At 51.7% G+C, this 56,606-nt stretch carries 61 protein-coding genes, 1 tRNA gene and 1 pseudogene (1 of these 63 running past the window's edge); 25 read left to right on the forward strand and 38 right to left on the reverse strand.

The features are described 5' to 3' along the window. Positions 1-11: 11 nt before the first annotated feature. The gene (locus tag BZG72_RS11415; protein ID WP_274532477.1) at positions 12-170 is read left to right on the forward strand and encodes a helix-turn-helix transcriptional regulator; all 159 of its coding nucleotides are present in this window, start codon (positions 12-14) and stop codon (positions 168-170) included. A gap of 500 nt (positions 171-670) precedes the next feature. On the opposite strand, the gene BZG72_RS11420 is transcribed toward BZG72_RS11415, so the two are convergent. From BZG72_RS11420 to BZG72_RS11450, 7 genes and pseudogenes are all read right to left on the reverse strand, one after another. Then, positions 671-1,387 (reverse strand): SLATT domain-containing protein, encoded by a 717-nt coding sequence (locus BZG72_RS11420; RefSeq protein WP_077666849.1) that lies wholly within the window; start codon positions 1,385-1,387, stop codon positions 671-673. A 7-nt stretch (positions 1,388-1,394) separates the two neighbouring features. Beyond that, entirely contained in the window at positions 1,395-2,684 is a 1,290-nt protein-coding gene (locus BZG72_RS11425) for a nucleotide-binding domain-containing protein (RefSeq protein WP_077666850.1), read from the reverse strand. Positions 2,685-2,693: 9 nt separating this feature from the next. Next, positions 2,694-2,927 carry a DUF2188 domain-containing protein gene (locus BZG72_RS11430; RefSeq protein ID WP_077666851.1) on the reverse strand — a complete coding sequence of 78 codons (234 nt, stop codon included), beginning with the start codon at positions 2,925-2,927 and terminating at the stop codon, positions 2,694-2,696. Positions 2,928-3,294: 367 nt separating this feature from the next. Further along, positions 3,295-4,012, reverse strand: a pseudogene (locus BZG72_RS16560) (HipA domain-containing protein); the annotation flags it as partial. A 33-nt stretch (positions 4,013-4,045) separates the two neighbouring features. Then, a complete protein-coding gene (locus BZG72_RS11440; protein WP_077666852.1) occupies positions 4,046-4,381 on the reverse strand; it encodes a helix-turn-helix domain-containing protein in 336 nt (111 codons plus the stop codon). 333 nt (positions 4,382-4,714) lie between these two features. Beyond that, positions 4,715-4,790, reverse strand: a tRNA-Ile gene (locus BZG72_RS11445). A 153-nt stretch (positions 4,791-4,943) separates the two neighbouring features. After that, positions 4,944-5,162 (reverse strand): hypothetical protein, encoded by a 219-nt coding sequence (locus BZG72_RS11450; protein ID WP_131825349.1) that lies wholly within the window; start codon positions 5,160-5,162, stop codon positions 4,944-4,946. Between the two features lie 319 nt (positions 5,163-5,481). Between BZG72_RS11450 and argF the strand changes: the two genes are divergently transcribed. From argF to pyrI, 3 genes are all read left to right on the forward strand, one after another. After that, complete coding sequence (gene argF, locus BZG72_RS11455) at positions 5,482-6,489, forward strand: ornithine carbamoyltransferase (protein ID WP_077606049.1); 1,008 nt, start codon at positions 5,482-5,484, stop codon at positions 6,487-6,489. 214 nt (positions 6,490-6,703) lie between these two features. After that, a complete protein-coding gene (pyrB, locus tag BZG72_RS11460; protein WP_077606048.1) occupies positions 6,704-7,648 on the forward strand; it encodes an aspartate carbamoyltransferase in 945 nt (314 codons plus the stop codon). Further along, positions 7,645-8,112: an aspartate carbamoyltransferase regulatory subunit gene (gene pyrI, locus BZG72_RS11465; RefSeq protein ID WP_077606047.1), complete on the forward strand. Its 468-nt coding sequence runs from the start codon at positions 7,645-7,647 to the stop codon at positions 8,110-8,112. Before pyrB ends, pyrI begins: the two co-directional genes overlap by 4 nt. Positions 8,113-8,242: 130 nt before the next feature. Here pyrI and sspB read toward each other — a convergent pair whose 3' ends face one another. The 8 genes from sspB to zapE all read right to left on the reverse strand — a co-directional run bounded on the left by sspB (position 8,243) and on the right by zapE (position 14,681). Further along, entirely contained in the window at positions 8,243-8,767 is a 525-nt protein-coding gene (gene sspB, locus BZG72_RS11470) for a ClpXP protease specificity-enhancing factor (RefSeq protein WP_077666853.1), read from the reverse strand. After that, positions 8,767-9,405, reverse strand: coding sequence for a stringent starvation protein SspA (gene sspA, locus BZG72_RS11475; protein ID WP_046073932.1), 639 nt, complete (start codon positions 9,403-9,405; stop codon positions 8,767-8,769). Before sspA ends, sspB begins: the two co-directional genes overlap by 1 nt. Before the next feature lie 87 nt (positions 9,406-9,492). Then, positions 9,493-10,230, reverse strand: a complete 738-nt coding sequence (locus BZG72_RS11480; protein WP_046073931.1) for a cytochrome c1 — start codon at positions 10,228-10,230, stop codon at positions 9,493-9,495. Then, positions 10,227-11,495, reverse strand: a complete 1,269-nt coding sequence (locus BZG72_RS11485; RefSeq protein ID WP_046073930.1) for a cytochrome b — start codon at positions 11,493-11,495, stop codon at positions 10,227-10,229. Before BZG72_RS11485 ends, BZG72_RS11480 begins: the two co-directional genes overlap by 4 nt. Next, positions 11,495-12,085, reverse strand: a complete 591-nt coding sequence (gene petA, locus BZG72_RS11490) for a ubiquinol-cytochrome c reductase iron-sulfur subunit (protein ID WP_046073929.1) — start codon at positions 12,083-12,085, stop codon at positions 11,495-11,497. The genes BZG72_RS11485 and petA overlap by 1 nt, the downstream gene beginning before the upstream one ends. A 379-nt stretch (positions 12,086-12,464) precedes the next feature. Next, positions 12,465-12,854: a 30S ribosomal protein S9 gene (rpsI, locus tag BZG72_RS11495; protein ID WP_046073928.1), complete on the reverse strand. Its 390-nt coding sequence runs from the start codon at positions 12,852-12,854 to the stop codon at positions 12,465-12,467. A gap of 13 nt (positions 12,855-12,867) precedes the next feature. Further along, positions 12,868-13,296, reverse strand: coding sequence for a 50S ribosomal protein L13 (rplM, locus tag BZG72_RS11500; protein WP_046073927.1), 429 nt, complete (start codon positions 13,294-13,296; stop codon positions 12,868-12,870). A gap of 278 nt (positions 13,297-13,574) precedes the next feature. Next, the gene (zapE, locus tag BZG72_RS11505) at positions 13,575-14,681 is read right to left on the reverse strand and encodes a cell division protein ZapE (RefSeq protein ID WP_077666854.1); all 1,107 of its coding nucleotides are present in this window, start codon (positions 14,679-14,681) and stop codon (positions 13,575-13,577) included. Between the two features lie 267 nt (positions 14,682-14,948). On the opposite strand from zapE, the gene zapG reads away from it, so the two are divergent. The 3 genes from zapG to degS all read left to right on the forward strand — a co-directional run bounded on the left by zapG (position 14,949) and on the right by degS (position 18,012). Continuing rightward, positions 14,949-15,356 (forward strand): Z-ring associated protein ZapG, encoded by a 408-nt coding sequence (zapG, locus tag BZG72_RS11510; RefSeq protein WP_077666855.1) that lies wholly within the window; start codon positions 14,949-14,951, stop codon positions 15,354-15,356. Between the two features lie 71 nt (positions 15,357-15,427). After that, positions 15,428-16,792 (forward strand): Do family serine endopeptidase, encoded by a 1,365-nt coding sequence (locus BZG72_RS11515; protein ID WP_108743058.1) that lies wholly within the window; start codon positions 15,428-15,430, stop codon positions 16,790-16,792. A 149-nt stretch (positions 16,793-16,941) separates the two neighbouring features. Next, positions 16,942-18,012 (forward strand): outer membrane-stress sensor serine endopeptidase DegS, encoded by a 1,071-nt coding sequence (gene degS, locus BZG72_RS11520; protein ID WP_077578668.1) that lies wholly within the window; start codon positions 16,942-16,944, stop codon positions 18,010-18,012. A gap of 84 nt (positions 18,013-18,096) precedes the next feature. Here degS and murA read toward each other — a convergent pair whose 3' ends face one another. From murA to mlaF, 7 genes are read right to left on the reverse strand one after another with little or no spacing between them, the layout of a single operon-like run. Then, a complete protein-coding gene (gene murA, locus BZG72_RS11525) occupies positions 18,097-19,356 on the reverse strand; it encodes a UDP-N-acetylglucosamine 1-carboxyvinyltransferase (protein ID WP_077578667.1) in 1,260 nt (419 codons plus the stop codon). Positions 19,357-19,365: 9 nt separating this feature from the next. Continuing rightward, entirely contained in the window at positions 19,366-19,620 is a 255-nt protein-coding gene (gene ibaG, locus BZG72_RS11530; protein WP_077606044.1) for a BolA family iron metabolism protein IbaG, read from the reverse strand. A gap of 2 nt (positions 19,621-19,622) precedes the next feature. Then, positions 19,623-19,937 carry an STAS domain-containing protein gene (locus BZG72_RS11535; RefSeq protein WP_046073920.1) on the reverse strand — a complete coding sequence of 105 codons (315 nt, stop codon included), beginning with the start codon at positions 19,935-19,937 and terminating at the stop codon, positions 19,623-19,625. Beyond that, positions 19,934-20,608, reverse strand: coding sequence for a phospholipid-binding protein MlaC (mlaC, locus tag BZG72_RS11540; RefSeq protein ID WP_046073919.1), 675 nt, complete (start codon positions 20,606-20,608; stop codon positions 19,934-19,936). The genes BZG72_RS11535 and mlaC overlap by 4 nt, the downstream gene beginning before the upstream one ends. Positions 20,609-20,613: 5 nt before the next feature. Next, complete coding sequence (gene mlaD / locus BZG72_RS11545) at positions 20,614-21,093, reverse strand: outer membrane lipid asymmetry maintenance protein MlaD (RefSeq protein WP_046073918.1); 480 nt, start codon at positions 21,091-21,093, stop codon at positions 20,614-20,616. Positions 21,094-21,095: 2 nt separating this feature from the next. Next, the gene (mlaE, locus tag BZG72_RS11550; protein ID WP_369795692.1) at positions 21,096-21,875 is read right to left on the reverse strand and encodes a lipid asymmetry maintenance ABC transporter permease subunit MlaE; all 780 of its coding nucleotides are present in this window, start codon (positions 21,873-21,875) and stop codon (positions 21,096-21,098) included. Beyond that, entirely contained in the window at positions 21,875-22,672 is a 798-nt protein-coding gene (gene mlaF, locus BZG72_RS11555) for a phospholipid ABC transporter ATP-binding protein MlaF (RefSeq protein ID WP_046073916.1), read from the reverse strand. Before mlaF ends, mlaE begins: the two co-directional genes overlap by 1 nt. Positions 22,673-23,057: 385 nt before the next feature. Here mlaF and BZG72_RS11560 point away from each other — a divergent pair, with 385 nt between their 5' ends. The 12 genes from BZG72_RS11560 (at position 23,058) to mgtE (ending at position 32,433) form a co-directional block, all read left to right on the forward strand. Continuing rightward, positions 23,058-24,020 carry a calcium/sodium antiporter gene (locus tag BZG72_RS11560; RefSeq protein WP_077666856.1) on the forward strand — a complete coding sequence of 321 codons (963 nt, stop codon included), beginning with the start codon at positions 23,058-23,060 and terminating at the stop codon, positions 24,018-24,020. Between the two features lie 12 nt (positions 24,021-24,032). Then, entirely contained in the window at positions 24,033-25,007 is a 975-nt protein-coding gene (locus BZG72_RS11565; RefSeq protein WP_077666857.1) for a KpsF/GutQ family sugar-phosphate isomerase, read from the forward strand. Beyond that, positions 25,007-25,567, forward strand: coding sequence for a 3-deoxy-manno-octulosonate-8-phosphatase KdsC (gene kdsC / locus BZG72_RS11570; protein ID WP_077606040.1), 561 nt, complete (start codon positions 25,007-25,009; stop codon positions 25,565-25,567). The genes BZG72_RS11565 and kdsC overlap by 1 nt, the downstream gene beginning before the upstream one ends. Continuing rightward, complete coding sequence (gene lptC / locus BZG72_RS11575) at positions 25,564-26,127, forward strand: LPS export ABC transporter periplasmic protein LptC (protein ID WP_046073912.1); 564 nt, start codon at positions 25,564-25,566, stop codon at positions 26,125-26,127. The genes kdsC and lptC overlap by 4 nt, the downstream gene beginning before the upstream one ends. Next, positions 26,108-26,641: a lipopolysaccharide transport periplasmic protein LptA gene (gene lptA / locus BZG72_RS11580; protein ID WP_077666872.1), complete on the forward strand. Its 534-nt coding sequence runs from the start codon at positions 26,108-26,110 to the stop codon at positions 26,639-26,641. The genes lptC and lptA overlap by 20 nt, the downstream gene beginning before the upstream one ends. A gap of 8 nt (positions 26,642-26,649) precedes the next feature. After that, positions 26,650-27,375 carry an LPS export ABC transporter ATP-binding protein gene (lptB, locus tag BZG72_RS11585; protein WP_046073911.1) on the forward strand — a complete coding sequence of 242 codons (726 nt, stop codon included), beginning with the start codon at positions 26,650-26,652 and terminating at the stop codon, positions 27,373-27,375. A gap of 172 nt (positions 27,376-27,547) precedes the next feature. Continuing rightward, positions 27,548-29,023 (forward strand): RNA polymerase factor sigma-54, encoded by a 1,476-nt coding sequence (locus tag BZG72_RS11590; RefSeq protein WP_046073910.1) that lies wholly within the window; start codon positions 27,548-27,550, stop codon positions 29,021-29,023. Between the two features lie 25 nt (positions 29,024-29,048). Further along, positions 29,049-29,336 carry a ribosome hibernation promoting factor gene (gene hpf, locus BZG72_RS11595; RefSeq protein WP_046073909.1) on the forward strand — a complete coding sequence of 96 codons (288 nt, stop codon included), beginning with the start codon at positions 29,049-29,051 and terminating at the stop codon, positions 29,334-29,336. 3 nt (positions 29,337-29,339) lie between these two features. Further along, entirely contained in the window at positions 29,340-29,783 is a 444-nt protein-coding gene (gene ptsN / locus BZG72_RS11600; protein ID WP_046073908.1) for a PTS IIA-like nitrogen regulatory protein PtsN, read from the forward strand. 25 nt (positions 29,784-29,808) lie between these two features. Further along, on the forward strand, positions 29,809-30,660 hold the full coding sequence (rapZ, locus tag BZG72_RS11605) for an RNase adapter RapZ (RefSeq protein WP_046073907.1): 852 nt from the start codon (positions 29,809-29,811) through the stop codon (positions 30,658-30,660). After that, positions 30,657-30,932 (forward strand): HPr family phosphocarrier protein, encoded by a 276-nt coding sequence (locus BZG72_RS11610; RefSeq protein WP_046073906.1) that lies wholly within the window; start codon positions 30,657-30,659, stop codon positions 30,930-30,932. Before rapZ ends, BZG72_RS11610 begins: the two co-directional genes overlap by 4 nt. A gap of 133 nt (positions 30,933-31,065) precedes the next feature. Further along, complete coding sequence (mgtE, locus tag BZG72_RS11615) at positions 31,066-32,433, forward strand: magnesium transporter (RefSeq protein ID WP_046073905.1); 1,368 nt, start codon at positions 31,066-31,068, stop codon at positions 32,431-32,433. 83 nt (positions 32,434-32,516) lie between these two features. On the opposite strand, the gene rpoD is transcribed toward mgtE, so the two are convergent. From rpoD to rpsU, 4 genes are all read right to left on the reverse strand, one after another. Further along, positions 32,517-34,364 carry an RNA polymerase sigma factor RpoD gene (gene rpoD / locus BZG72_RS11620; protein ID WP_046073904.1) on the reverse strand — a complete coding sequence of 616 codons (1,848 nt, stop codon included), beginning with the start codon at positions 34,362-34,364 and terminating at the stop codon, positions 32,517-32,519. Between the two features lie 93 nt (positions 34,365-34,457). Continuing rightward, the gene (dnaG, locus tag BZG72_RS11625) at positions 34,458-36,209 is read right to left on the reverse strand and encodes a DNA primase (RefSeq protein WP_077578660.1); all 1,752 of its coding nucleotides are present in this window, start codon (positions 36,207-36,209) and stop codon (positions 34,458-34,460) included. An 82-nt stretch (positions 36,210-36,291) separates the two neighbouring features. Then, on the reverse strand, positions 36,292-36,735 hold the full coding sequence (locus BZG72_RS11630) for a GatB/YqeY domain-containing protein (protein ID WP_077578659.1): 444 nt from the start codon (positions 36,733-36,735) through the stop codon (positions 36,292-36,294). Between the two features lie 24 nt (positions 36,736-36,759). Continuing rightward, the gene (rpsU, locus tag BZG72_RS11635; protein WP_046073901.1) at positions 36,760-36,975 is read right to left on the reverse strand and encodes a 30S ribosomal protein S21; all 216 of its coding nucleotides are present in this window, start codon (positions 36,973-36,975) and stop codon (positions 36,760-36,762) included. A gap of 253 nt (positions 36,976-37,228) precedes the next feature. Between rpsU and tsaD the strand changes: the two genes are divergently transcribed. Continuing rightward, the gene (gene tsaD / locus BZG72_RS11640; protein WP_077666858.1) at positions 37,229-38,254 is read left to right on the forward strand and encodes a tRNA (adenosine(37)-N6)-threonylcarbamoyltransferase complex transferase subunit TsaD; all 1,026 of its coding nucleotides are present in this window, start codon (positions 37,229-37,231) and stop codon (positions 38,252-38,254) included. An 88-nt stretch (positions 38,255-38,342) separates the two neighbouring features. Here tsaD and plsY read toward each other — a convergent pair whose 3' ends face one another. After that, positions 38,343-38,942 carry a glycerol-3-phosphate 1-O-acyltransferase PlsY gene (plsY, locus tag BZG72_RS11645; RefSeq protein ID WP_046073899.1) on the reverse strand — a complete coding sequence of 200 codons (600 nt, stop codon included), beginning with the start codon at positions 38,940-38,942 and terminating at the stop codon, positions 38,343-38,345. A gap of 170 nt (positions 38,943-39,112) precedes the next feature. Between plsY and folB the strand changes: the two genes are divergently transcribed. The 3 genes from folB to BZG72_RS11660 are packed head-to-tail and all read left to right on the forward strand — an operon-like array spanning position 39,113 to position 40,763. Further along, complete coding sequence (folB, locus tag BZG72_RS11650) at positions 39,113-39,466, forward strand: dihydroneopterin aldolase (RefSeq protein ID WP_077666859.1); 354 nt, start codon at positions 39,113-39,115, stop codon at positions 39,464-39,466. Then, positions 39,463-39,960 (forward strand): 2-amino-4-hydroxy-6-hydroxymethyldihydropteridine diphosphokinase, encoded by a 498-nt coding sequence (gene folK / locus BZG72_RS11655; protein ID WP_077666860.1) that lies wholly within the window; start codon positions 39,463-39,465, stop codon positions 39,958-39,960. The genes folB and folK overlap by 4 nt, the downstream gene beginning before the upstream one ends. A 5-nt stretch (positions 39,961-39,965) precedes the next feature. Continuing rightward, a complete protein-coding gene (locus tag BZG72_RS11660; protein ID WP_077578657.1) occupies positions 39,966-40,763 on the forward strand; it encodes an undecaprenyl-diphosphate phosphatase in 798 nt (265 codons plus the stop codon). 65 nt (positions 40,764-40,828) lie between these two features. On the opposite strand, the gene pmbA is transcribed toward BZG72_RS11660, so the two are convergent. Further along, positions 40,829-42,169: a metalloprotease PmbA gene (gene pmbA, locus BZG72_RS11665; protein ID WP_046073895.1), complete on the reverse strand. Its 1,341-nt coding sequence runs from the start codon at positions 42,167-42,169 to the stop codon at positions 40,829-40,831. A 128-nt stretch (positions 42,170-42,297) separates the two neighbouring features. Here pmbA and yjgA point away from each other — a divergent pair, with 128 nt between their 5' ends. Continuing rightward, entirely contained in the window at positions 42,298-42,825 is a 528-nt protein-coding gene (gene yjgA, locus BZG72_RS11670; RefSeq protein WP_046073894.1) for a ribosome biogenesis factor YjgA, read from the forward strand. 35 nt (positions 42,826-42,860) lie between these two features. Here the strand turns inward: yjgA and tldD are convergent, their stop codons facing one another. The 10 genes from tldD to csrD all read right to left on the reverse strand — a co-directional run bounded on the left by tldD (position 42,861) and on the right by csrD (position 56,303). Beyond that, entirely contained in the window at positions 42,861-44,309 is a 1,449-nt protein-coding gene (gene tldD / locus BZG72_RS11675) for a metalloprotease TldD (protein WP_077666861.1), read from the reverse strand. Positions 44,310-44,375: 66 nt separating this feature from the next. Continuing rightward, complete coding sequence (locus BZG72_RS11680) at positions 44,376-45,194, reverse strand: carbon-nitrogen hydrolase family protein (RefSeq protein WP_046073892.1); 819 nt, start codon at positions 45,192-45,194, stop codon at positions 44,376-44,378. 2 nt (positions 45,195-45,196) lie between these two features. Further along, entirely contained in the window at positions 45,197-49,054 is a 3,858-nt protein-coding gene (locus BZG72_RS11685; RefSeq protein ID WP_077666862.1) for a YhdP family protein, read from the reverse strand. Between the two features lie 3 nt (positions 49,055-49,057). Then, on the reverse strand, positions 49,058-50,527 hold the full coding sequence (gene rng / locus BZG72_RS11690) for a ribonuclease G (RefSeq protein ID WP_046073890.1): 1,470 nt from the start codon (positions 50,525-50,527) through the stop codon (positions 49,058-49,060). Positions 50,528-50,574: 47 nt separating this feature from the next. After that, positions 50,575-51,141 (reverse strand): Maf family protein, encoded by a 567-nt coding sequence (locus BZG72_RS11695; RefSeq protein WP_046073889.1) that lies wholly within the window; start codon positions 51,139-51,141, stop codon positions 50,575-50,577. Between the two features lie 23 nt (positions 51,142-51,164). Continuing rightward, complete coding sequence (gene mreD / locus BZG72_RS11700) at positions 51,165-51,653, reverse strand: rod shape-determining protein MreD (RefSeq protein ID WP_046073888.1); 489 nt, start codon at positions 51,651-51,653, stop codon at positions 51,165-51,167. After that, entirely contained in the window at positions 51,653-52,582 is a 930-nt protein-coding gene (gene mreC, locus BZG72_RS11705; protein ID WP_077606033.1) for a rod shape-determining protein MreC, read from the reverse strand. The genes mreD and mreC overlap by 1 nt, the downstream gene beginning before the upstream one ends. Positions 52,583-52,615: 33 nt before the next feature. After that, a complete protein-coding gene (locus BZG72_RS11710; RefSeq protein WP_046073887.1) occupies positions 52,616-53,659 on the reverse strand; it encodes a rod shape-determining protein in 1,044 nt (347 codons plus the stop codon). Positions 53,660-53,832: 173 nt separating this feature from the next. After that, entirely contained in the window at positions 53,833-54,327 is a 495-nt protein-coding gene (locus tag BZG72_RS11715) for a hypothetical protein (RefSeq protein WP_077666863.1), read from the reverse strand. Next, complete coding sequence (csrD, locus tag BZG72_RS11720; protein ID WP_077666864.1) at positions 54,324-56,303, reverse strand: RNase E specificity factor CsrD; 1,980 nt, start codon at positions 56,301-56,303, stop codon at positions 54,324-54,326. Before csrD ends, BZG72_RS11715 begins: the two co-directional genes overlap by 4 nt. A 120-nt stretch (positions 56,304-56,423) precedes the next feature. Here csrD and BZG72_RS11725 point away from each other — a divergent pair, with 120 nt between their 5' ends. Continuing rightward, a protein-coding gene (locus tag BZG72_RS11725; protein WP_046073884.1) for a LysR family transcriptional regulator crosses the window boundary here: on the forward strand, positions 56,424-56,606 show its start. The gene runs 705 nt beyond the window's last position; 183 of the gene's 888 nt are visible here — the first part of the coding sequence; it begins with the start codon at positions 56,424-56,426; its stop codon lies beyond the right edge, outside the window.

The raw sequence follows: 56,606 nt of genomic DNA on the forward strand, positions 1-56,606 counted from the left end.
GTGTTAGTACTCTGTGGCGCTGGCGTCGAGATGGCAAAATGCCGCCCGTGGTTGCACTTAGCTCTAGAGTCGTGGGCTGGCAGAGAAAAGACATTGAACAGTGGTTAAAAGAACAAACAATAGATGCGAATTGCCACAGAGGGAACAATGTTCTCGCTTCACTTTCATAAACATAAAGTATTTCATTTTTTACGATTAATTACGCGTATAAAAATGCTCTTGCAGGAGCTGTGTTCCTGCTTTGGTCTATCTCAGGTAGCCATGTTCTGCTCAAGTCTTCATAAGTTGAACGGAGAACGATGTTCTCCGAATAGCGAAAGACAGATTTGCGTATTATCCGACTCGTGTTCAGGGATCTCAGGAAAAGGCTGATAGCTTTCAAACGCTACTGCGAGAACACTGTTCTCGCTCATGTCATCAAAAACTAAAGTTTTGCTCATTTAATTAATAGATAAAAAAGCGCTCTCAGTGCTGGACTCTCTGGAGAGAAATATTTATCCATCATCTTCATAAGTGGGTTCATCAGAACCAATGGGGTAATGAACGTAAGATCTGAAACACTTTTTGCCTCAAAACCAGTTAGAGCCGAATTGATATAAGTATAGTAACGACAAGAGAAACAGGAATGAATTGAATGTCTCACTTCTTTATTGATTATTTGGCATCAGGGTTAGTGTCCTGGCTCTGTTGTTTGAGGGAGTTCACAGCTTTGAGGCTGAGCGTTGGCTGACTCTGGACTTTTTACTGTAACTAAGAAACAAGTGCTGGTTGCTTCAGGAAGTGTTTGCTCAGTGCTCACATTGCTATCGGCATGCCAATTTTTTAGAACAACCCCCACTCCAATTAAAGCGGCACAGATAGTCAGAGTGAAAGACAAAGGTAGTTTGTCTCTAAGTAGTGAGAAATTTTTCTGCTCGTCCACCCACTCAATCTGGTGCTGCCAGAAAAACTTATAGTGTGCGTACCAATCGCTAAAGAGGATCTGCTTACTAACATTGCCGCTGTAGTAGCTAGACTCTATCTCAGATAGCTCTTGCTCAAAAGCAGAAGTGTCAGCGCCATTGTCTGATTTCACACGACAATATAAGTCTCTCAATTTGTTGTAAGATTGAGTTAGTTTTACGCCTGCTTCTTCATATTTATCTTTTTGTGAGTCATACATAGTAATGTACAGGCTGACAATACCAAGGATGATGAATGTAGCAGATAAAAGTTTAGTTGAGAGCCCATCTAAAACAAGAGCATAGACACCAAATGCCATGGAGAAAAAGCTAATCAATCCAGGGGTTTTGCTCACAATGTCATAAGTGGCCAAGTGCTTTTTAGCCCCAAAACCGACGTTATAGCCAGTTGTGGCAATATTCTTTAGCAACTCATCTTTGTTCATAAACATCTCATTGAATCGGGACGTGAATGCGGTCTTTGGCTACAACGATACCATTTTTAATGGCATAGCATTCAACTATATGCTCACCTTTGAAACTTGTTGATTCACTGCGTCTTTTGTAACCGTCGTCATCAAAAATCTGACCACGAATGCAGTCTCTCTTCTGTGCTTCAGCTCCCCGATTTAGAACTTTCCATTTCAGTTGGTATGGCTCTGGCACTTGGATGTTAGAAACAGTGAACAAGAGCTTTTTATTTATGTGTAGGGGTAGCTTGCGTGCCAGCATGTCCGTTAAAAAGTGCTCCCTATAGCCTCTTTGAGACACTTCGCAGTCAAGGCTTAGTGGGTAACGAATGTCAATTGGGAAAAAGTCTTCGATAAATTGCTCTGTATTACGCCATGTGGAGCGGCTTTCTAAAGCATCAGCAACTGCTTTAGTAACTTTTGCTGCTACTGGGAATGGACGACCATAAACCTTTTTCCATATCTCGTGAGAAGCATCACCTGCATCAATGGCTTTAAGGCATAACTCGTAAGCTTTTTTGGCCTTACGTTGAAACTGTTTTTTCACTTTTACATGCTGACCACTACCTAATGCAGCGAAGCGATCTTGCTTTGGGAGCTTTGAGAGGTATTCAAAGAAGTCTCGGCTCATATAGTCATAGTAAAGAAAGCCTTTATCATCATAGTAGTCTGTTGATTTCAAAAAGTTATGAGCAAGCGTATCGATAAGCAGCCCCCCCATTCCAACACCATGCTTATTCTTCCAGGCTCGGGCCATTCTGCATAAATTACGCAAGTTGTTGTTCTTTTCTCTACTAAACTCCGTCATTGCTGCAATTTCTTCACTGGGTTTAGTGATTTTCCAACTACCACCATTATAGGTATCAGGATATTTGAAACTGCCGTCATCCTGTTTAAACACTGGCTGAACTTCAATATGAAAGTTCGTATATGTTACCGTAACAACGAGTCTATCGACGCGAACATTAGTTGTTGGGTATCGTGCTTTGATAGCACTACGAACATCGCTGAGGAGCTGGGACTGTTTCCCATCTTTATAATAATCCCATTTACCTTTGGGCATGATATACAGCATATCCAGGTCAGAAATGCCTTTGATGGCTGTCCAGCGGCCATATGAGCCTACTCGGAGACTATTAGCTTTTTTAGATTCAGTATCACGAAAGTTCTTGTTTAGGCTGACTGTGATTTCATCGTAACGGTTACTGATCTTATCTGAATTGTCGATCTTCAAATTTTGCAAGAAATCACGGAACATCTCTGTAATAGCCATATTTTCTCCTTATTTCTTGTCTTTCGGTGGATGAGGATCATTTCCATAGCTATTGCCAGCTCTAATCTTTCCATCTCGACCGTGAACCTTGGTGTCAGTGCGTTGATTGCGGGCAATTTCTTCCGCTCTCTCAATAGCTTCCTTTTGTGTTTGAGTAACTTTCGTCGCTTTATTGTTTCCTGCGCCTTTAACTGCCCATCCGTCTGGATGCTTCACTACATGCTGGTTCTTTCTTGTAGACATATGGTTATTCCTCTTTTTGAAATAGATACAACCTTTTCGCAAACCTCCAGTACGCTGCTCACAACCCCATATATACGAACAAAGGAAACATAAAACACAATATATAGTGTTTTGTTTGACCATTCAAGGTGTGTGTGTATTGCTATCCTAGATTTGATGGAAAGTTCGCGAACTTCATATTTTTAAAGTGGATTATTGAGTAGAGAGTCAGTAATTAGTGTGGTGGCATGGCGAGTCTGGATAGCACATTAGAGGCTTTGCTATACCTCGGGTAGTCCACTAAATGCTCATTAAGCAGTGCATGTAACACTGAAACATCCAAAAATAATTTATAAATTGATTACTATTATAGCCTCCACATTTTCCATTAAAGAAGCTCACTCATCTCTAGCACACTGTCGGCTTGCGATAGCAAGTATTCACACTTTGTTTGGATGAGTGAGACTCATAGCTCTATGTGTTCATGTTCCCCATCGTCGATTCCTTGAGCGTCGGTAAGGTCAATCGCTTCCTTCAGAGCATTTTTTATAGCACCAACGGTTTCTACCATTATGGAAGCCATCTTGGAACCTGAACAATCGAGCAGAGCACCGATAACCTGGAGGTAAGTCAGTTGCCTGACAGCCATCAATCACATGTTTTCGTTGAACAACATCAGAAGCCTCGATATAGGCACGATCGAACCGCTCTATTATCATTGTCCTCGTCTTCCCAATGCGAGTTAACTCGACATTAGCGACGTCCAAACCAGCTAGCTTGGCTAGTGTCATGCAGAAGAACTCATAAACAGCAATACACGGTGCTTTACCGCTTTCATACTTCAGAATGTAGTTTGAACTTAATTTTCCTTCACCAATCCCCCATTCATCACCGCGCTTAAGTACGTTTAACTTGTTTTGCACACCAGCAACCGAAAGGTGAACCTTACCGTCCCAATAAACTAAAGGTGCAAAGTTACGCTTTAGTCAGTCTACCAACTCCTCATTAGGTACAGGCCTAAAGCGGGTTTCTTGAGGCTCCGAACCTGACACTCGAAAAGATAATGCGCCAGATGTTTCCGCACCAAGCTTACGAATCAGCCCGAACATGTGCCATTAAACACGTCTAGCTGTTGCAACTTACTCATACCAACCGTCCTGACTGCTTATCACGCTGTTTTCAGCGTGGGAGGTTATTTGGCTATGTGGACGAGCAAGTAGGTTTAGGTCGATAAGGCGTAACGACAGCCCTAAGATGTCCATGAGGACAAGTACATTGGCAAAGGTGACACTGGTATCGCCTTTTTCTACTTTCATGACTGTTCTGCGAGATAAATTGGCTTTTGAAGCGAGATCATCAATACGCCAACCTCTATCGGTGCGCTTTGAGCGAATGGCGCTCCCCAGCGTTTCCATACTAAACTCGGTATCCAAATCAGGCATAGGTTGTGCCTTTACACTCTTACCTTTTTTCATAAGTGCCTTTTAATGTACTTTTGTCACTATCGAGTTCGCCTCAATACATAAGTTCACTATAAATCACTTTTGTGGTGAATGTATAAGAGATCATCTATAAGTACAATTTAAGTTACTTATGGTTGGTTTGTGGGTTTAATCTCTCCTTGCTCTCTATGGGAGAGATTTATCCGCCAGAAGGACACATTTGGCAACAGCGCAGTATTCGGATTAGTATTGGGAGAAGACAGAGAAGAGTGCGTGAACGGGGCTTACCTGACCCATTACCTGACCCAAAATCGTCAGGTACAAAAAAAGGTTAGTAAACACTACGCTTACTAACCTTCTAGAACCTGGTGGCCCCTCCCAGACTTGAACTGGGGACCAATCGATTATGAGTCGACTGCTCTAACCACTGAGCTAAGGGGCCGAATGGAATGGGATTATAGGGGAAGGCTCACAGGGTGTCTAGCTGTAAGGGGGGCGAATTCAGTATGCTTTTTGAGCACTTAGCGTGTTGCGGATAAACAAGCGCCGCCAATGTGGCGGCACTCACGCTCTGCTTGCTTAGGAGGCTGCCGCCTTATTGCATGGCAGGGTCTTGGCTGTCTTCAGCCGGCCAGGTGCTGTTGTCGTCTTCTGGCATTGGCTGCGTGTCGCAATCCGTGCCGCCGTCTGGGCAGGTTACCACGGGTTGGTCGCCTTGTGGTTGGCTGGCTTCGTTGGCCATCGCGGGGCCGGCGAGACCAACCATCATCATGAGTGCGCTAAGAGTCAGTGCTTTGTTTTGTGTTTTCATCATGTTCTCCTTCCTAGTATTGTCGTTGCCCTTGAGGACATAAACACTATCTCGCACTCATCGCGCGGCCCTGTCATTCCCCCGCTATAAGGCAGTAAAAGGATTGTCTAGTTTGTCGCCAATTTATCAGCATTGTCAGTGCTTGATTAAATCCCCCTCCCGCGGTCAGAAAACCATCAAAACGGTGTGTTATTGGTCAATTTATGGCCTTTACGCTCGGATTTGTCGCTTGCATATTGCTAGCACGCGCTTTACCATCAGAGAATAATTAAACATAAATATCGATTTAATATTCATTTTGGCGCGTTATTTAGGGATAGATATGAAAAGCGACCTCTACCAGCAATCACTGCTCACCTTACTCGACTTGTCACCTCAGCAAATCCACGATCTGATTGATGATGCCGCCGCACTTAAAGCGGCCAAAGCTCGCGGTGAGGAAACGCCGCAGCTAACAGGCAAAAATATTGCGCTGATTTTTGAGAAAACCTCGACCCGTACGCGCTGTGCCTTTGAGGTGGCGGCGTTTGATCAAGGCGCGCAAGTCAGTTACCTCGGCCCTAGCGGCACCCAAATTGGCCATAAAGAAACCATGAAGGATACCGCGCGGGTATTAGGGAGAATGTACGATGGCATTCAATACCGTGGCTTTGGCCAAGAAGTGGTCGAGACGCTCGCCGCGCATGCCGGGGTGCCGGTGTGGAATGGCTTAACCGATGATTTTCACCCTACCCAGGTGTTGGCCGATCTGCTCACCATGCAAGAGCACAGTGACAAACCGCTTGATCAAATCGCGTTTGCGTATGTGGGGGATGCGCGCAACAACATGGGCAATTCGCTATTGGTCGGCGCGGCGAAAATGGGCATGGATCTGCGCCTGATTGGCCCCAAAGCCTATTGGCCTGAGGCTGATTTGATTGCCGCCTGCCAAGATATCGCCGCCAATACTGGCGCGACGATCACCTTAACCGAAGACACCGCAGCGGTGAACGGCTGTGATTTTGTGTATACCGATATCTGGGTGTCGATGGGTGAGCCCGAATCGGTCTGGGCGCAGCGCGTGGCCGATCTCACCCCTTATCAGGTTAACCCCGGTTTGATGGCCGCCACCGCGAATCCACACGCTAAGTTTATGCACTGTTTGCCTGCCTTTCATAACGATGAGACTGGTGTGGGTAAACAAATCGCCGATCAATACGGGCTTAATGGCTTGGAGGTGACCGACGCGGTGTTCGAATCTGAGCAGTCGATCGTCTTTGACCAAGCAGAGAACCGTATGCATACCATCAAGGCTGTGATGGTTGCCACACTCGTCAACGCAAGCACGTAAACGATTGCACTTTTGCTTGCACGACATAAATAGGGGCGTATAATTCGGCCAGATTTCACTACACGGCCAGAAGTTATGTTGGTTATTCCACCCACAAACAGCGATTTATCCGCCCCATTGCGGGACGGTATCCGCATTGGTCGTGATCGTAAAAACCTCCGTTTCGGAGGTTTTTTTTTGCCTGTAGCACACTGCAAAGAAAGGGACTCGCGTTATGGCCAATACGCTTTATAACAAACATATTATTTCCATTCCCGAGCTCAGCCGCGACGAGCTGGAGTTAATCGTCGCCACGGCGGGCGAGCTAAAAGCGCGCCCTAACCCGACGCTGTTGAAGAATAAAGTGATTGCCAGCTGCTTTTTTGAGGCGTCGACGCGCACACGTTTGTCGTTTGAAACCGCGATTCAGCGCCTTGGCGGCTCAGTGATCGGCTTCCCCGACGGTGGCAATACCTCGTCAGGTAAAAAAGGCGAAACCTTGGCCGACTCAGTGCGGGTGATTTCTTCGTATGTCGATGGCTTTGTGATGCGCCACCCCAAAGAAGGCGCAGCGCGGTTGGCCTCGGAGTTCTCTGAAGGTGTGCCTGTAGTGAACGGTGGTGATGGCGCTAACCAGCATCCAACCCAAACCCTGCTCGACCTGTTCTCGATTTACGAAACCCAAGGCCGGCTCGATAACCTCAACATTGCCATGGTGGGCGATCTGAAATATGGCCGAACCGTGCATTCACTGACGCAAGCCTTGTCAAAATTCGAGGGTAACCGCTTTTTCTATATCGCCCCGGATGCCTTGGCGATGCCTGAGTATTTGTTAGATGAGCTGACTGCCGCGGGCCACCCGTATAGCCTGCACAGTAGCATCACCGATGTGGTGCCTGAGCTGGATGTATTGTATATGACGCGGGTACAAAAAGAGCGCTTTGATGAATCAGAGTATGCGCACATTAAAGCGGCGTTCATTTTAAATGCGGGGATGCTGCGTGATGCCAAACCCAACATGAAGGTGATGCATCCCCTGCCCCGTGTGGATGAAATTACTGTGGATGTCGATAAAACCCCGCACGCCTATTACTTTGAGCAAGCTGAGAACGGCGTCTATGCGCGAGAAGCCCTGCTGGCACTGGTATTAAACGAACAGGTTGAAGGAGTTGCAAAATGAGCACGGATAACAAACTACAAGTTGAAGCCATCTGTCACGGCACGGTGATCGATCATATTCCCGCGCACATTGGCTTTAAGATCTTAAACCTGTTTCAAATGCACGGCAGCGATCAGCGGATCACCATTGGCCTTAACTTGCCATCGTCGGCGTTAGGCTGCAAAGATCTGATCAAAATCGAGAACGTAGTGATCAGCGAAGATCAGGCCAGCCAACTCGCTTTGTACGCCCCACAGGCAACCGTGAATCAAATTGAAGATTACCAAGTGGTCGCCAAGTTGCCGCTGACCTTGCCTGAGGTGATTCAAGGCGTGTTCCGCTGCCCAAACTCTAACTGTATTACTCACGGTGAGCCGGCGGTCGATAGCTCATTCCGCGTGCTGAGTGAAGCAGACGATGTGAAGCTGCGCTGCAAATACTGTGAGAAAGTGTTCTCGCGCGAGATCATGACCGAGCGTCATTGATTCAGACGCCGTATATTGAGGGCGTCGAGTCGGGCGCCTTTTCTGTGCGGCAGGCTCCCTGCGCATAAAAAAACCAGCACTTGGGTGCTGGTTTTTTGTGTCTTACCTTCAGGTAGAACTTGCGACGCGGTTATTTCACCACGGTTAGCGTCGGCTTGCCTTTTTTGCTTGGCGTAGCCGGCGTGTCGTCTTCGTCATCGGCTTGCGGCAACGCGTCTGGATCGTCAACGCTGTCAACCGACACCAAAGGCGGCTCGTCGTCTTCTACCTCGCTGGATGAGGGAGATTGTTCAAACATTTCCTCCTCATCGGCCTGCGCGTAGGCGGGCTCCATATCAAACATGGTGCCGGCACCATTTTCACGCGCATAGATGGCGAGCACCGCAGCCATAGGCACGAGGACTTGTTGAGGCTTGCCACCAAAGCGGGCATTAAAGCACACATGGTCGTTGCTAAGCTCTAAGTTTCCCACCGCACGCGGGGCAATGTTGAGAACAATTTGTCCGTCTTTGACGTAGTCAAACGGGACTTGTACCCCAGGTAACGTCGCGTCCACCACCATGTGTGGGGTGAGATCGTTATCCAGTAACCAATCATAGAACGCGCGGACCAAATAGGGGCGGCGTGGTGTCATCGCAAATTCTGATGTAGACATTATTGACCTGTTAGTCGCATTTCACGTTCAGCTTCTGTCAGTGAGGCGAGAAACGAATCACGCTCAAACAGACGCGTCATGTAGTCTTTTACTTGCTTCGCGCCTGGGCCAGTTAGCTCAATACCCAGTGCCGGCAAACGCCACAGCAGCGGGGCTAAGTAGCAATCCACCAAGCTAAACTCTTCGCTTAGGAAGTAGGGATCTTCGGCAAATACCGGTGCCAGCGCCAGAAGCTCTTCACGCAGCTGCTTACGCGCTTTGTCAGCGTCGTCAGCACTGCCTTCCATAATTTGGTCAACCAAGGTATACCAGTTGCGCTTGATGCGATACATCATCAAACGGCTTTGTGCACGGGCAACAGGGTATACCGGCATCAATGGCGGGTGAGGGAAACGCTCATCCAAGTATTCCATGATGATATCCGCGTTGTACAACGCTAACTCACGGTCTACCAAGGTTGGAACAGAGTTATAAGGATTTAAGTCAACCAGATCTTCTGGCAGATTATTCGGATCCACCAGCTCGATTTCTACACTGACACCTTTCTCTGCGAGGACGATGCGTACCTGATGACTATAGAGATCAGATGCGTCAGAGAATAACGTCATCACCGAGCGTTTATTGGCAGCAACAGCCATCAACCCCTCCAGGATGTTCAATAACAATAGAAAGCAATGGGGACCTAAAGTCCCCATTGCGGATTAGCAACACACTAGATTAACCGATCAGTGCACATCGCGCCAATATTCTTTCTTGAGGAAGTACGCCAAAATCAAGAATACCACGAAGAAACCAATCACCCACCAGCCCAGTTGCTGGCGCTCTAGCTTCACAGGTTCCCCTGAATATTCAAGGAAGTTAACCAGATCGCGCACCGCATTATCGTACTCGCTAGCACTGAGTTCGCCGTTGCCGTCAGACTTGAGACCCACAAACTCTTCCACCGGCTCACCGTCCACCATACGTGTTTCGTACACTTTACGGGGTGTGCCTTGAAGCTCTTCAAGCACGTGTGGCATACCCACGTTCGGGAACACGGTGTTGTTCACGCCAAATGGGCGAGATGGGTCGACGTAGAACGAACGTAAATAGGTATAGAGCCAGTCCACACCACGCACACGTGCCACCAAGGTCAGATCGGGAGCGGGTGCACCGAAGTACTGCGCGCCCGCCTCTTGTGTCATGGCGTTTTTCATCAACTCGCCGTAATCGGCATTCTTATCGACAATCAGGTTGTCTTCCATCAAGTCTTTAGGAATATTGAGATCTTCGGCCACACGCTGATAACGCTGATACTGCGTAGCATGGCAACCAAAACAGTAGTTCATGAACAGTTTGGCGCCACGTTGCAATGAGGCTTTGTCCGTCAAATCATTGTTGGCTTCGTCCAAGTGGACATTGCCACCGGCGGCCATCGCCAAAGAGGGCAACAGCGCGCACAAGATTACAATCCATTTTCTCATTTGAATGTCACCCTCTCTGGTAGCGGTTTTGTTGCCTCATTTTTGCTGTAGAAGAACAACAGCACGAAGAACATGAAGTAACAGAAGCTGAAGATCTGCGCCAGCAAGGTGTACGTTGGGGTTGCTGGCAACGCGCCCAGAATACCCAGAGCAATAAAGGCAATCACAAATTGGACGATGTTCGCCAAGTGCAGCTTGCTGCGGTAGCGGTATGAGCGCACACGGCAGCGGTCAAGCCACGGCAGGATGAACAGCATCACAATCGACGCGCCCATGGCAATAACACCAATTAGCTTGTCTGGGATCGCACGCAAAATCGCGTAGAACGGCGTGAAGTACCAAACAGGGGCAATGTGCTCAGGGGTCTTCAGCGGGTTAGCCGCTTCAAAGTTGGGTGGCTCAAGGAAATAACCGCCCATTTCGGGATTAAAGAAAATCACGTAGGCGAACAAGATGCCGAACACACCCACACCAATCAAATCTTTCACTGTCCCGTAAGGGTGGAAAGGAATCGAATCAATGATCTTATATTTCTTGGTGTAATCCGGGTGGAACTTGAACTGTGACTGCTGGCCATCGTCATCTGCCTCACCTTTCGGTAGTTTAGTGTCGATACCATCCGGGTTGTTTGAGCCCACTTCGTGCAGTGCAAGCACGTGCAATGCCACCAACAGCAAGAGCACAATCGGCAGTGCAATCACGTGGAGGGCAAAGAAACGGTTCAAGGTCGCGCCAGAGACAACGTAGTCACCACGAATCCACAGTGTTAGGTCATCACCAATCACTGGGATGGCCCCGAACAAGGAGATGATAACCTGTGCGCCCCAGTACGACATTTGTCCCCATGGCAGCAGATAGCCCATAAAGGCCTCAGCCATCAGCACCAGGAAGATCAGCATACCAAATAGCCATAACAGCTCACGTGGCTTTTGGTAGGAGCCGTAGATCAGGCCACGGAACATATGCAGGTAGACCACCACAAAGAAGGCCGAGGCCCCGGTGGAGTGCATATACCTCAAGAGCCAGCCGTACTCCACATCACGCATGATGTATTCAACAGACGCGAATGCGCCTTCCGCTGAAGGTACGTAGTTCATGGTTAGCCAAATCCCAGTAAGAATTTGGTTAACCAGAACCAGCATTGCGAGCACCCCAAACATATACCAGAAGTTGAAGTTCTTCGGCATGGGGTACTCAGTCATGTGTTTGCGATACGCATTCATCGCTGGAATGCGTTTCTCAACCCAGTTCAGCAAGTTTTCCATTACGCAGTCCCCTCATCTTGTCCCACGAGTACCCGTTTGTCGTCCAAGTACATATAAGGTGGAACGACCAGGTTTAGTGGTGCAGGTACGCCTTGGAATACGCGTCCTGCCATGTCAAATTTGGAACCATGACACGGACAGAAGAACCCGGCTTTCACCCCACTCACTTGCTCACTGAAGCTGTCAGGCAGGTAGGTTGGCGAACAACCTAGATGGGTACAGATACCAACCGCGACAAAAATTTCAGGTTTAATAGAGCGGGTCTGGTTGGCTGCGTATTCTGGCTGTTGCGGCTGTGCCGAACCGGGATCACGAAGCTGGTCCTCGAAGCTAGACAGCTCTTCGACGACCGCGTCACTACGACGCACGATCCATACAGGTTTTCCTCGCCACTCAACACGGATCATTTGTCCGTCTTGTAGCTTACTGATATCGACTTCGACAGGCGCGCCCGCCGCTTTGGCTTTCGCGCTTGGGTTCCAAGACTTAATAAAAGGTACGGCAACTGCTACGGCCCCTAAACCGCCAACAACTGACGTCGTCGCAGTCAGGAAACGGCGTCGGCCGGTATTCACTGGCGCATTGCTCATCCAACATTCTCCCATGTGCTCCCGCTTGGATTTTTATTGTGTCCTTTGCGTCCATGGAGCGTACGGCTTACTTAAAAACGAATATGTAATAACGGCTGACTGGGATCAGTTCGATTAAATCTTAGCTGCTATTACGTCGGCTAGATGATAGAGAAAACCCTACTTTTTGACAAGATAAAGCTACCTTTTTGTAACAAATGTGAGCGGTGTGCACAGAATTGAGGAAAGGGTAATAAAAATGTTGGAAAGTGAGTGCTTATACACTGTTTTGAAAGGAAATAAATGAGTATTGCACCCAAGAATGACGGATAAATTGATGGATAAAAAAAGCCTGGCGTTGCCACCAGGCTTTTTGCAGCAAATCTGACTGGAACGTCGATTAACGCTTCGAGAACTGCGGGCTGCGACGTGCTTTGCGTAGACCCACTTTTTTACGCTCAACGCGACGAGCGTCACGCGTAACAAAGCCAGCTGCACGTAGCGCAGGACGTAGTGACTCGTCATACTCCATCAGGGCACGAGTGATGCCGTGACGGATTGCGCCAGCTTGACCAGAGATACCACCACCAGAAACAGTGATGTACAGGTCTAGCTTCTCGGTCATTTCTACCAGCTCAAGCGGCTGACGAACGACCATGCGAGCGGTTTCGCGACCGAAATAAGTCTCGAGAGAACGCTTGTTGATCTCGATGTTACCGCTGCCCGGCTTGATGAAGACACGCGCTGCGGAGCTTTTGCGACGGCCGGTGCCGTAGTATTGTTCTGCCATTGCTTTATTCCTCTTAGATGTCTAGTACTTGCGGTTGTTGTGCCGCGTGCTTGTGCTCAGAACCTGCGTAAACTTTCAGTTTACGGTACATAGCACGACCTAGAGGACCGCGTGGCAACATACCTTTAACGGCTTTTTCAATAACCAGTTCAGGTTTTTCCGCGATCAGTTTTTCAAAGCTGATTGACTTGATGCCACCAATGTAGCCAGTGTGGCTGTAGTACATCTTGTCAGACTTCTTGCGGCCAGTAACAGCCACTTTCTCAGCGTTGATAACAACGATGTAGTCACCGGTGTCAACGTGAGGAGTGTATTCTGGCTTGTGCTTGCCACGCAGACGCGTTGCAATTTCAGTGGCCAGACGGCCCAGCGTTTTGCCTTCAGCGTCTACAACGAACCAGTCGCGTTTTACAGTTTCTGGTTTAGCAACGAAAGTTTTCATGCTAATGATTACCCGATTAATAAGTTTCACTTCAGGAGCCTAAGCTCCCACTGTTAAGCGCCCATACATCACCCCTTCGAGTGGTGGTACACTCGGCCTAAGCCTTTCAACAGTAACGGTGGGTCGCGAGATTATAGGGAAGAGTGGAGAAAAAATCACCTCCTTTTGGCAAAAAAATTCGGTGGATTTTTTTCAGTTGGTGATTGTTTGGCTACTGCACACCATTGTGTTGCGGGACGCGCGCCGTTAGCGAGCTTGCGCCCCGCGTTCTATCCGATTTAGGGCAAATGCGGCAACGCAAGATAGTCATGGCTTTGCATCTCAATGAGGCGTGATTGGCAGCGCTTAAATTCAAACGCCAACCGTTCGCCTTGATAGAGGCTATCCATGGGTACCGCCGCCGAGATGATTAGCTTCACGCTACGCTCGTAAAACTCATCCACCAAGGCAATAAAGCGCCGTGCGGCGTCGTCTTGCGCCCCGGTTAGCTGAGGCATATCAGCCAGCAGCACCGTATGGTAAAGGCGTGCCAGCTCCATGTAGTCGGTTTGACTACGTGCCGATTGGCAAAGCTCAGCAAAACTAAAGTGCACCACCCCGTCGCCATTTTCGAGGGTTTGCAGCGGCCGATGATTCACTTCAATCACATCCTCTTTCACCCCGCCCTCGCCATTGAGCTTTTTAAAGTAGGCATGCATTTGCGCGGTGGCGGCGTCATCTAAAGGATGATGAAAGATCTCCGCTTGCTCTAGCGTGCGTAAGCGGTAATCAACCCCTGAGTCGACATTGACCACCTCACAATGCTGATTAATCAAGGCGATCGCAGGTAAAAAACGCGCACGTTGCAATCCATTCCAATAAAGCTCATCCGGCACGATGTTGGAGGTGGCCACTAGGGTAATACCACGCGCAAATAGGGCTTCCATTAAGGTGCCCAAAATCATCGCATCGGTGATGTCAGAGACAAAGAACTCATCAAAGCACAATACTCGGGTTTCTTGAGCAAACTTATCGGCGATTTGTGGCAGAGGGTCAACCTCGCCATCCAAGGTTTTGAGCTCTTGATGAACGCGATGCATAAAGCGGTGAAAGTGCATCCGCATCTTGTTCTCAAACGGCAAAGCGTGGAAAAACGTATCCATTAGGTAGGTTTTGCCGCGCCCCACCCCACCCCAGAAATATAAGCCTTTTACTGGGGTCACTGGCGCGGGTTCGCGCTTACGCCAAGGCAGCCAGCTGCGCTTTTCGGGCATGGTGGGGACAATGGGATTGGCGACCAAGCGATGGTAGAGATCATCGAGTTTCTCCACTGCCATACGCTGCGCCGGGTCTTCAATAAAATCGTTGTGGGTCAGATCGTTATTATAATGCTCGAGTGGCGTCATTCCGTGAAAGCCTCATTGGTTATCGCCTCGCACGCATAGTAACACGCCCCGTGAAAACGTCACACGTCGGGCGTCACCGCGCACAACAGACCAAACACGTAAGACAGTATCCCAAGCGGAAAGCGACGTGTATAGTGAGCTAAATCTTCCCTTGCTGAGTCATTGGGGAATGTACGATATTATTAGGTAGGCAAGTGATTTTACTTGTCTTGACTGACCCGTCAGTGGTATCTGTGGACAGTCAACTTGTGACTACAAGGAGCAGTTATGGCCTGGATTAATAGCCTGATCTTTCTCGTCATCGGTATCGCGGTAGGCTTCTTTATTGCCCGCATGACGACGCGCGATCTCAAACAACAAAAAAACATGAAAAGGGAGCTAGAAAAGTCACGTTACGAGCTGGAGCAATATCGCCAAGAGTTGGTGGATCATTTTGCCCAAAGCGCAGAGCTGCTCGATACGCTATCCAAAGATTACAACAAGCTCTATCAGCATATGGCAAAGACCTCGACCGATTTGATGCCGAATTTGCCCGATCAGGACAATCCATTTGCTAAACGGCTGGGTAAAATCACCGAAGTGAAGGCCGAAACAGCCAGTGAGCCGCCCAGAGACTACTCAGGCAGTGCCTCAGGACTGCTCAAAAGCGGTGAAGGTTCACGCGCGACGAGTTGATGGAGGATTGAACTTTTTCAGATTGCCCCCACTCTCACTTCATACCTCGACAATCGGAGTGTGAGTCTATGATGAAGAAGTCTTTACTAGCGATGAGTATCGCCGCGCTGACTCTTGGCGCGGCCTTTTCCCCTCTCCCAAGCCACGCTGCCCTACCGCAAACCGTAAACGGCGAAGCCATGCCGAGTTTGGCACCCATGTTGGAGAAGGTCTCTCCGGCCGTCGTCAGTATTGCCGTTGAAGGCAATAAAGTCGCGAAGCAGCGTATTCCAGAAGCCTTTCGTTTTTTCTTTGGCCCCAATCTACCGCCCGAACAAGCCCAAGAGCGCCCATTTCGCGGATTAGGCTCGGGAGTGATCATTGATGCGGATAAAGGCTATATCGTCACCAACCACCATGTGATTGATGATGCTGACCAAATCCGAGTACAACTAAAAGATGGTCGCGAGTACGATGCTACCTTGATTGGCAGTGACGAAATGTCTGACATCGCCCTCCTCCAGTTGGATGAAGATGCCAATAACCTCACACAGATCCCACTGGCCAACTCTGACGAGCTCCGCGTGGGCGATTTTGCGGTGGCGATTGGTAACCCGTTTGGACTGGGACAAACCGTTACATCAGGGATCATCTCAGCACTGGGACGCAGTGGTTTGAATTTGGAAAACTTTGAGAACTTTATTCAAACCGATGCGGCGATCAACAGTGGTAACTCGGGGGGCGCCCTGGTAAACCTTAATGGCGAGTTGATGGGGATCAACACCGCCATTTTAGGCCCCAATGGCGGGAACGTCGGGATTGGCTTTGCGATTCCGGTGAATATGGCGAAAAGCCTGGTCGATCAAATTATCGAGTATGGCTCGGTGCGCCGTGGCATGCTGGGTGTCACCGGGCGCGAGCTAACATCGGAGCTCGCCGATGCCTTTGGTCTTGCCACGCAACACGGCGCGTTTGTTAGCCAGGTGATGCCGGAATCGGCCGCGGAAGAAGCGGGGTTAGAAGCCGGTGACATCATCGTCTCGGTCAACGGCAAAAGCATTCGCAGCTTTGGTGAATTACGCGCCAAAATTGCCACCTTGGGCGCGGGCAAGCCTGTCACCTTGGGGGTTATCCGTGACGGTGAAAACCTAGAAATGGACACTACCCTCAAAGAAGCGAGCCAGACGCAAACCAAGGCCGACAACTTACACAAAGCCCTCACCGGTGCCGAGCTGAAAAATCACGACACCGAGCCGGCTGGGGTAGAAGTGACGGCCATTGAAGAAGGTTCACTCGCCGCGCGCTACGGGCTGCGTGAGGGGGATGTAATTGTCGGCCTCAACCGCCACAAGATTGAGAACCTCGGCGATTTGCGCAAGTTGCTTGAAGACAAGCCCAGCGTGTTAGCGCTCAATATCGTCCGCGACAACAGTTCCTTGTATCTGGTGATCCGCTAGTCCGCGCACGCGCGCCTGGCGCACACCGATTGATGCCTGCCTCCTCGGCAGGCATTTTTTTGCCCAGAGCGCGGTGATGATTTCCCCAACCCTCGCTGACAATGCTATTCTCTAGCTCCGCGTTAAGTTGCTTGAGGATGGCATTATTTATGCTGGCGTTATTGATTCGCTCTGTGATTATTGGCTTGGTGACGGCTGCCTTATTGTTGGTGGCGGTGCCGGACTTACGCTCGGGTCTGCTATCAGGCTTTTCAATTGCAGACAGCATCGAGGACGATCCCGTGGAGCTGGTGTCGTTTAATTACGCGGTTAAGCGCGCATCGCCGGCGGTGGTCAATATTTACACCCGCAACTACACCGGCAACGAACGATTAGCCCTCAACACTCAGGGGTTAGGCTCTGGGGTGATCATGAGCGCCAAAGGCTATATTGTCACTAACTACCACGTGGTCGCCGAGGCCGATCAGGTGATTGTGGCTTTGCAAGATGGCCGTATTTTCACCGCCCAAATGGTGGGCAAAGATCAACGCACCGACTTAGCGGTGATCAAGGTACAAGCCGATAACTTACCCGTGATCCCGGTCAACGAGCGTTATCAGCCTGCGGTGGGCGATACGGTGCTCGCGATTGGCAACCCCTATAACCTCGGCCAAACCACCACTTATGGCATTATTTCCGCGACTGGGCGTACCGGGATGAGCTTTTATGGCCGCCAAGACTTTTTACAAACCGATGCCGCAATTAACCGGGGCAACTCCGGCGGCGCCTTGGTCAACAGTCGCGGCGAGTTAGTGGGGATTAATACCGCCTCGTTCCAGCAAGCCACCGATTTGGAAACCTACGGCATCTCCTTTGCTATCCCCTACGGTTTGACCGAGAAGATCATGAATAAACTGATTGCCGATGGCCGAGTGATCCGAGGCTATATCGGGATTGATGGTCGCGATGTCAACCCAGTGATGGCGCGATTGCTGGATGCCGAGCAGCAACGAGGCGTCATGGTGTCTGGTGTTGACCAAGGGGGACCGGCGGATAAAGCGGGGATCCAACCGCAAGATTTAATCATTAAGATTGATGGTCAGTCCGTACGCGGGGCGCGCAGTGCCATGGATATGGTCACCGATACTCGCCCAGGCTCAACGCTAGATGTGACCCTTATTCGTGATGGTGARACCCTGACMYTGCCGGTCAAAGTGGGCGATGAAAGGCAGCGCCGCTAATACAATCGTTCTCGACGCTTATCGCGTCACGCCATAAAAAACGCCAGCAAGATGCTGGCGTTTTTGTGTCGAGTGAGTGGCAGGTTACTCCGCGTCAATCCGCTCTATTTTGGCTCCCAAGGCTTGGAGTTTATCCTCGATACGCTCATAGCCTCTATCGATATGATAAATCCGATCGACAATGGTCTCACCTTTGGCAATGCAGCCAGCAATCACGAGGCTTGCTGAGGCGCGTAAGTCGGTGGCCATCACCTGTGCCCCGCTTAAGCTGTCGGTATCACCACAGATCACTGTGTTGCCCTCAATTTCTGCATGTGCGCCCATGCGCTGCAGTTCAGGCACGTGCATAAAGCGATTTTCAAAGATGGTTTCGGTGATAATGCCCGTGCCTTTTGCCACCAAGTTGAGCAAGCTAAATTGGGCTTGCATATCGGTCGGAAAACCCGGGTGTGGCGCCGTGCGCACATTGACCGCTTTTAGCTCGCGATCGGTCATGTCGAGCTCAATGAAGTCATCACCGGTCACCACTTTAGCCCCCGCCTCTTCGAGCTTGTGCAATACCGCTTCGAGCAACTCCGGCGAAGTATGGCGACAAGTAATATGCCCGCCAGACACGGCCGCGGCGACCAAGAAGGTGCCGGTTTCAATCCGATCGGCCACGACTGAGTGCTTGCCGCCGCCGAGGCGCTCCACCCCTTCAATTTCAATCCGGTCAGTGCCTGCACCTGACACCTTCGCGCCCAGCATATTGAGGAACTTCGCGGTATCAACAATCTCTGGCTCACGGGCGGCATTTTCGATCACTGTGGTACCGTCAGCCAAGGTGGCTGCGCTCATGATGGTGACCGTCGCGCCAACGCTGACTTTGTCCATCACAATATGCGCCCCTTGCAAGCGGCCATCCACGGTCGCGCGCACATAGCCCTCATCCAAGGTGATGGTGGCACCGAGTTGCTCTAGACCATTGATGTGCAAGTCGACCGGACGGGCACCGATGGCACAGCCACCAGGCAATGACACTTCGCCTTTACCAAAACGCGCCACTAAGGGTCCTAACGCCCAAATAGACGCGCGCATGGTTTTGACCAAATCATAAGGGGCACACAGCTCAGTAATGTCACTGGCATCGACATGCACAGAGCCGTTGCGATTAACCTTGGCACCTAAGCGAGATAACAGTGCCATAGTGGTATCAATGTCACGCAGCTTAGGGACATTCGCCACTTCGACCGGCTCTTCGGCCAGTAGTGAAGCAAATAAAATCGGGAGGGCGGCATTTTTCGCGCCGGAAATGGCCACATCACCTTTTAGCGGGCCATTGCCCGTCACTCGAAACTTTTGCATCAGACCCTCTTACAACTGCATCAGCTTTTTATCGCGCGCCCATTCAGTTGGGGTCATCGCTTTAATACTGACGGCATGGATATCATTGCGTGCAATATGCGCCATCAGCGGTGCATAAATCGTTTGTTGCTTTTTCACACGTGACATCCCGTCAAACATCTCTGCTACGGCAATCACTTCAAAGTGGCTGCCATCGCCTTTCACGTGCAACTCGTCCACTGACAAAGCTGCCTCTAAAATGGCTTTAACTTCGCTTGCTTCCACGTTTAAACCCCTTTTTGATGCTCAGCATCGTCCAAAAATGTCTCTACATTGCTCAGCGATAAGAGCAACTTAAGTTGCTCTGGCACCCCTTGATAACGCACCTGTTGCCCTTTTTCACGCAGTTGCTTATCCAGGTGTAGCAACATCGCCATGCCGGCGGAATCTACACGTGATAGCGCGCTTAAATCCAGGCTCAAGGCAGTGTCAGTGGGGAGCCACTGGTCACGCTGGCGCCAAAAGTCAGGCACTGTGTCACGATCTAGCCGCCCTGACAAGTGATACTGTTGCCCGTCCCCGGCGGTGAAGCTCACGCTCATGAGGCGTCCTGCTTTTGTTTGTCTTCGCGACGGATGGGGCGTTCAGCCAAGGTTTTTAGTTGCTCGATGACCGAATCAATACCATCGCGACGTAGCGGTGCTTTCCATTCCGACTGCTTAGACTGGATCATACTCACGCCCTCGGCGGTGACGTCATAGGCTTGCCAATTTCCTGTCCGAGTATTTTTACGTAAGCTAAAGTCGAGGCGAATCGGTGGCCGTGACGGATCGGTAATATCGACCCGCACTTTGACAATCTTATCGTCAGGGGCAATCGGCTGATCTTTTTGTACCTCGACATCTTGGTCATCGTACTCAAGCAAGATCTGCGCGTAAGAGGCAATCATGTATTCCGTGAATGCCTCGGTAAAGGCGTCACGCTGCGCGGGCGTGGCTTTGCGATAGTACTGCGCGCCCAACACCAGTGATGCGGCATACCGAGTATGAATGTAAGGCAGTAACTCATCTTTGACCACATCACGCAGCAAGTCAGGATCAGCGCGGAATAAGGTGCGGTCTTTACGCAGGCGGGTAAAGGTGTTGTCCGCCACTTGCTCGATGAGCTGATAAGGGTTGGATTGATCAACCGGCTCGCTCGCCTGTGCCACAGTGCCAAGGCTTGAAACCAGCAGGCAAACGGCGCTGCTCAGTGCGATCCATGTCTTTTTCATGCTGTTTACTCCTTGTCACCAACGCTATAGAGGAACTGACCAATCAAATCTTCGAGTACCAGTGCCGATTTGGTGTCCTGAATCTTGTCGCCGGCGTCTAAATAGCCAATACCCAGCGCTTCATCCACGAAGCCTGGGGTGATACCAATGTACTGTTCACCCAATAAACCTGCGGTATAAATCGATGCCGAGCTTGATTCCGGAAAACGTCCGGCGTCAGCATTGATTTGCAGGGTGACTTGGGGGACATAAGTCTCGGCGTCCAACGCAATGTCGGTCACTTGGCCAACGGTCACGCCACCCACTTTGACCGGTGAGCGCACTTTTAGGCCACCAATATTGTCGAACTCAGCGGTTAGCGTGTAAGTATCCGCCCGTCCCCAACGCTGGACATCGGCCACTTGAAACGCCAAGACCAATAACGCTGCAATGCCAGCAATGACAAAACAACCTACCCAAAATTCTGTTTTACGACTCTGTTGCATGATTAATTCCCAAACATGAGTGCAGTAAGGACAAAGTCTAGGCCGAGCACGGCCAACGATGAATGTACCACAGTACGCGTGGTGGCGCGGCTGATCCCTTCCGATGTCGGCGTGGCATCATAGCCGTTAAAAAGCGCAATCCAGGTCACAGCCACCGCAAACACCACACTTTTTATCAGTGCGTTGCCCACGTCATAGCCCAGATCGACCGACGCTTGCATCACCGACCAGAAACTGCCGTGGTCAATGCCTTTCCAGTCGACGCCGACCAGCTCGCCGCCCCAAATGCCCACCAGCATAAAAATCACTGCCAGCAGTGGCATGGCAATCACACCCGCCCAAAAGCGCGGTGCTATCACTCGGCGTAGCGGGTCAACCGCCATCATCTCTAGGCTTGATAACTGCTCGGTGGCTTTCATTAAGCCAATTTCTGCGGTCAGTGCTGACCCAGCTCGGCCAGCAAATAGCAAGGCAGTCACCACAGGGCCAAGCTCACGTAGCAGCGACAAGGCCACCATTTGTCCAAGGCTGGTTTCCGCGCCAAAGTCTGACAACACCAGATACCCTTGCAAGCTCAGCACCATACCAATAAACAGGCCAGAGACCATGATGATCGCCAGTGAGCGAACGCCTACCGAATAGAGCTGCTTGACCAATAGCGGGAAGGTTTTGCTCGGTTGCGGACGGCCAATCAGTGCGCCTGTCATCACAAAGGTTGCGCGGCCCATGGATTCGGCCACGCGCATGGCCCGGCGGCCCACGTCTTCGATGTGTGTTCTGATCACCGGAAAATCTCCTGGGTTAACTCGCCAGCGGGATAGCGAAAAGGTACCGGCCCATCAGCATGCCCTTCTAAAAACTGTTTTACCCATGGGTCAGGATTGTCACGCAGCGATTGGGGCGAACCACTGGCAATAATGCGGCTATCGGCGAGCAAATATACCTGATCGGCAATACTCATGACCTCTGGCACATCGTGCGAAACCACCACACAGGTCAATCCCAGTGCTTGGTTAAGCTGACGAATCAAGGTCACCAGCACCCCCATGGTGATCGGATCTTGGCCGACAAAGGGCTCATCAAACAAAATCAATTCAGGGTCAAGCGCAATCGAGCGTGCGAGAGCCGCACGACGTGCCATCCCGCCCGATAAATCACTGGGCATTAATCCTTGCGCGCCACGTAAGCCCACCGCTTCTAGCTTGAGCATCACGATGGTGTGAATAAGCGACTCGTCCAAGTCGGTATGTTCGCGCAGCGGGAAAGCGACATTATCAAACACCGACATATCGGTGAATAACGCCCCTGATTGGAACAGCATGCTCATACGCTGACGGACTTCAAACAACTTGCGTCGTCCTAGGGAAGGAATGGCGTGGCCATCAAACACAATCTCGCCCGCATCGGGTTTAAGCTGACCGGCAATCAAACGCAGCAAGGTGGTTTTGCCTATCCCTGATGGCCCCATGATCGCGGTTACTTGGCCACGTGGCACTTGCAAATCAATATTGTCAAAAATGCATCGATTGCCCCGTGAGAAGGTCATCCCACTGATATCTATCAGGCTCTGTGCTGCCATGGCCGCATCTCATGGTTAGAAAGGAACAAAATTAAGTGGCTGATAATAAGGCGTCACCCACCCTAACACAAGCCACGCCGCACCTCAGCGCCCACAGGACGTGACTTATCCCTGATAATAGCAGCTTATCTTCGCTTTTCTTGTCAGACATAGGTCAGCTTACGTCCGACTAATGTAACGCTGCCATTCATAGCGACTGTTTCACGATGACTGTTTCATGGCGACCGTTTCACGGCGACCATTTCATGGCGACAACCCTCATGTTGATGAATGAAATCACCGATTTCATCGCTAAAGCACGGGCTTTTCGCTTCACATTTACCCCGTTAGCCGTCAGAATTGCACCTCATTTGTACCCAATCAAAAAACGCAAAGGATAGGTGTCATGGTCATAGCGGTTGCCATACTCATTGTTGGACTCATCGTGCTAGTGTGGAGTGCCGACCGATTAGTGTTCGGCGCGGCAGCAATCGCGAAAAACTACGGGGTCTCTCCGCTGGTGATCGGGATGACTATTTTGGCCATGGGCTCCTCTGCCCCAGAGATGATGGTCTCGGCCAACGCCGCCTTAGCGGATAAAACCGACACCGCCGTGGGTAATGTGTTGGGCTCCAACATCGCTAATATTGCGCTGATCCTCGGTTTCACCGCACTGATCAAGCCCCTTTCTATTGGCTCGACTATTATTCGTCGCGAGCTGCCTCTGATGCTAGGGGTCACCGTATTGGCTGGGGTGCTGCTTTGGAACAACCACCTGGGCTTTTTTGAAGGCGTGGGGCTGTTCACCCTGTTTGTGATTTTCATCCTAATGATGCTAAAAATCGGCAAAGACTCGGGTGGCACCGATCCAATACTGGCCGACCAACAATCGGATATTCCTAATGATGTCAGTAACCTGAAAGCGGTGCTGTGGATCATCATTGGTTTGCCATTGCTGCTGGTCTCTTCCGATCAAGTGGTTGACTCGGCGGTGACCATCGCGCAGTACTTTGGCATGAGCGATTTGGTGATCGGCTTGACCATCATCGCCATTGGCACCAGCTTGCCTGAGCTCGCCGCGTCGATAGCGGGGGTAATGAAAGAGGAAGATGATTTGGCCGTCGGCAATATTATCGGCTCAAACGTGTTCAATATTCTCGCGGTGATGGGGATCCCAGGGTTACTCAACCCCTCAGCGATCAGTGAGTATGCCATGAGCCGCGATTATTATATTATGTTGGTGCTTTCCATCATGTTGCTGATTTTTGCGCTCGGTAAATCACGTAGCATCAACCGCATTGAAGGCGCTGTTTTTCTCCTTTGTTATATCGGCTATCAAGGCTACCTGTTTGTTAACGCAGCAGCCTAAACGGACACAAGTATGAGTGATTACAGTTTTGATTTTCGCCGCGCAGGGCTTGATGTGCTCAACATTGAGCAAGACGCGATTGCGCAGCTAAAAACGGCGATCGATGACCACTTCGCGGCCGCTTGCCAACTCATCTTACATGCCACGGGGAAAGTGGTGGTGATGGGCATGGGTAAATCCGGCCATATTGGTAAAAAAATCGCCGCGACATTGGCCAGCACGGGGACGCCCGCGTTTTTTGTCCATCCAGGGGAAGCCAGCCACGGCGATCTGGGAATGATAAACCAAGGTGATGTGGTACTGGCCATTTCCAACTCAGGGGAAGCCGGTGAAATCTTAACCTTGCTGCCCGTGATTAAACGCCTCGGGATCCCCTTGGTCTGTATGACCGGCAACCCTAATTCCAGCATGGGTCAGCTCGCGAAAGTGAATCTCAATATTCATGTCCCGCAAGAAGCCTGCCCATTGGCCTTGGCCCCCACCTCCAGCACCACCGCCACCTTAGTGATGGGCGATGCCCTCGCGATGGCGTTGATGCAAGCCAGAGGCTTTACCGCGAACGACTTTGCCCTCTCCCACCCCGGCGGCGCACTGGGGCGTAAGCTATTATTACGTATCAGTGATTTAATGCACCAAGACGCGCGCTTACCCGTGGTTGAGGACTCCGCCACCGTCCGTGATGCGCTTTTAGAGGTGTCAGAAAAAGGCCTAGGCATGACAGCGATTGTTGATAGCCACGGGCAACTGACGGGCGTGTTTACCGATGGCGATTTGCGCCGCTTGCTGGATATGCGCATTGACCTGCATACCACCACCATTGGCTCAGTGATGTCGACAAACCCGGTGACCATTGAACCGGAACTGCTCGCGGCAGAAGGACTCAAACTCATGGAAGAGCGTAAAATTAACGGACTGCTGGTTGCTAAAAACGGCCAGCTGCTCGGCGCCCTTAACATGCATGACCTTTTAAAAGCCGGAGTTATCTAATGGCCTCCACTGTGATTGACACCCTCTATGGCCCTGTGGCTGCCGACGTTTTTCAACGTGCGGCGGCGATAAAACTGCTGATTTGCGATATTGACGGCGTCTTCTCCGATGGCCGCGTATACATGGGCAATCAGGGTGAAGAGCTCAAAGCATTTCATACCCGTGATGGGTATGGCATCAAGTCGATTATGAATGCCGGCATCGAGGTCGCGGTGATCACAGGCCGCCAATCGCAGATTGTCGCGAACCGAATGCACGCCCTCGGTGTCCAACATGTTTATCAAGGACAAAGTGACAAACTCACCGCGTATCAAGACTTGTGCCGCCATGTTGATGTTTTACCCGCACATACGGCCTACATTGGCGATGACTTAATTGATTGGCCGGTGATGGAGAAAGTCGGGCTTGCCTGCTGTGTGGCCGATGGTCACCCACTCCTTAAGCGTCGCGCGCACTTTGTCACGCAAACAGGCGGTGGCTTTGGTGCCGTGCGTGAAGTGTGTGATCTGATGTTAGAGGCGCGTGGCGAACTCGACCAACACAAGGGCTTGAGTTTATGATCCGGCGGCTTGGCCTGCTTCTATTGGTCGTGCTTTGTGCGGTAACCGGTTACTATTTATTGGTTCAGCATGGCTGGCAGCGGGTACAGCAGGTCACGCCTGATGCCGAAAAACCGCTGTTTACTGGCGAAGCGATTCAAACCGTGCAATATGATGCGGACGGTGTGCGCAGCTACACGGTGCACGCCAAACATCTTGAGCATTATGCCAAGATTGATGAAACCCACTTTAACGAGCCCGTTCTGTGGACGTACAAAGCAGGCAAAGAGGAAGAATGGCGCGTGAGTGCAGACTACGCGATATTGTCCGATGACCACCTGTTGACCATGACGGGCAACGTGCGCATTTTTAACCTACTACCGAATGCGCAAATTGATTCGGTAGCCACTGATTCGGTGACCCTGAATCTCACCACACGAGATTTTTGGTCAGAGAGTCCGACGACGATCACCGGCACCCGTTTTCAAACCAAAGGTAAACGGGTGAAAGGAAATTTCGGTAACCACCAGATGGAATTGTTAGACGATGTTAGAGGCCGATATGAAACGACCCCTCGTTAAAGCGCTGGCAGGTGCCATGTTGCTGCTGTCGCATTACTCACTGGCTCTGAGCAGTGATACTGAGCAACCTATTTATATAGAGTCAGAAAGCCAACACCTAGATATGGCGACCAACACGGTAACCTTTACCCAAAACGTGGTCCTGACCCAAGGCAGCATTAAAATCTTGGCCGATAAACTGATCGTGATTCGCCCAGAAGGCCAAGAAGGTGATGAAATCATCGAGGCGTATGGCAAGCCGGCGACGTTTGAGCAAACCATGGACGATGGCAAAGAGATTCATGGCGAAGCCAACAAACTGCGCTACGAAGTGGGCAATGAATTTCTTAAAATGTCGACCAATGCGATGCTTGAGCAAAGTGGCAATCAGGTGGAAGGTAACGTGATCACCTATGAAATCGACAAGCAACAACTTGTAGCAGAAAGTGATAGTACCAAACGCGTCACCACGATTTTGCAGCCGAGCACCAAATCGTCATCCTCTCAGGATGCATCCACGTCAGACGAGCAATAAGAGGCGACATGGCAACACTCACAGCAGCCAATTTGGCCAAAAGTTATAAAGGGCGAAAGGTGGTCGCCGATGTCAGCTTGGAAGTGAAATCCGGTGAAATTGTTGGTCTTTTAGGCCCTAACGGTGCAGGTAAAACCACGTCGTTTTACATGATTGTCGGCTTGGTCGCTCGTGACGAAGGGGCCATCTATATCGATGACAAAGACATTAGCATTCAGCCGATGCATAACCGCTCACGCCTGGGGATTGGCTACTTGCCACAAGAGGCCTCGATATTTCGCAAGCTTAGCGTCTACGATAACCTAATGGCAGTGCTACAAACCCGTAAGTCGTTAAGCAAAGAAGAGCGCCAAGACAAGGCAGAAGATCTGTTGGATGAGTTTAATATTCAGCATATCCGTGACAGCCTAGGGATGGCCTTATCCGGTGGTGAGCGCCGTCGGGTAGAGATCGCGCGTGCATTGGCCGCCAACCCAAAATTTATTTTGCTGGATGAGCCGTTTGCAGGGGTCGACCCGATATCGGTGATCGATATTAAGAAAATCATCGAGCACTTACGTGATCGTGGCTTGGGCGTGCTGATTACCGACCACAATGTGCGCGAAACACTCAGTGTCTGTGAACATGCTTACATTGTCAGCCAAGGACACTTGATTGCACACGGTACCCCTGATGAAGTGCTTAATGATGAGCATGTCAAACGGGTCTATTTGGGTGATCAGTTCAAACTCTAATGCACCTGATTACGCCAACTCGGTGAGCGTGTTCGGATAAAATATAGTGGACTGGCTCACGCTACAAACTGCCAATCAAGGCTATAGTTAATAAAGAGCGCTTGCCCTGTTAGCCAGAGCAAGCGTTTTTAACCTCTTCGGTCGTTGAAATAAGGAAAGGTGTACCGCCTCTATGAAACCCACGCTTCAGCTTAAGCTTGGACAACAGCTCGCAATGACACCGCAATTGCAGCAGGCTATCCGTCTGCTGCAATTGTCGACGCTGGACTTGCAACAGGAGATCCAAGAAGCGTTGGAAACCAACCCGCTGTTGGAACATGACGAAGGCCAAGAGCAGGAGGCCAGTCAGCACGAGCAATCCCATGATCAAGATACCGCTGAGCAAGAAACAGCAACCGCCAGCGCGGACACCATGGAAACCTCGGACGCGTTTGAAAAGAACGAAATGCCGGACGATCTCCCGGTCGATACGACTTGGGATCATCTCTACTCTGCCGGTACCGGCAACACAGGCGCAGGGGCCAGCGGATACGACGACCAACCCGTTTACCAAGGGGAAACCACCCAAACGCTCTACGACTATTTAAAATGGCAGCTCGAACTGACGCCCTTTTCGGAAAACGATCAGGTGATCGCCATGGCGATCATTGATGCGGTGGACGATCAAGGTTACTTGTCGGTCAGCACCGAAGAGATCCTCGACAGCTTAGGAAGCGAAGAGATTGAGCTTGACGAAGTCGAAGCGGTGCTCAAACGCGTGCAACATTTTGATCCGCTGGGTGTGGCGTCTCGCTCACTGCAAGAGTGTTTGATGCTGCAACTGGCAACCTACGACGCCGATACCCCTTGGCTTAACGAGGCACGTAAAGTGCTCACCGAACACATGGACTTACTCGCCAACCGTGATTATCGCCAGTTGATGCGTGAAACCCGGCTAAAAGAGCCTGAGCTTAAGTCAGTGATGCAATTGATTCATAGCCTCGAGCCACGCCCAGGTAACTTGATTGTGACCAACGAGGCCGAATATGTGGTGCCTGATGTCTCCGTGTTTAAGCATCAAGGGCAGTGGGTGGTCCAAATCAACCCAGATAGCGTGCCCAAACTGAAAGTGAACGAGCAATACGCTGCCTATGGCCGTAATGGTTGTAGCCCCTCTGATAGCCAGTTTATTCGCTCACACCTACAAGAAGCCAAGTGGCTGATCAAAAGCCTGGAAAGCCGTAATGACACCTTGCTGAAGGTGGCACGCTGTATTGTCGAACATCAACACGACTTCTTTGAGTACGGGGAAGAGGCCATGAAGCCGATGGTGCTTAACGACATCGCCTTGGATGTCGATATGCATGAGTCAACCATTTCCCGTGTCACGACACAAAAGTTCATGCATACGCCGCGCGGTATTTTCGAGCTGAAGTACTTTTTCTCTAGTCACGTCAGTACCGACAATGGCGGCGAGTGCTCATCCACAGCAATTCGCGCACTGATCAAAAAATTGGTCGCTGACGAGCCGGCTAATAAGCCGCTTAGCGACAGTAAGATTGCCACATTGCTGGCCGAGCAAGGCATTAAAGTTGCACGACGGACCATTGCTAAGTACCGAGAGTCACTGGGTATTGCGCCGTCAAACCAGCGTAAGCGTCTGCTATAGGCGCCTCAACAGAAGGAAAGTGTGTATGCAAATCAATCTGACCGGACAGTCTGTCGACGTCACGCCACCACTACGCGAGTATGTGGAGACCAAGTTTGCTAAACTCGAGCGCTTTTTCGAGCACATTAATAATGTCCATGTTGTACTGAATGTCCAAAAGCTCGACCAGATTGCAGAAGCAACGCTCCACGTGAACAACGGGGAGATCCATGCAAAAGCACAATCGCATGATATGTATGCGGCCATCGATGGGCTGACCGATAAGCTGGTCAAGCAACTGAGTAAACACAAAGAAAAGCTCAAACAGCACTAAGCTATGGAACTGAAAGAAGTACTGTCAGTGGACTGCACCCGCAGTGCCGTCCACTGCTCTAGCAAGAAACGCGCCCTGGAAATCATCAGCCAGGTTGCTGCGGACAAGCTGGGCACCAACGCACAAACCTTGTTTGAATGCATGCTAAGCCGCGAAAAGCTGGGGACGACCGGCATTGGGGCCGGCATTGCCATTCCCCATGGCCGCACGCTCGACAGCCAACATGCTGTAGGCGTGCTGCTACAATGCGCCGAGCCCATAGAGTTTGATGCGGTGGACAAACGGCCTGTCGATCTGCTGTTTGCGCTGCTAGTGCCCGATGAACAGTGCAAGGTACACCTGCAAACCCTGTCTGCGATTGCCGAGAAGTTGAATGACAAAAAGCTGTGTCGTCAGCTGCGCAATGCCAATTCAGACCAAGAGCTGTACAATATCATTACCCAATAATGGGCAACGCTGACGGGAGCGAACTATGATGCTAAAAATTGTCAGTGGCCGTTCCGGCTCAGGAAAGTCAGTAGCATTGCGGGTACTGGAGGATCTTGGTTATTACTGCGTGGATAACCTGCCCGTCAACTTACTGCGTGACTTTGTTGTCTCGCAAGACGATGCGGACGCAAAAATTGCCGTCAGTCTCGATATTCGCAATCTCCCCAACGCCAAAGAGCCGGTTGCCGACACCTTGGCTGCACTGCGCGAAATCTGCGATGTCACTGTGTACTATTTAGACGCCGACGATAAAGATCTGATTAAACGCTTCAGTGAAACCCGTCGTCTGCATCCCCTTTCTCGACACAACCTCTCATTAGAGCAGGCCATCCAAGCTGAAAAGCAGCAAATGGCGCCAATTAAAGAGCACGCGGATCGGGTAATTAACACCACGGGCTTGTCGATTCACGACTTGAGTGAGTCCGTACGTTCACTGGTACTGGGTCGCACCAGCAGCGATTTGGTGATGGTGTTTGAATCCTTTGGCTTTAAGCATGGTTTGCCCGCCGATGCCGATTATGTCTTTGATGTCCGCTTTCTCCCCAATCCACACTGGGAGCCCGCGCTTCGCCCTCATACTGGGCTCGAGAAGCCCGTGCGTATGTTTCTCGCCGCCCAACCTGACGTGGCCATGTTGGTGGCGCAAATAAAAGGTTTCCTCGAGTCGTGGCTACCTGCACTTAAAAATAATAACCGTAGCTATGTGACCGTGGCGATTGGCTGTACCGGGGGCAAACACCGCTCGGTGTATGTCGCGCAATACTTGTCGGATTATTTTCAGGAGCTGGGCGAGCAAGTGCAAACGCGTCACCGTACCTTGGAGCAAAAACAGTGACCTCGGTATCGACTCAAGTGTGTATTCGTAACCGTTTAGGCTTGCATGCACGCGCCGCCATCAAGCTGGTTGAACTGGTGCAAGAGTATGATGCCGATGTGGTGCTGCAAAGCACAGATAAATCCGCCACTGCTGACAGTGTAATGGCCATGCTGATGCTGGAATCAGCGCAAGGCGAAACCATTACGGTATCGGCCAGCGGCCCGCAGGCAACAACAGCGCTTGATGCGGTGAAAGCATTATTTGAGGCGGGCTTCGACGAAGACAGCTAACGGTCCCTCCTCCTCACCACTGCGCTGACCAGCGCGGTGAATGGCGCTAAATCCCCTCTATCACCGATTTGTCATGCGACAGACTCCCCTGATTAGGTTAGAATTTTAGTCATTGCATTTGGGGGAGTGGCCGATGGCAGACACATTAGAACAAGAACAAAGTAACCTAACCCACCAACGGCTCCAAGAAGTCACTCAATTGCTTGAGCAAGGCATGTTTGTGCGCGTACGCCGTATGCTCGAGGACATGGAGCCAGAAGACACTGCTCACCTTTTAGAGGCCTCTCCGCCGAAAGGACGTCTGGTACTTTGGCAGCTCACCGACCCGGAAGATCAAGGTGAGATCCTTGATGAGCTCTCAGAAGATGTGAAAGACGGCATCATGGTTCGCATGGCCCCTGATCAGCTCGCGGCAGCGACGGAAGGGATGGAAACCGATGATGTCGCTTACTTACTCCGTAGCCTACCGCAAGACGTTTCCCAAGACGTGCTGGCGGAAATGGATGCCCAAGACCGGACGCGCGTACAGCAAGCCCTCTCCTACCCCGAGGAGTCCGCGGGCGGGATCATGAATACTGACGTCATCACCATTCGTGATGATGTGACCGTGGATGTGGTATTACGCTATTTGCGGATGCGCGGTGAGTTACCCGACACCACAGATACCCTGTATGTGATCGACCCAAACGGCCGCTTAATTGGTAATTTGCCGATCAGTGCCCTGTTGGTTAACCAACCGGATACCGATATCGCTGATATCATGGATGCACCGGATGAGGCGATCAGTGTCACCATGGACGACGGTGATGTCGCCAGCCTGTTTGAACGCCGTAATTGGGTCTCAGCCCCCGTGGTGGATGAGCACAACCATTTGGTCGGTCGAATCACCATTGATGATGTGGTGGACATTATTCGTGAAGACGCTGAGCACTCGATGATGAGCATGGCAGGCCTTGATGACGAAGAAGACACCTTTGCCCCCGCGTTTAAAAGTGCGCGACGTCGTAGCATCTGGCTAGGCATCAATGTATTGGCGGCCTTAACCGCGGCATCGGTCTCCAACATGTTTGAAGGCACCTTGGATAAAATGGCGGCCATCGCGGTGTTAATGACCATTGTTCCTTCCATGGGTGGCGTGGCCGGCAACCAGACCGTCGCCTTGGTGATTCGCGGCCTAGCAGTTGGCCATATTGGCGACTCCAATACCCGCTGGCTGCTGGCCAAAGAAGCCACCGTCGGCATGATTAACGGCCTTGTCTGGTCGCTGATCATTGGCGGTGTGGTGGTGTTATGGAAAGGCAGTCTTGAGCTGGGGTTGATCATTTCAGGCGCGATGATGGTCAACTTGTTTGTCGCAGGTATTGCTGGGGTGGCGATCCCCACGTTGCTGAAAAAGTACAATATCGATCCGGCATTGGCCGGTGGGATGGCCCTGACCACCGTCACCGATGTGGTTGGCCTGCTCGCGTTTTTGGGGCTGGCCACCTTATTTATTACCTAGCCTCTATTAACTAGCCTCGGTAGGATAAAAAAAGGCGAGCCATCTGGCTCGCCTTTCTCATCAGGTCGCTTGAAACCGAGCTATTACTCGTCCAAGAAGCTACGCAATGTCTCAGAGCGGCTTGGATGACGTAACTTACGCAGCGCTTTCGCCTCAATCTGGCGAATACGTTCACGGGTCACATCAAACTGCTTACCCACTTCTTCCAGCGTATGGTCGGTATTCATTTCAATACCAAAGCGCATACGCAGTACTTTCGCTTCACGTGGTGTCAGGCCAGCTAGCACGTCATTGGTTGCCATTTTGAGGTTGTTCGACGTTGCCGAATCCATCGGTAGCTCCAACGTCGTGTCCTCGATAAAGTCACCCAGGTGTGAATCTTCATCATCACCAATTGGGGTTTCCATCGAGATCGGTTCTTTGGCGATCTTCAGTACCTTGCGAATTTTATCTTCCGGCATCAACATCCGCTCAGCCAGCTCTTCAGGCAGCGGCTCACGCCCCATTTCCTGAAGCATCTGACGCGAAATACGGTTGAGCTTGTTGATAGTCTCAATCATGTGTACCGGAATACGGATGGTTCGCGCTTGGTCCGCAATCGAACGCGTGATTGCCTGACGGATCCACCAGGTCGCATAAGTTGAGAACTTATAGCCACGGCGATATTCAAACTTATCGACCGCTTTCATCAAGCCAATGTTACCTTCCTGGATAAGGTCCAAGAACTGCAGGCCTCGGTTGGTGTATTTCTTAGCAATCGAAATAACCAGACGTAGGTTGGCCTCAACCATTTCTTTTTTCGCACGGCGTGCTTTCGCTTCACCGATAGACATACGACGGCTGATGTCTTTGATCCGCTCGACCGACAAGCCCGTCTCTTCCTCGATGATCTTCAGCTTCTGCACACAGCGGCGAAGATCTTCTTCGTAACGCGCCACACGCTCTGCGTAAGGCTTGCCAGAGTTCAGTGCTTCGTCAATCCATGCATCCGATGACTCATTGCCCGCAAACAATTGAACGAAGGTTTTCTTCGGCATTTTGGCCTGATCGACACAAAGACGCATCACCAAACGCTCTTGGGTGCGCACCTTGTCCATGGTTTGACGCATGTCATTAACCAGACGATCAAACTGTTTGGGGATCAGACGGAACTGCTTAAACGTTTCAGACAGCGCATCGATCGATTCTTTCGTACGCTCATCATAACGGCCGTACTGTTGGATCGCAGTTTCCATCGCCGCATAGGTGCGACGAAGCTCGCTGAACTTCTCACGCGCCAGTTCAGGATCGATACCAACATCTTCATCACTCTCATCATCTTCGTCGGTATCGTCTTTGTCTTCGTCTTCATCATCTTCGTCATCAAGCTCTTTTTCGCTGAGCTCGGAGCCGATATGGGTCGCCGTAGGTGCGACGTCATCCTGGTCTGGATCGATAAAACCAGAAATAATGTCGGTTAAGCGAAGCTCTTCTGCTTCCACTTTATCGAACTGATCGAGCAGTGAGGCAATCGAGGCCGGATATTCTGCCACCGAACACTGCACCTGGTTGATGCCGTCTTCGATACGCTTGGCGATATCGATCTCACCCTCACGGGTCAACAGCTCAACCGTGCCCATTTCTCGCATATACATGCGAACAGGATCCGTGGTGCGACCGATTTCACTCTCCACGCTAGAAAGTGCTGCCGCCGCTGCTTCGGCTGCGTCTTCGTCGGCCACGGTTTCTGACATCATTAGCTCATCGGCATCAGGAGCGGCTTCCACCACTTGAATGCCCATGTCGTTAATCATCTGAATGATGTCTTCTATTTGGTCGGAATCGACAATGTCTTCCGGGAGGTGGTCATTAACTTCGGCATAGGTCAGATAGCCTTGCTCCTTGCCTTTTGCGACAAGCAACTTTAGCTGTGACTGCGGATTTTGATCCATAGACGATATCCAACTTCGGGTCTGAGTGAAGAATTTAGTATGCGGAAACGCAAACCGCCAATTTTAACAAATGTCACCTTTGCTGGCTACTTTCTAAACGGACTGGCTCTGTATCAGTAGCATCAGTTCCCGCTTCTCTTCGACTGATAAGCCGACGGTATTTGACTTCGCTTGCAACTTGGCTATTTGTTGTTCGACACACTGGGCGAGTATTTTATCCAGTGAATCGCAAAAAAGTTCTGACGCATTTTCATCGTCAACATGTAGATCCCAGCCAGCCAAGCGGGCTAGCAAGGGCTCTTGTTTGGTTCCCCGCCAGCGCTCAAGCAACTGACCGGTAGTGATATGGGGGCGCTGTCGACAAATCTCAAGGATGGGGTTTAACAACGCTAACCCAGGTAAATCAATGGTGTCGGCCGATGGTAACGGCGGCACTTCTTGGCCGAGTTTAGGGTACTGCACTAATAGCGCAATCACCTCACGCATCGGCGTGCGTTTAATATCCTGCTGACCATGGACTTTTACCGGCTGGCCCTGGCGACGAATCAGGGTATCGAGCTGATGGTCATCCATGATACCCAGTTTCTGTCCTAGGGTATTACGCAAATAAAGACGTAAGGTATCACCCGGCACCTTTTCAATCAGCGGCACTGCCAAATTCGCCAGCTTGGCTTTGCCCTCTTGGCTACTGGTGTCCACCTGCTTGAGCAACGTATTAAACATAAAGGTCGATAAGCTTTGTGCCTCACCTAAACGTTGCTCAAACCCCTCTTTGCCTTCTTGGCGAATCATGGAGTCAGGGTCGTCACCATCCGGCAAAAACATAAATTTTAATTGGCGACCATCATGAATATACGGCAACGCTTGCTCCATCGCCCGCCAAGCGGCATCGCGCCCGGCTCTATCGCCGTCGTAGCAACACAGTATAGTACCGGTTTGCCGGAAAAGGGTTTGAATATGTTCTCCCGTGGTCGAGGTGCCCAAGGAGGCGACCGCATAATCCACGCCAAATTGCGCCAATGCGACCACATCCATGTACCCTTCTACCACGAGTATACGCTCTGGATGGCGATAGCGTTGCATCACCTCATACAAGCCATATAGCTCACGGCCTTTATGGAAAATCGGCGTTTCTGGCGAGTTGAGGTATTTAGGGGTGCCATCGCCTAATACACGCCCACCAAAACCGATCACTCGCCCGCGGCGGTCACGGATCGGGAACATCACGCGGCCACGGAATCTGTCGTAGCTATGGCCGTTATCGTTCTCAATCAACATACCTGCGGTAAGCAACTGGCGAATATCGGCTTGATTGCGACCAAAGCGGCGCTTAATGGTGTCCCATTTATCAGGGACAAAACCGATACCAAACTGTTTAACCACTTCGCCGGATAGACCACGCTGTTTGAGGTAATCAATGGCCACTTGCCCTGCATCAGTGCGTAATTCCCCACTGTAGGTTCGGGCAATGGCTTCCATCATCTCGTAGATCTGACGCTTGTCATCACTGGGCATACTCGGACGCGTGTTACCGCCTCCTGTTTGCTCACGAGGTACCTCTAAGCCTAACGTGCTGGCGAGCTCTTCGATGGCATCAGGAAATTCGAGTCGTTCAAACTCCATCACAAAGTCGATGGCATTGCCGTGCACACCACATCCGAAGCAGTGATAAAACTGCTTGTCTTGGCTTACACTGAATGAAGGCGTCTTTTCGTTATGGAAAGGGCAACAGGCACTGTAGTTTTTGCCTTTTTTCTTGAGCTTGACCCGTGCATCAATGATCTCAACGATGTCGAGACGTGAAAGCAAGTCATCAATGAATGCGCGCGGGATTCTGCCTGCCATAACCTGAAATTTATAGGGAGAGAAGCAAACAAGCCGCGCCGTCCAAATAGGAAAGCACGGCTTGTTATAGAGTGGGAAAAGGCTAGCCTAGGTGTGCTTTAACACGCTGGCTTACTTTTCCCATATCAGCACGGCCTTGAACTTGGGGTTTTAATACCCCCATCACTTTGCCCATGTCTTGCATTGACGATGCACCGGATTGTTCAACCGCTGCTTTCACCAATGCATCGACCTCGTCATCGCTTAGAGGTTGGGGTAGAAATTCTTCTATCACCGCAATCTCAGCGAGCTCTGTCTCGGCAAGATCATCACGACCGGCTGCTTGGTACTGGGCTACGGAATCACGGCGCTGCTTAACATTTTTGGTCAGCACAGCCAGGATCTCGTCGTCGCTCAGCGACTGACGGGTATCCACCTCTTGCTGCTTAATGGCTGCCATAACAAGGCGAAGCGTCCCTAGACGTGCCTTGTCTTTTTGTTTCATCGCCGTTTTCTGGGCGTCTTTTAGACGTTCAAGCAATTCCATAGCACCTTCCTGAATCTGTCTTTATCAGTACAGACGTACGCGGCGTTGGTTTTCGCGTGCCAACTTCTTCAGGTGACGCTTCTGAGCGGCAGCTTTAGCGCGTTTGCGAACGGTAGTTGGCTTTTCATAGTTCTCACGACGGCGAACTTCAGAAAGAATACCGGCTTTTTCACAAGAGCGCTTAAAGCGACGCAGTGCTACGTCAAATGGTTCGTTTTCACGTACTTTAACTACTGGCATGTGCCTTTCACCTCGGGGGTTGTCAGTTACTGCTGGCGAACAATTGGCCAGCCTTGATTAAAAATGGTGCGAAATTCTAATCCGAAGAAGGGGTGAATGTAAAGCGCATCTGGCGAATTACTTCTAAGCCATGTAAGATTGCGCGCACGGTCAGTCTGTTCTGACCCTCTCTTCTCCACTTCGATTGTCACATTATATCATGTGGGCAATGATCTTAAATACACAATCTATCGGCTGTTAACCTGAGGTTATGATGCGCATTTTAGGCATAGAGACATCTTGTGACGAAACCGGCATTGCGATCTACGACGATCACGCAGGTCTCTTGTCACACCAACTTTACAGTCAGGTAAAACTGCATGCCGATTATGGCGGCGTGGTACCCGAGCTGGCCTCGCGCGATCATGTTAAAAAAACCTTGCCACTGATTAAAGCGGCCATGGCAGAAGCCAACCTCACCCCCGCCCAGATTGACGGTATTGCCTATACCGCCGGTCCAGGATTGGTCGGTGCCTTACTGGTTGGCTCCACCATTGGCCGAAGCCTCGCCTATGCCTGGCAAGTCCCCGCGGTGGGCGTTCACCATATGGAAGGTCACCTTCTCGCCCCGATGCTAGAAGACAACCCGCCGCCGTTCCCGTTTATTGCCTTGTTGGTCTCTGGCGGACACACACAATTGGTCGAAGTGAAAGGGATTGGTCAGTATCGCATTCTTGGCGAGTCAATTGACGACGCCGCCGGTGAGGCGTTTGACAAAACCGCCAAGCTGATGGGCCTTGACTATCCGGGAGGGCCCTTGCTGTCGAAACTGGCAGAAAACGGCACCCACGGCCGCTTTACCTTTCCACGCCCGATGACCGACCGTCCCGGTTTAGACTTTAGCTTCTCAGGGTTAAAAACCTTTGCCGCCAATACCATTGCCGCCAATGAGACGGATGCGCAAACCCGTGCTGATATTGCCTATGCGTTTCAGGATGCCGTGATCGATACCCTGGCTATCAAGTGTAAGCGTGCGCTAGACCAGTGCGGACTAAATCGCTTAGTGGTCGCGGGCGGCGTGAGTGCCAACCGTCATTTGCGGGAAAAGCTCGAAGCGCTGACGCAAAAACGGGGGGGCGATGTGTTCTATCCTCGCCCTGAGTTTTGTACCGATAATGGCGCGATGATCGCCTATGCGGGCATGCAGCGGCTTAAAAACGGCGAGCATATGGGGCTGGGTGTGAAAGCGCAGCCACGTTGGCCACTTGACACGCTTGCCGCGGTCGACAACGACGCCTAACATTGGTCAAACTAGGTAGACAAAAGGCAGCCTTACGCTGCCTTTTTGCTACTAACGCACCAGCGTATAACCTGCCTCTTCCCTGTCGCTAACGTCGCCACCAACCAAGAAGCACGGGTTTTTCGTCACCATCCAACAAGCGCCGGATATTGTCGTAGTGACGAAACAAAATCAAACACGAAAGCATGGCGACGGGCATGGTAAATTGCGGCTTAATCCACCAGGTAAATAGGGGAGCGACGATCGCTGTTACAATCGCACTCAGTGAGGAGTAGCCCGTCAACACAAGCACCAGTCCCCAGGTCGCCACCAGCAAGCCGGTTAGACTCAAACCAATCGGCGCCATCGCGCCCAGTGCGGTCGCCACCCCTTTACCGCCACGGAAATGGAAAAAGACCGGATAAATATGTCCAAGACAGGCAGCAATCGCAATCAGGCCCAGCAGGAATGGGTTAATGCCAATCAGGTAGCTTAGCCAAACGGGGATCATCCCTTTTAGCATGTCACACAGCAGCACCCATGCCGCGGCAAAACGCCCACCAAGGCGATAAACGTTAGTCGCACCTGGGTTTTTCGATCCTTGATCTCTTGGGTCTGGCAGGCCAAACGCTCGACAGACCAACACGGCACTGGACACAGAGCCAAGTAAGTAGGCAGCGATGATGATGGCAATGGCCAGTGCAGTCATGTGAAATCCCTAGAGTTTGTGCCGCATTCGTTGCTATAGTGCGCCGACGTTCATCGATAAACCTATCATGGATCGGAACGCATTGCGTATCCATCTGTCAATGAACACATCCAATAATACGAACTTTCTTACCACAGTGGTATCCGACCTGTCACGGAGTGTGAAAAAACATGGATTCCGTATTCATAGAGCAACTCGACGTGTACACCACTATCGGTGTCTACGATTGGGAACAAACCATCCAGCAAAAGTTGGTGTTGGATATTGAAATGGCGCACGATAATCAACCCGCCGCCCAACAGGATGACGTGGCGCTGGCGCTTGATTATGCCAGTATCAGTGAGGCGGTCACCGCCCATGTACAAGCCAGCCGCTGTGCGTTGATCGAACGTGTCGCGGAAGAGGTCGCTCACTTAATCCAAACCCAGTTTGGCGTCCGCTGGATTAAAGTGCGGGTAGCCAAGCCAGGCGCAGTCGCGCAGGCCAACAACGTGGGTGTAGTCATAGAGCGAGGCACACGGTGACACAAGCATTACTTAGTATTGGCTCTAACATTGAGCGCGATCGTCATATCGAACAGGCCGTTCATGCCTTACGTCAACTCGACCCTCACTGTCGCTTTTCACGCATTTTTGAGGCCGAACCGGTGGGATTCGACGGCCCCAATTTTTATAACCTCATTGCCGAGCTTCACACCTCGCTTCCGTTGCAGGACTTTTGGCAAGCCGTTCGTGACGTTGAATCGCAACAAGGCCGCGAGCGCAACGATCCTAAATGCCGCGATCGCACCATAGACATCGACTTACTCACGTTTGGCGAGCATTGCCAGGCAAAAGGGCCCATGTTGCCTCGAGACGATATCTATAAATTTGCCTTCACGCTCCGTCCGCTCGCCGAGCTCTGCCCTGACCAAGCTATTCCCGGCGATGGCCGTACCTTCGCCCAGCTTTGGCAGACCTTTGACCAAGACCAACCACTATGGCCGATTGAGACGCCAACGTATTTGAAGGATATTTAAGCACCATGAGCCTCTTTGAAGCCTTTTTTCTGGCCTTGATTCAAGGGTTAACCGAGTTTCTTCCTATTTCCAGCTCCGCACACCTTATTCTGCCTTCACAGCTTTTTGGCTGGGCCGATCAGGGGCTCGCCTTTGATGTTGCCGTACACGTCGGCACACTGGCCGCAGTGGTGGGGTATTTTCGCCGTGAAGTGTGGCGTCTGCTTAAGGCCTTTTTTGCCTCACTCAAAGGGGAGCACAGCTCGGATAGTCAATTGGCATGGATGATCGTGTTAGCCACGATCCCGGCGTGTGTGGCCGGTTTATTCTTAAAAGACGTGATCGAGCTTTACCTGCGAGCAGCCTGGGTGATCGCGGCAACCACACTGATTTTTGGTGGTTTATTGTGGTGGGCGGATCGCAAAGCGACCCAAACATGCGATGAATATCAAACCACGCCCTACCGCGCGGTACTGATAGGCGTTGCGCAAGCCCTTGCCCTCATTCCTGGCACCTCGCGCTCGGGGGCGACCATTACCGCAGCCTTAATGCTCGGTTATACACGCGAAGCCGCGGCACGTTTTTCATTTTTGATGTCAATTCCTATCATCACACTCGCCGGCTCCTATCTAGGCCTACAGCTTGCGACCAGCCCAGAGCCGGTGGCGATGGACGCGATTGGGGTTGGCTTGTTGGTATCGTTTGTCAGTGCTTATGCGTGTATTCACGCCTTTTTAAAGCTGGTGACACGGGTGGGCATGTTACCCTTCGTGATCTATCGCTTGGTATTGGGTGTGCTATTGCTGGCGTTTATCGCCGGATAAAAAAACACCAAGCACGATATACGTGCTTGGTGATCTCACACTGAGGGGGATTAGCGACCTAAGCGTTATTCCCCCGCGACTTTCATTGCATCAATGATCACTGAGCCAGTTTGAATTTGGCTGCGCGTTTCAATATCGGTGCCAATCGCGACAATGTTAGCGAACATCTCGTTGAGATTACCGGCAATGGTGATCCCACTCACCGGGTATTGGATCTCACCGTTTTCCACCCAAAAGCCTGCCGCGCCCCGTGAGTAATCCCCAGTCACTGGGTTCACCCCTTGTCCCATCAACTCAGTCACCAATAATCCCGTGCCTAAGGTTTTTAGCATGGCATCGGCATCTTGGCCGGTGTGGCTAACGTACCAGTTGTGAATACCGCCTGCATGGCCGGTTGGTTCCATGCCCAGCTTACGCGCGGCATAACTGGTGGCGAGATACGTGTTTAGTACACCCTTTTCAATGATACGCCTGTCTTGCGTGATCACCCCTTCGCTATCAAAAGGCGCACTGGCGGAGCCTTTTCGTACATGAGGCAGCTCATTGATGGTGAGCCAATCTGGGAAGATCTGCTCGCCTTTCTTATCGAGCAAGAAAGAGGACTTGCGGTAAAGTGCTGAACCGCTGATGGCCATCACCAAATGGCCAAACAGCCCGGTCGCCACACTGCGATCGAACATCACTGGCACTTGGCATGTGGAGACACTGCGTGGATTTAAGCGCGCCACGGCGTGTTTGGCCGCTTCGACTCCCACAAAGGTCGGTGTCCATAAGTCCGCTTTGTCACGCGCCACGGTGTAGCTCATGTCACGCTCCATCCCTGCATCACTTTCCGCAATCACTGAGCAGCTTAACGCTTGGCGGCTCGAGGGATAGCTGCCCAGCATGCCATGGCTGTTGCCATACACTCGCACACCATAATGACTGTCATAGCTGGCACCATCACTGAATTTGATGCGGCTGTCGTGATTGAGCGCCGCTTGCTCGGCTTCAATCGCCAAAGCGGCGGCGGTATCAGGCTCGGGCTCATCGGGATAGAACAAATCGAGATCAGGATAGTCAAACGCCATTAACGCTTTAGGCGCAGGGCCGCCAAAGGGGTCAGGCGAAGTATAGCTTGCAATCTCAAGCGCCGCTTCAACGGTTTTCGCAATCGCTTTTTCTGACAAATCAGTCGTGGATGCGCTGCCTTTGCGCTGCTCACAATATACGGTGATCCCAAGGGCACCGTCTTGATTAAACTCCACGTTTTCGACTTCGCCCATCCGCGAGCTGACGCTGATGCCGGTACTTTTGGTAATCGCCACTTCCGCCTGGTCACTTTTGGCCGATGCCATGTCGAGCGCACGGCTGACAGCTTGACGAAGTTGCTGCTCTTGCTCGGCGACTTGTTGTTTCACACTCATAGTTGACCTTTTTGATTCGCATTCAAGTTCGACACACTCAGCGCCACGCGCCTATGATAAAAAAGCCCGCGTTTGGGCGCATTTCTTGTTAACATACGTGTCATTGCACATTCTCACTGAGGTTGAACATGGGCCGTAAAAATAAACCCGCTCCCTGGGAGGAAGAGGAAGAGATCATCTGGGTCAGCAAGTCCGAGATGAAACGCGATATGCTTGCCTTGCAAGAACTTGGCGAAGCACTGGTCAAACTCAAACCAGCCGTGTTAGAAAAATTCCCGCTCGACGATGACTTGCTCAGCGCGATTACCGACGCACAACGCTTGAAAAACGAAGCACGCCGTCGCCAACTGCAATATGTTGGCAAGCTTATGCGCTCTCGCGACCCTGAACCGATTCAGGCTGCGCTTGATAAGTTGCAAAACAAGCATGCTCAGCAAACGGTCGAGCTTCACAAGCTTGAGCAGCTCCGTGACCGCATCATTGACCAAGGCGACAGTGCGATTAGCGATGTGCTTTTGCAGTATCCTGATGCCGATCGTCAACGATTACGTCAACTGGCTCGTCAGGCGAAAAAAGAGCAGCAACAAAACAAACCGCCCAAGGCGTATCGCGAAATTTTCCAGTATCTCAAAAGCTTTTACGACCAAAGCCTGTAAACTGCCACGCCAGTGCCCCGCACTGGCGTGCAGACTTAGGACTCAGTGCCTCCAACCGTCATCGCATCCAGTTTCAAGGTCGGCTGTCCAACCCCCACAGGGACGCTTTGTCCGGCTTTACCACATACCCCCACACCTGGGTCAATGGCCAAATCATTCCCCACCATTGAGACTTGCTGCATCGCTTCGATACCGCTGCCAATTAAGGTCGCCCCTTTCACTGGGGTGGTAATTTCACCGTTTTCAATCAGGTAAGCCTCTGAGGTGGAGAACACAAACTTACCCGAGGTAATATCGACCTGACCGCCACCAAAGTTTGGCGCATATAAGCCACGCTCCACACTGGCAATCATCGACGCTGGTGAGCTCTCGCCACCCAGCATGTAGGTATTGGTCATCCGCGGCATAGGCAGGTGCGCATAAGACTCTCGTCGGCCATTGCCAGTGGGCGCAACGCCCATGAGACTGGCATTGTGCTTATCTTGCATATAGCCTTTGAGCACACCGTTTTCGATTAACACATTGTACTGGCCCGGGACCCCTTCATCATCGATGCTCAGTGAGCCGCGGCGATCATTCATGGTGCCATCATCGACTATGGTGCACAGCGAAGAGGTCACCTGCTCGCCAAGGCTACCAGTAAATACCGATGACTCTTTTCGGTTAAAGTCCCCTTCAAGGCCATGACCAACAGCTTCATGTAAAAGTACGCCCGGCCACCCCGCACCCAATACCACGGGCATGGTGCCTGCCGGTGCCGCGCCGGCGCGCAGGTTGACCAGGGCTAAACGAATCGCTTCATCGGCAAATTGCAGCGCGCGTGACTTACCTGCATGCTCTTGCAAGAACACGTCATAGCCATAACGGCCACCGCCTCCCGCACTGCCGCGTTCACGGCGTCCATCTTGTTCAACCAACACAGAGACAGATAAGCGAACCAACGGGCGAATATCGGCGCCATAAGTACCATCAGTAGCCGCCACCAGCACTTGCTCATACAGGCCATTCAAGCTGGCATTTACCTCTTTCACTCGAGGCTCTTTGGCACGGATATAGCTGTCTATTTCTTTAAGTAGGGCGATTTTTTGCTCGCGCGTTAAACTTGCAAGCGGATCCGTCGGGCCATAATAAGGTTTGGCTTGTACGGCTGAAAAAGCACGCACTTTGCCTTGTCCCCCTGTCGAGGCAATACCGCGTGCTGCGGTGGCACTTTGCATCAAGGCGTCCGGGGTGAGCTGATCCGAGTAGGCAAACCCGGTTTTTTCACCGCTGATCGCTCTGACACCGACCCCACGGTCGATATTAAATGAACCGTCTTTGATGATGCTGTCTTCCAAGGCGAGGGATTCATGCCAGGTGGATTGGAAGAAAATATCACCGTAGTCAATCTGGCGACCGCTCAGGTGCGCCAGTGTCGCATGCAGTTGCGACTCACTTACGCCCGCCGGGCGCAGCAAGGTTTCTTCGACCTGTTCCAGACTCATTCGTTTACTCTTGGTTGTGGCTGCCGAACTGGCAGCCGAGAAAAAAGATAACGCGCCGAGGGTGCGCTATTTCAGTTGGCTTTGCAACCGGGTATGAGACAGTACGGGCATCTTATGCCGAATGGATTCCCCCACACTTAAATCAAGTTCAGCCCAGGTAACGCCTGGCTCACTCCCCAGCGACGCCACGACCTGCCCCCAAGGGTCGATGATCATCGAGTGCCCCCAAGTTTGGCGCCCTTTGCTGTGCTCACCACACTGCCCTGCCGCAATCACCCAGCATTGGGTTTCTATCGCTCGCGCCCGCAACAAGGTTTCCCAGTGCGCTTGACCGGTCACGCGTGTAAAGGCCGCCGGCACAGTGATAATGTCGGCACCTTGGGCACGTAGCGCTTGATACATGGGGGCAAAGCGCACATCGTAGCAGATACTTAATCCAAGGCAGCCAAAGGGGGTATCGAGTGTCGCGAGACGGTCACCCGCTTCAAAGTAGTCAGACTCACAATACCGCCCGTGGGCATCGGCCACTTCCACATCAAACAAGTGCAATTTGTCATAGCTGCCGCGTAAATGCCCAGCGTTATCAAACACCAAGCTGGTACTGCTTAACATGCCGTTGTCGTTTTGAATTGGAAAGGCGCCGACCACCAGCCAAAGGTCATAATGATGGGCCAATTCAGCAAGTTGTTGCTGCAATGGACCGTGACCCAATCGCTCGGCATGGCGCTGATAATCTTGTTTACTGCCAAACACTAGGGCATTTTCTGGGGTAAGCACCAGTTTGACGCCTTGTTCACTCAAGCGATGTAAACTGGCTTGCAATGCCTTCATGTTGTGGCTGGGATCGGCGCTGGATGTCATCTGGACAACACCTGCTTTCATCATGCTCACTCCTTGGCGTTTTCTGCTTGTTGGCGCAATCGTTCCGTCGCGTCGGCCGGCAATGCGAGTGCCTCTTTATCACGCGACACTTCCCTGATATCGGGCGTCCCTATCGGGCCGCTTACTTGATAACGGACTTGGGTGAAAACGTCCACCACGGGAGAAATGGCGGTGGTGACCGCTAACACATACAGCGCCGTCTGCGGCGTGACCGCAAACGCGCTCAGTACTGGGATCCCAGAGGTAATATCCGGCGTAAACCGCACATCGGCGTTGACGCGATTGGTCACCAAATTGGCAATCCCTTTAATAACCATATCACCGGCAATCCCATCCATGCGGATATTATCCGTCACAACCACGCCATTTGTGATCACAGCCCGTCCGGTAATGTCATCAAAGGCCAAACCATCTTCAAATACGCCCGAGAAATCGAGCTGGATTTTACGTAAGATAGAATCAAGGCTGAACAGCCCCAACAGTTTACCGGCGCCCCCCACTCCGCTTAAATAGCCGTCTTTTACATCCGAGCGAATGTCACCATTAAGGCTGGCAATATCGACCTGCCAAGGCAGGCCGGCGTAATCTAACGAGGCTTGAGTCGAAAAGCTGGCGTCTTGGATCCCACCACTGATGCCAAATCGTCCCATGAGATCTGAGGTACTCTCCCCGCCTAACGCGAGGGTCAATGCGGTTTGATTGTGGCCTTGCTCGTCAATTAGCCAATGACCGCTGATGGACGCGTGGTTTTTCCCACTCTCCAGCGTCAGAGAAGACAGGTCGACCTGAGAGGCTTTCTTATCAAGTACCGCCTCAATGCGTCCGAGCCGATACCCTTGTAACCACAGATCCTCAATCACCAAGTGTGTCGGCGGAATGGCGGCAAGTAAGGCTTTATCTTCCGGGGTCGCCCGTGTATCCACAGGTTCAAAAAGGGGGGTATCCGTCGGTTGCTCGTCGTCGGTCAACTGGCGATTGATATGCCAATGGTCAATCTCAACATTCAAGCGCCCTTGTGTCGGCCACATGGCTTGCCCGCTAAGCTCACGACTGCCCATTAACACATCCCAGCCATCGGCTTTGCGTCGCGCGGCTAAAGACACATCATGAAACGCTAAAGGGTCGGCACTGACAGCATCAACCTTGGCATTAATACGCTGAGGCATGGGTAAAGCAGGGTACTGTCCGCTTCCGCTCGGCCAAGATTGACGGGCTTGCTCCCAGACGTTTTTCCAAGCCGCGAGATCGAGTTGTTCAAGCGTTAGATCAAAACGATGACCACGCGTTGCCAATAGCCGGGTCCCTGGCTCTCCAATCTGCCATTGACTCGCGGTAAACTGCGGGCGCTGACCTTGGGTATCAATCCGTGCGTGATAGCTCACTTTGGGTAGGACCACGCGCCCCGTCAAGCCTTCACTGTTTCCCGTCGCCTCGATACGCGCCTGCCCTTTTTGCCAGCGTGGCTTGTTAAGCGGGGCTGGCAACGTCGACTGCAGCGGCGTGGTATCAACATCCACACCAAGCCGATAATCAAAACCGGTGTCATTTAAGGTTAAATCGAGCCCCGCCTGCCAACGTGCACCGCCCGCCAGATAGGGGTCAAGTGGCAACGAAAGCGTGTCCAGCAATGGCACTACATCCCAATCAGCGTCGAGATCTAAATCAAGCTGATACCCGGCCTCCACCGTTTCTCCGCTAAAGCCAAGACTGATCGGCTGCCCTAACCACTGCGCCTGCATCGATCGGGTAGTCAGGGTATCGTCACTAAAAGCCAGCTCGCCGGACAGGTTATCCAGTTGCATATCGGGTGCCTGAATCGATACCTGGTTGCCGGTAAAGCGAACCCTCCCCTCGGCATGAGGTTGCTCACCATTGAGCGGGATATCGAGTCCTAGGTCAGCGTTGACAAGCCCATCGACTTGCACATGGGTCAAGGCCGCTCCCACCGTATCGACCAAAGGCGTCGCCAGCATGTATTGACGGACAGCCGATCCGGTTGCCGCCAATGACGCGTTAATATCGAGGTAACTGTCCGGCTGGGTCATATCGGCAATCTCAGCCTGCACTTGGCGACTGACGGCGTCGCCCAAACGAACATGATCACCTTCAATCGCTAAGCGCGCATTTTCAAACAGTAAACGGGCGTCGAGCTCCGTCAACGTCGGCCAAGCAGTGTTAAAGCTAAATGCCCCGCCGCGAAGTGGCACCATGGCTTGGAAAATACCGCTGTGATCTGAGTAAGGGAAAGCGTCGAGGGCTCCAAACCAAAGAATTTCACTGTCTTTGGCTCGTCCGGCTTGAATGGCGCGAGAAAGGTAATCGGTTAAGGAGTCTGGCAATGCTCGAGTGGGGAGATAGCGCCATGTCTGTCCAGCATCAGATACGTCAGCCTGCACGTATAACGCCAAAAAAGGCGCGCCTTTTGAGGGAATATCCAGACGAAATGCGCCTGAGCCTTGCACGTCTGCCCCGCGCACCTTGGCCTTATCACTCCATACACTCAGGCCACGATCCGTTTGCTGCCAATTCAGGGTTAAACTGCCGTGCTCAAGCGGGAGCGGTGCTTGAAAAAAGTCCCCGTACGGCAGAGGTTGTGCTCCCAGCGCTAGCTCAGCTTGGCCTTGTCGGCCTTGCCCAGAAATCGTCGCGCTCAAGCCTTTGAACGCCGGCAGGTAGCCCCAGCGCTTGGCTGAGACCGCTTCGAGCTTGGCTTGATAACGTAACGGGGCGTCGGGTGCTTTACTCAACGCTAAGGAGCGGATCTGACCTGATGGGGACAACGCGGCCGCCACACTGTGCTGTTGCGCCGATTGACTGGCAAGCCCAAGCAAAGGCCGTAAAGAGGCAATATCGACGTCGGCCGCATTGAGACGCCAGTTGTCCAACGCCCCCTGCCAAGAAAGCTGTGACATTGCCGCTTGCGTGGTCGTGCCGGTTTGTACCCATAGTCCATCCGTGTCGAGGCGCCATGTCTGTTCATCCAAGGCCTGCAACTGAACATGGCTATCTTTTATCGCCCATTGCTTCGCTTGACGCTCATCCTCTTGCCACGCTAACGCGAAATGATCAATCGACAACAGTCCATTGTCGACACGCCCCTGCTCCACCCTGACCCAGGCTTTTGCATCTAAACGCGCGGTGTTGATGGTGGCGGATGGCGTGAGCTGTTGGGTCAGCCAAGGGGCAATATCCATCGCCTCACTGGCCAAATAAAAATCTCCCGTTAACGTACTCAAGCCGTCGGTTTCGCGGAAGGCAGCATTAACACGCACCTTTTCCAGTTGCGTGCCTTGCATGCCTAGTCGCCCTTGTACTTGGTGCTCACCTTGGTTATTGCGCCAAAACAAGTCACTGATCACCAGAGTCTGCGTTTCCAGCGAAGGGGTGACTAGGATCACCTTGGCATTTGGGATCGAAAATTGCCCTAACCGCGCCAAGAATAAGTCTTCTAGCCGCTCGCGTACGCCCGCTTGGGTATTTTTATCTGGTAGCTGACCGGTATCAAACACCAAGCCGTCGAGTGTGACATGGGAGAATACCGGCTGACGCCGAATGAGGGTGGCAGAGACATCCAGTTGCAAACTGATTGCGCGAGCGGTTAACAGCGGGGGGCCGTTGTCGCTGGTGGCGAGCGCGACGTTTTCGAGTCGCAGTGACGGCGTCAGATTGCGCCACTGGCCCGCAATACCATCCAGTTGTGCGCTAAAGCCGGTTTGCGCCGATACCCACTGCCGAAGCGGCGCTTGCAAGATCTCCATATTGGGCAATAGAAAGCGCAAACCGCCGACTAGTAGGGCGGTTATCACTATCACACTGATCACGCTGACCGTAAGCCAGCGCATACCCCTTCTCACCCAGGTCATGGATTACATCATTACTACGTCAAACTGTTCTTGCGTGTATAACGGCTCGGATTTCACTTTCACTTGCTTACCGATAAACACTTCTAACTCCGCCACAAGGTGCGAGTCTTCCTCTGCCAATGCCTCAATCACCGCAGGGGCCGCGTACACCACAAATTTATCCGCTTCATAAATGCGGTTAACGCGAGTAATTTCACGAAGCACTTCATAGCAAACGGTTTCCACGGTTTTAACCGACCCTCGCCCATCACAGGTTGGACAGCCACCACACAGTACATGTTCAATACTTTCTCGCGTGCGTTTGCGTGTCATTTCCACCAGCCCTAGCTGAGTGAAACCATTGATGTTGGTTTTCACTCTGTCTTGGCTGAGCGCTTGCTCAAGAGAGTGCAACACGCGACGCCGATGCTCATCCGTGCTCATATCGATAAAATCGATAATGATGATCCCACCGAGGTTTCTCAGCCGTAATTGGCGAGCAATCGCGCGTGTGGCCTCAATATTGGTATTAAAGATAGTCTCATCCAGATTCCGCCGCCCAACAAACGCGCCTGTATTGATGTCAATGGTGGTCATCGCCTCGGTCTGATCGATAATCAGGTAGCCGCCAGACTTGAGCTGGACTTTGCGCTCCAACGAGCGTTGGATTTCATTTTCGGTATCATACATATCGAAAATCGGCACCTGACCGTCGTAATACACCAGCTTGTCGGCCAGCTCCGGCACAAATTCAGAGGTGAACTCTTGGAGCTTTTCATAGGCTTGCTTGGAGTCAACCCGAATTAAATCCAGCTCGGTACCCACAAAGTCACGCACGATGCGCTGTGCCAGTGCGAGCTCACCATACAGCATGGATTTGGCTGGATAACGCGTGCGGCGCTCTAACACCTTGTTCCACAAACGCTTTAAAAAGGCAGCATCTTGCGCCATTTCATTGTCTGTTGCCCCTTCAGCGGCGGTACGGATAATAAAGCCACCGAGCTCGTCGCAATAATCACTGACAATGCTTTTGAGACGTTTACGCTCGTCTTCACTTTCAATGCGTTGTGATACCCCAACATGGGCCGCACCTGGCATGAAGACCAGATAACGCGAAGGCAAGGTAATATCGGTGGTAAGGCGCGCGCCCTTGGTGCCCAGCGGATCTTTGACCACTTGCACCACAATATCTTGCCCTTGGCGAACCAGCTCGGAGATATCGCGCACTTGGAATTGTTGCTTCTCATTTTCCGACACACACTCGGTATGGGGAACAATATCTGAGGCATGTAAAAACGCGGCCTTCTCTAGGCCAATATCGACAAAGGCTGCCTGCATGCCAGGCAACACACGACTGACTTTGCCTTTGTAGATATTGCCTACAATACCGCGTTTGGCTTCTCGCTCGATATGGATCTCTTGGAGGTTCCCCCCCTCAATCATCGCCACCCTGGTTTCGCTGGGGGTGACGTTTATTAGCAGTTCCGCACTCATGGTTTCCCCGAATCTCTCAAAAGTGGGGTCTAGCGACAGATGTGCGCTCAGACCGAAAATTGTTTGAGCAGCTGCTCGGTTTCATACAGTGGCAAACCAACCACGGCGTGATAGCTTCCATCAATCCGGGTGACAAATTTACCGCCCAGCCCTTGAATCGCATAGGCGCCAGCCTTATCGACTGGCTCGCCCGATTGCCAATAAGCCTCAATCTGTTCATCACTTAGCGTACAAAACCACACCTTGGTGGTCACCACAGTGGTGATCTGCTTCATGGCATTGGCGACAGTGACCGCTGTCATCACTTGGTGTTCGCGCCCTGACAGTTGCTTAAGCATTCGGATCGCCTCCGCTTTATCATGAGGCTTTTCGAGGACCTGTTCACCGTCAACCACAATGGTATCAGCACCGAGCACTGGGGTATGGCCACCGGTTTGCACGACCCCTGCCCGCGCCTTGTCTTGCGATAAGCGAGACACGTAAGCATAAGGCGACTCACCGGCCTGTTGTTGCTCCTCCACATCGACCACGACACGGGAGAAATTCACGCCCATCTCGGTGAGCAGTTCATGACGCCGAGGCGACCCCGAGGCCAGATATAAATCAAAGCTCATGATACCTCTTTACGATTAGTGCGTTAGCGAATGGCAAAGCGACGACGTAAACGGCGCAATAATAGGAAGATCCAAGGCCAGAGTATAAAGTTAAGCACACCCGCCCAAAGCTGCTCTGGATTAAACTGTACGTTAGACACCAAGTACTCCGCCCAGAACTCGATCAATTTTCCCGCCAAGGTCAGCAATGCCAATAAGAGTGCCTGCTGCCAATACGACATGTTGCGTAACAATTGAAAGTTCAGCGCGACGATGTAAACCAAAATCGCCATCATCAAGCCACGCACCCCAAGGGTCGAGCCCAACATCAAATCCCATAAAAGGCCGAGTACTAACGCGGTACCGACATTAACCCGGTGGGGCAATGCCAGCACCCAATAAAACGTCACCAGCAATACCCAAGAAGGACGAAAGGGTGCAAGCTCCCCCGGCCAGGGCGCGGCTTGCAAAATCAGCGCTATGATAAAAGAGAGCCAAATTACAAACTGGCCGCGAAATGTCACATTTGCCATTACGGCGATTCTCCCTCACCATCTGGAGATGGCGCTGTATCAGGTGATGGTGCGGTGTCTGATGGCGGCTGCGCGACAGGTTGATCCGGGCGTGCATTCTCGCCCTTTTCAGGTGTTGGCCACACCAAAAGCAGATAACGCAGGCGATCAAACTTCACTGCTGTGGTGGCTCGCACTTGCGCAAATGGGCGCTTATTATCAAACGAAAACTCCGTCACCGTACCAACCGGGTAGCCTTCAGGAAAGACACCGCCCAGTCCCGAGGTAACTAACTTATCACCCACCTTGATATCCGTGCTGCTAGGAATATTGTCTAAACCAATGTAGTGGGTCGACCCGCGCCCAGACGCAATCACGCGAATATCATTGCGCATGACCTGAACGGGGATCGCATGGGTGGGATCGGTCAGCAGCAGAACGCGGCTATTGTGGGCGCCCACATACGCAATTTGGCCAACCACCCCGTGCTCGTTGATTACCGGTTGCCCTTCATAAACCCCATTGGTCCGCCCTTTATCTAGCATGACTTGATGTTTATAAGGGTCCGAGTCAACGGCCATGACTTCAGCCACCATTTTCCGTTCGTCACGAATAAACGACGAGCCCAGTAGCTCGCGTAGGCGCTGATTTTCGCGCTCTGTCTGCGCTAAAAGAAGCTGGTCACTTTCCAGTTGTAACACCTGCTTTCGCAATGCGCGGTTCTCTGCCACTAAACGTTGATGAGAACGAAACTGCATCACCAGTTCATCTAAGGTGTCGCGCGGGACGTTGGACGCATACTGTAGCGGTGCCACCAGCGTGTTTAGGAAATAACGCACTCCTGCGAACGCATCAAGACGACTATCAGCCAGCATAAGGCTGACTGATAGTAAAAGAGCGAAAAACAGGCGCAGTTGCAGAGAGGGTCCTCTGCCAAACATAGGTTTCATAATGAAAACGACCTGTTTGTAGGCGCAGTCACGTTAATCTTCGCTAAAAAGATCACCGCCGTGCATATCGATCATTTCTAGCGCTTTACCTCCGCCACGTGCGACACAAGTCAGCGGATCTTCGGCAACGACGACTGGAATGCCGGTTTCTTCGGTAAGCAAACGGTCAAGATCGCGCAGCAGCGCACCACCACCGGTGATCACCATGCCACGCTCAGAAATATCAGACGCCAGCTCTGGTGGGCATTGCTCTAGTGCCACCATCACCGCAGAGACAATCCCAGTCAGGGGCTCTTGCAGCGCTTCTAGGATCTCATTGGAATTAAGTGTGAAGCTACGCGGCACCCCTTCAGCAAGGTTACGACCACGTACCTCAATTTCACGCACTTCATCGCCTGGGTAAGCGGAGCCGATTTCATGCTTGATGCGCTCTGCGGTGGCTTCACCAATCAAGCTGCCATAATTTCGGCGAACATAGTTGATAATCGATTCATCGAAACGGTCACCACCAATACGTACCGACGATGAATACACCACGCCATTAAGCGAAATGACCGCCACTTCTGTGGTACCACCGCCGATATCGATCACCATCGAACCCGTTGCTTCTGATACCGGCAAGCCTGCGCCAATCGCCGCTGCCATGGGCTCATCAATTAAATAGACTTCACGTGCACCGGCACCTAATGCCGACTCACGGATGGCTCGGCGTTCAACTTGGGTTGAGCCACAAGGTACGGCCACCAAGACGCGCGGGCTTGGACGCATGTAGCTGTGATCGTGCACCGATTTAATAAAGTGCTGCAGCATTTTTTCGGTGACGTAGAAATCAGCAATCACACCGTCTTTCATTGGACGAATCGCGGCAATGTTCCCCGGTGTTCGACCCAGCATCTGCTTCGCATCATGACCCACAGCAGCCACACTCTTGGGAGAGCCTGCACGGTCTTGGCGAATAGCGACAACAGACGGCTCATCCAGAACAATGCCCTGTTCTTTTACGTAAATCAGTGTATTGGCGGTTCCCAAGTCAATGGATAGATCGTTGGAAAACATCCCGCGAAGTTTCTTAAACATGATGGTCGATTAATCCTGCAAGCTATGAAATCAGACAAATTGAGCTAAATGTATCAACGCGCAAGGTAAGCGGCAAGATACGGTGCTGTAAACCTGAATGAGATCTGTGTTTTTTTTCAATGCGCTGTCATTTTGATGGTTTTTCCATCAAAAACGCATTATTCCTTTTATCTTTATCGGGTCGGTGATTGGCATGACTGATGAATCACCAACTGCGTCGATGCCTTCGTTGACGCCGTTGCCTCGTAATACGTTAAGTAACAATCCGTCGCTGGCTGATCAGGGAGCCGCCAGATAAAGTCGACCCGATTTTTCTCTGGATAGCGTCGCAACTGCCAACGCGTTGTATCCTTCAGCGCCGTCACTAACTCAGGCAAAGCACTTGCCTCAGGGTAGCCATAAGACACACGAATGGACGTGCCGTTGACGGTCAGTGATTGTTCCGCCTGATCACTGACTCTTTTCTTCTCGGCCAACGCGTGTGTTTGCGTCATGGCGCTGTCGATGCCGCTTTTTAAACCTTTTAACGCGGACACATTAGCATCCGCCTCATAATCGTAGAACTTAGGGATCGCTATCACCACCAGCACCGACAAAATACTGACCACTAGTAAGGCTTCTAACCACCCGCGTCCTTGTTGATGGGAGAGCTTGATGACTTGACTCATCGCTTCCCCCATCGGCGGCGTTTTTTCTGTGCTGGGTGCGGAGACATTTCCGCCCCAAGCAGCCGCCCTTGTCCGCCCGCGACACCCAGTTCTTTCACCACTGACCATTCCTCATTGGTTTCCACGCCTACCGCCAGTACCTCGGTGGTGGTAGCCTCACAAGCACCTAACACGCTGCGCAAATACAGCTGGTTCTCTGGCCGTTGGTGGATATTGCGCACCAAACTACGATGAAGCTTAATATAAGCGGGTTGAATATCTTTAACATAGTGAGTGCTTACTATCGTTCTACCTGCTTGGTCAACAACTAGACGGCACCCTAACGCGGCAATCATTCGTAAGCAAGGCCGCGCCGCATCAAAGTGTGAAACCAAAGCGCCTTCAGACACTTCCACCAGTAAGCGATTCAATGTACTTCTTGGCGTTTGTAGCAACATATCGCGCAACCACACCACAAACTCACGTTGACAAAGTGAGTACGCACTTACATTGACGGCGTAGTTATCGATGTAGTCACGCGTTTTTAGCCACCACAGCGCGCGACCCACGGTCGCCTTGTCAAACGCCACGTCCATGCCAACCCATTCGACCCCTGGCCAAAAGCGCGAGGCCTTAAGCACCTTGCCTTTTTCGTCCTTAATTCGGCCTAAAAGTTCATAATGAAGGCGGGTTTTGCCATCTCGCGCAAACACCGGTTGGCGATAAAGCATCGGTCCCTCTCCTGCCATCACCGACTCGAGTAAGGTGCGCCAACGTACACTACCACGTTTATCCAGTTGGCTTAGTTGTTTGTCGAACTGTGACCAACCATTCTGGCCGGTTAGCGCCGCCGCTTTAAGTGCACGTTCAGCTTCATCCATTAGTCGCCCACGTCGCTCACTGGCGCCAAATGAGGTCATCCCAAGGTGGAACCAATTATCTTGATCCAACGCCTCGGGTGGCGCGAGTTTATCTAACGCATTGGTAATTTGCGCTAAAAAGGGATGCACTTCTTCTCCCGCTTGGTTGATCAGCAAAATGGCAAAATCCGAGGCAAAATAACGTGCCAACACGGCATCCGGAAAACGCTGAATCGCATTCGACAGAACATTGCCAATCGCTTGAATCAATTGATCGGCGGCTTCTTGCCCGTGCTGCGCCACCAGATCGTCCCATTCCGCCACCCTCACTAGGATCACACTGCCTTGGCTGGCATCATCACTGGCTAGTGTGTGCAAGCGATTATCAAACATCACGCGATTCGCGGCGCCGGTGAGTTGATCTAAGAAGGTGTTGGTGCGAATAAAGGTGTCAAAACGACTACGCTCTTGGCGCGCTTCTTTAAGCTCTTCGATCAGTTGCGTTAACGCCGCGCTTGCCGGGATCGGCCACTCGCGGCTATCACCTTGCTGCGCATCATCGAGTCGCCCCGCTAAGATCAGTCGGCCACGCTGCTCAAGCAACTCACTGCCATACAGCTGACGCCGGAGCCAACGGATCCCCCATGTGAGCCCCAAGACAATCACCAAAATCGCCGCCGATAAGGAGGACAATGGACCAATGGAATAGGCAAACTCCGCATACGGCGGCACAAAGGTCAGTTTGACCGCAAACCCTGGGTTGCTATCGAGCGGTATATCACGAGAGATTACCTGTTGATTGGTCACCGCCTGGTATTGAATTTGCTCATATTGATACAAGATCCCAGCGTCCGAGTAGATAGTGAGGGACGTCACGTCACTGGCTTTAAGCATCTTGGGAAGCCAGCGAGAAAAGTATTGGTTATCACGCTGGTCACTGGCCATCTCTTGATCAATCACCTCAACCATGCCGTCAACATAATGCGAGATGAAATCAATCCCCAATTGGCGGAAGCTGATCGCACCGCCGATAAACAACACAAAAATGGCGCACACCACAATAAGCGTGACAAATGCAACGAGTCGGTTGGTCAGCTTCATACCGCTGACTTTGATCGCACTGGCTGTTCTATCCATGATTCTCTGCTGACTTGGGTCGCCTTCGGGGGCTAGTAGCCGCTATTATCAGGCTTGGTTATCATAATGTGAATGCCTAGACCACGAATCGGTGGCTGTCTTTTTACGCAACGAGGACTCATGGACTGGATTACCTGTACACAAAGCTTTATCTGCGTGGTGGATCATGGCTCGTTGGCCCAAGCGGCCACCAAGCTACACACCTCAAGCTCTGCCCTGTCAAAACGCCTAAGCTGGCTAGAACGCCAACTGGGGGTTCAATTGCTCAAACGCACCACACGCAGTTTGTCGATGACAGATGCG

This window comes from Salinivibrio sp. PR6 (assembly GCF_001995955.1).
Classification (GTDB): Bacteria; Pseudomonadota; Gammaproteobacteria; order Enterobacterales; family Vibrionaceae; genus Salinivibrio; species Salinivibrio siamensis.

Bases quoted from the DNA above. Each gene is read 5' to 3' on its own strand.
- sspB (WP_077666853.1), bottom strand. From the start codon at position 8,767: ATGTCTACATCAGAATTTGCGATGACACCACGCCGCCCCTATTTGGTC.
- tldD (WP_077666861.1), bottom strand. From the start codon at position 44,309: ATGAGTCTGGAACAGGTCGAAGAAACCTTGCTGCGCCCGGCGGGCGTA.
- BZG72_RS11515 (WP_108743058.1), top strand. From the start codon at position 15,428: ATGAAGAAGTCTTTACTAGCGATGAGTATCGCCGCGCTGACTCTTGGC.
- mreC (WP_077606033.1), bottom strand. From the start codon at position 52,582: ATGAAACCTATGTTTGGCAGAGGACCCTCTCTGCAACTGCGCCTGTTT.
- BZG72_RS11695 (WP_046073889.1), bottom strand. From the start codon at position 51,141: ATGAGCTTTGATTTATATCTGGCCTCGGGGTCGCCTCGGCGTCATGAA.
- pyrI (WP_077606047.1), top strand. From the start codon at position 7,645: ATGAGCACGGATAACAAACTACAAGTTGAAGCCATCTGTCACGGCACG.
- BZG72_RS11590 (WP_046073910.1), top strand. From the start codon at position 27,548: ATGAAACCCACGCTTCAGCTTAAGCTTGGACAACAGCTCGCAATGACA.
- zapG (WP_077666855.1), top strand. From the start codon at position 14,949: ATGGCCTGGATTAATAGCCTGATCTTTCTCGTCATCGGTATCGCGGTA.
- rpsI (WP_046073928.1), bottom strand. From the start codon at position 12,854: ATGGCAGAACAATACTACGGCACCGGCCGTCGCAAAAGCTCCGCAGCG.
- mlaF (WP_046073916.1), bottom strand. From the start codon at position 22,672: ATGGCAGCACAGAGCCTGATAGATATCAGTGGGATGACCTTCTCACGG.
- BZG72_RS11680 (WP_046073892.1), bottom strand. From the start codon at position 45,194: ATGATGAAAGCAGGTGTTGTCCAGATGACATCCAGCGCCGATCCCAGC.
- rpoD (WP_046073904.1), bottom strand. From the start codon at position 34,364: ATGGATCAAAATCCGCAGTCACAGCTAAAGTTGCTTGTCGCAAAAGGC.
- BZG72_RS11425 (WP_077666850.1), bottom strand. From the start codon at position 2,684: ATGGCTATTACAGAGATGTTCCGTGATTTCTTGCAAAATTTGAAGATC.
- BZG72_RS11535 (WP_046073920.1), bottom strand. From the start codon at position 19,937: ATGAGCGTGAGCTTCACCGCCGGGGACGGGCAACAGTATCACTTGTCA.
- rpsU (WP_046073901.1), bottom strand. From the start codon at position 36,975: ATGCCAGTAGTTAAAGTACGTGAAAACGAACCATTTGACGTAGCACTG.
- BZG72_RS11660 (WP_077578657.1), top strand. From the start codon at position 39,966: ATGAGCCTCTTTGAAGCCTTTTTTCTGGCCTTGATTCAAGGGTTAACC.
- pyrB (WP_077606048.1), top strand. From the start codon at position 6,704: ATGGCCAATACGCTTTATAACAAACATATTATTTCCATTCCCGAGCTC.
- BZG72_RS11685 (WP_077666862.1), bottom strand. From the start codon at position 49,054: ATGACCTGGGTGAGAAGGGGTATGCGCTGGCTTACGGTCAGCGTGATC.
- yjgA (WP_046073894.1), top strand. From the start codon at position 42,298: ATGGGCCGTAAAAATAAACCCGCTCCCTGGGAGGAAGAGGAAGAGATC.
- BZG72_RS11715 (WP_077666863.1), bottom strand. From the start codon at position 54,327: ATGAGTCAAGTCATCAAGCTCTCCCATCAACAAGGACGCGGGTGGTTA.
- BZG72_RS11630 (WP_077578659.1), bottom strand. From the start codon at position 36,735: ATGGAATTGCTTGAACGTCTAAAAGACGCCCAGAAAACGGCGATGAAA.
- rplM (WP_046073927.1), bottom strand. From the start codon at position 13,296: ATGAAAACTTTCGTTGCTAAACCAGAAACTGTAAAACGCGACTGGTTC.
- murA (WP_077578667.1), bottom strand. From the start codon at position 19,356: ATGCAAAAGTTTCGAGTGACGGGCAATGGCCCGCTAAAAGGTGATGTG.
- BZG72_RS11420 (WP_077666849.1), bottom strand. From the start codon at position 1,387: ATGAACAAAGATGAGTTGCTAAAGAATATTGCCACAACTGGCTATAAC.
- mreD (WP_046073888.1), bottom strand. From the start codon at position 51,653: ATGGCAAATGTGACATTTCGCGGCCAGTTTGTAATTTGGCTCTCTTTT.
- zapE (WP_077666854.1), bottom strand. From the start codon at position 14,681: ATGACGCCACTCGAGCATTATAATAACGATCTGACCCACAACGATTTT.
- rng (WP_046073890.1), bottom strand. From the start codon at position 50,527: ATGAGTGCGGAACTGCTAATAAACGTCACCCCCAGCGAAACCAGGGTG.
- lptB (WP_046073911.1), top strand. From the start codon at position 26,650: ATGGCAACACTCACAGCAGCCAATTTGGCCAAAAGTTATAAAGGGCGA.
- BZG72_RS11565 (WP_077666857.1), top strand. From the start codon at position 24,033: ATGAGTGATTACAGTTTTGATTTTCGCCGCGCAGGGCTTGATGTGCTC.
- dnaG (WP_077578660.1), bottom strand. From the start codon at position 36,209: ATGGCAGGCAGAATCCCGCGCGCATTCATTGATGACTTGCTTTCACGT.
- petA (WP_046073929.1), bottom strand. From the start codon at position 12,085: ATGAGCAATGCGCCAGTGAATACCGGCCGACGCCGTTTCCTGACTGCG.
- rapZ (WP_046073907.1), top strand. From the start codon at position 29,809: ATGATGCTAAAAATTGTCAGTGGCCGTTCCGGCTCAGGAAAGTCAGTA.
- BZG72_RS11440 (WP_077666852.1), bottom strand. From the start codon at position 4,381: ATGAAAAAAGGTAAGAGTGTAAAGGCACAACCTATGCCTGATTTGGAT.
- lptA (WP_077666872.1), top strand. From the start codon at position 26,108: ATGAAACGACCCCTCGTTAAAGCGCTGGCAGGTGCCATGTTGCTGCTG.
- BZG72_RS11430 (WP_077666851.1), bottom strand. From the start codon at position 2,927: ATGTCTACAAGAAAGAACCAGCATGTAGTGAAGCATCCAGACGGATGG.
- BZG72_RS11450 (WP_131825349.1), bottom strand. From the start codon at position 5,162: ATGATGAAAACACAAAACAAAGCACTGACTCTTAGCGCACTCATGATG.
- sspA (WP_046073932.1), bottom strand. From the start codon at position 9,405: ATGGCTGTTGCTGCCAATAAACGCTCGGTGATGACGTTATTCTCTGAC.
- kdsC (WP_077606040.1), top strand. From the start codon at position 25,007: ATGGCCTCCACTGTGATTGACACCCTCTATGGCCCTGTGGCTGCCGAC.
- csrD (WP_077666864.1), bottom strand. From the start codon at position 56,303: ATGGATAGAACAGCCAGTGCGATCAAAGTCAGCGGTATGAAGCTGACC.
- hpf (WP_046073909.1), top strand. From the start codon at position 29,049: ATGCAAATCAATCTGACCGGACAGTCTGTCGACGTCACGCCACCACTA.
- argF (WP_077606049.1), top strand. From the start codon at position 5,482: ATGAAAAGCGACCTCTACCAGCAATCACTGCTCACCTTACTCGACTTG.
- pmbA (WP_046073895.1), bottom strand. From the start codon at position 42,169: ATGAGTGTGAAACAACAAGTCGCCGAGCAAGAGCAGCAACTTCGTCAA.
- BZG72_RS11560 (WP_077666856.1), top strand. From the start codon at position 23,058: ATGGTCATAGCGGTTGCCATACTCATTGTTGGACTCATCGTGCTAGTG.
- folB (WP_077666859.1), top strand. From the start codon at position 39,113: ATGGATTCCGTATTCATAGAGCAACTCGACGTGTACACCACTATCGGT.
- BZG72_RS11485 (WP_046073930.1), bottom strand. From the start codon at position 11,495: ATGGAAAACTTGCTGAACTGGGTTGAGAAACGCATTCCAGCGATGAAT.
- mlaC (WP_046073919.1), bottom strand. From the start codon at position 20,608: ATGAAAAAGACATGGATCGCACTGAGCAGCGCCGTTTGCCTGCTGGTT.
- mlaD (WP_046073918.1), bottom strand. From the start codon at position 21,093: ATGCAACAGAGTCGTAAAACAGAATTTTGGGTAGGTTGTTTTGTCATT.
- lptC (WP_046073912.1), top strand. From the start codon at position 25,564: ATGATCCGGCGGCTTGGCCTGCTTCTATTGGTCGTGCTTTGTGCGGTA.
- ptsN (WP_046073908.1), top strand. From the start codon at position 29,340: ATGGAACTGAAAGAAGTACTGTCAGTGGACTGCACCCGCAGTGCCGTC.
- tsaD (WP_077666858.1), top strand. From the start codon at position 37,229: ATGCGCATTTTAGGCATAGAGACATCTTGTGACGAAACCGGCATTGCG.
- BZG72_RS11480 (WP_046073931.1), bottom strand. From the start codon at position 10,230: ATGAGAAAATGGATTGTAATCTTGTGCGCGCTGTTGCCCTCTTTGGCG.
- BZG72_RS11710 (WP_046073887.1), bottom strand. From the start codon at position 53,659: ATGTTTAAGAAACTTCGCGGGATGTTTTCCAACGATCTATCCATTGAC.
- mgtE (WP_046073905.1), top strand. From the start codon at position 31,066: ATGGCAGACACATTAGAACAAGAACAAAGTAACCTAACCCACCAACGG.
- plsY (WP_046073899.1), bottom strand. From the start codon at position 38,942: ATGACTGCACTGGCCATTGCCATCATCATCGCTGCCTACTTACTTGGC.